Consider the following 56894-nt stretch of genomic DNA (forward strand, 5'->3'; position numbering starts at 1 on the left):
CCGTGCAGTTGTGGCACAGCGCGCGGATCTCGTCGAGCTTGTGGCTGATGTAGAGAATGCTGGTGCCTTCGCTGGCCAGCTTGCGCAGCGTGACGAAGAGCGTTTCGACCGCTTGCGGCGTGAGCACCGAAGTGGGCTCGTCGAGGATCAGGCACTTCGGGTTCGTCATCAGCGCGCGCACGATCTCGACCCGCTGGCGTTCGCCGACCGAGAGCGTGTGCACCGGCCGCAGCGGGTCGACTTCGAGCCCGTATTCCTTGGCGACCTTGGTGATGCGCTGCGTCACCTCGGCGAGCGTGAGCGTCTTGTCGAGACCGAGCCACACGTTCTCGGCCGCGGTGAGCGTGTCGAACAGGCTGAAGTGCTGGAACACCATGCTGATGCCCAGCGTGCGCGCCTCTTGCGGGTTGCGGATGTTCACCGCCTGGCCGTTCCAGCGGATCTCGCCTTCGTCGGGCCGCACCGCGCCGTAGATCATCTTCATCATGGTCGACTTGCCGGCGCCGTTCTCGCCGAGCACGGCGTGGATCTCGCCCGGCTCGACGCGCAGGTTCACCGAGTCGTTGGCCTTCACGGCCGGGTACTGCTTGCTGATGTTGACGAGTTCGAGGCGGAGCATGGTGGCTTGTCCTTCCAGTTCGATGACGTTCAGGCAGTTTGTGTTTTCGCGCCGCCACGCGTGAAGCGTGCGACGCCGGCGACGAGTGTCGCCACGAGGTTGCGGTCGTCGGCCATCGTCATCCAGGCGAAGGCCTTTTCATGCAGGCTGCGGGCCACGCTCAAACGACGCTCGGCCACCGGGCCGGCGGCCCAGTCCCAGATGCAGACGTCGGCCATGCGGCCGGCTTCGAGCGAACCGATTTCGTGGCCCAAGTGCAGCGCTTGCGCCGCGCCGAGCGTGGCGCCGTGCAGTGCCTGCCACGCCGTGAGGCGCTGGCCGGCCATCGCCTGCACCTTGTAGGCGTCGGCCAGGGTGCGCAGCATCGACAGGCTGGTGCCACCGCCCACGTCGCTCGCCAGGCTGACGGCGGCGCTGGCGTTCTGGGCGGCACGCCAGTCGAACAGGCCACTGCCGAGGAACAGGTTCGACGACGGGCTGTGGGCGATCTGCGCGCCGCTGCTTTTCAGCGCGGCCCGGTCGGCGTCGTCGAGCCAGATGCCGTGGGCCAGCACGCTGCGCGGGTGCAGCAGGCCGGCGCGGGCGTACACGTCGAGGTAACTGCGCGCTTCGGGGAACAGCTCGCGCGCCCACTGGACTTCGGCGCGGTTCTCGGCCACGTGGGTCTGCATGTAGAGGCTGGCGTCGGCGGCGCACAGCGCGCCGGCCATCGCAAGCTGTTCGGGCGTGCTGGTCGGTGCGAAACGCACGGTCACGGCATAGGCGAGCCGGTCGACGCCGTGCCAGCGTTCGATCAGCTCGATGCAGTCGCGCTCGGCCTGCGCCACGTCGTCGCGCAGGCCGTCGGGCGAGTGGCGGTCTTGCAGCACCTTGCCGGCAATCACGCGCATGCCACGTTGCTTCGCTTGGCCGAACAGCGCGTCGACCGACACCTTGTGCACCGTGGGGAACACCACCGCCGACGTGGTGCCGTTGGCGAGCAGCGCATCGGTGAACAGCGCCGCGCCAGCTTGCGAGTACGCCGGGTCGGCGAAGCGGGTCTCGGCCGGGAAGGTGTAGGTGTTGAGCCAGTCGAGCAGCTCGGTGCCGTAGCTCGCGATCACCTCGAGCTGCGGCATGTGCACGTGGGTGTCGATGAAGCCGGGCAGGATCAGTCGACCGCGGTGGTCTTGCCGCATCCAGCTGGCGTCAGGCTCGGTGACCTGTGCGCCGGTGATGCGGCCGTTCTCGATCAGCAGCCAGTGGTCGGGGCGGAAACGCACCGCCCGCGAATCGACCTCGCCCCAGGCCGGCGCGGCCGTGAAGTCGAGCAGGTCGCCCCGCAAGGCGACCCGTGCTGGCGTGGTGGACATGTTCATGCGTCGAGCGCTCCACCGGCCGGCGCGCTGCGCTGCAGCATGCCGTGCCCGGCGAGGTTGCGGGCGACGTCGCGCACCTGCTCGCGCAGCCAGCGGCCGGAAGCCGAGGCGTGGGTCAGGTCGTGCCAGAGCTGGTAGTAGGTCAAGGGCGGAAAGGGCACGGGGCAGCGCACGATGCGCACCGGCAGGCTGTCGGTGTAGCGCGAGCAGAACAGCCTGCCCGTCGTCAGCACCAGCAAGCTCTGCGCCACCATCAACGGGATCAGCCCGAAGTGGGCGCTGCGCACCATCACGTCGCGTGTCACGCCGAGCGAGGCGAGGTGCTCGTCGATCACGCCGGGCGCGTTGGCGTGCAGCGGGGTGGGCGCCACGTGCTCGCAGGCCAGGTACCGTTCGGGCGACCAGGCGCGCGTGGGCGCGGCGCGCACCACCGGGTGGTCTTCGGCGACGAGGCAGACGATCTCGTCGCTCATCAGCCGGCCCAGGTGCAGTTCTTCGGGCGGCTTGAGCCAGTTGCCGATCACCAGGTCGACCTCGCCGGCCGCCAGGCCACGCCGGTAGTCGAACTCGCCCGACAGCGGCATGAGGTCGAGCCGCACCTTCGGCGCCACGCGCTTGAGGTGCGCCACCAGCTCGGGCAGGAACAGCGGGTCGAGGTAGTCGCTGGCCGCGATGCGGAAAGTGCTGCTGCTTGCCAGCGGCTCGAAAGCACGCTGGTGGGCGTGCGGGCTGAACAGCCGGTCCGCATCTTGCAAGAGACGGGTGGCGGGCTCCAGAAGGCGCAGCGCTGTTTCGGTGGGCGCCATGTGGTTGCCCGAACGCACCAGCAACGGGTCGCCCGTGAGTGCCCGCAGCCTTTTCAGCTGGGCACTGACGGCGGGCTGCGAGGTGTGCAATCGCATGGCGGCCCGGGAGACACTGCGTTCTGTGATCAAGGTCTTCAGCACCCGAATGAGGTAGAGCTCAATCTTGTCGAAGTCCACACGCTGCGTCATATGAATTGCATGATAGGCAGTATGGATTTCGTTGTATACACCTGAGGCCGGATGCGCTTAAGTTTCGGCCATCACCGACTGACCCAGCGAAGCGAGTCCATGCCACACCGCCCGATCCGTTTCTTTCACCGTGGTGCCGTTGTCGAAGTGACCGACGCCACGCCCACCCGCACCGTGCTCGACTGGCTGCGCGAAGACGCCAGCTGCACCGGCACCAAGGAAGGCTGCAACGAAGGCGACTGCGGCGCCTGCACCGTGGTGATCGGCGAAACGGCGGCGCCGGGCGACCCGGCCGCCGTGCGCGGCCTGAGCCTGCGCACCGTGAACGCCTGCATCCAGTTCCTGCCCACGCTCGACGGCAAGGCGCTGTTCACGGTCGAAGACTTGAAGGCCCTCAACGCCGAGAAGCTGCACCCGGTGCAGCAAGCCATGGTCGAGTGCCACGGCTCGCAATGCGGCTTCTGCACACCGGGCTTCGTGATGTCGCTGTGGTCGGCCTACGAACACCACCAGGCCTGCCGCACTGACAACAGCAGCCAGCCGACGCGCCAGCAGCTCGCCGACGAGCTCTCGGGCAACCTGTGCCGCTGCACCGGCTACCGGCCGATCCTCGACGCCGGGCAGCGCATGTTCGACCTGCCCGCCGTGGCGCTCGACACCGCGCCGGTGCTGGCCGCGTTGAAGGGCATGGAGACTTCCGACAGCTTCAGCTACGCCGCGGGCGCGGGCACCGATCGTTTTTTCGCCCCCGCCACGCTGGCCGAACTCGCCACGCTGCGCGAAGCCCAACCGAAGGCGCAATTGCTCGCCGGCTCGACCGACGTGGGCCTGTGGGTCAACAAGCAGTTCCGCCCGCTCGGCGACATCCTCTACGTCGGCGAAGTCGAAGAGATGAAGCGTGTCGCCGAACAGAACGGCGAGCTCCACATCGGCGCCGGGGTGTCGCTCGAGGCGGCCTGGTCCGCGCTCGCGCAACGGTTCCCCACGCTCACCGACGTGTGGCTGCGCTTCGCCTCGCCACCGATCCGCAACGCCGGCACCATGGGCGGCAACGTGGCCAACGGCTCGCCGATCGGCGACTCGCCGCCAATCCTGATGGCGCTCGATGCGCAGATCGAGCTGCGCAAGGGCGAGCGGGTGCGCCGCATGCCGCTCGACAGCTTCTACATCGACTACATGAAGAACCACCTCGAACCCGGCGAGTTCGTGCAAGGCCTGGCGGTGCCGCTCGCCGTGGCCTCGCGACAGGTGCGCGGCTACAAGATCAGCAAACGTTTCGACTGCGACATCTCGGCGCTGTGCGCGGGCCTGTCGATCGAGCTCGACGCAGGCGTGGTGAAGACCGTGCGCCTCGCCTTCGGCGGCATGGCCGCCACGGTGAAGCGTGGCGCACTGGCCGAAGCCGCGCTCGTCGGCCAGCCGTGGGCGCAGGCGAGCGTGAACGCCGCGAAAGCCGCGCTGGCGCAAGACTTCAAGCCGTTGTCCGACATGCGTGCCAGCGCTGCCTACCGCCTGCAGGTCGCGCAGAACCTGCTGCAACGCTTCTGGCTCGAAACACGCGCCGAGAACCCGCTGCCGGCCTCGGCCACCAGCGTGTTCAGCGTGATGCCGCACCAGACTTCGGCCGCCACCGCCTGAGGAGGCTCGAATGAACAAGCCTGTCGACCCCATCCTGCTGCAACCCGGCGAAGCTTTCGCCGACTACCTGAAGAACGCCGCCGCCCGCATCGACGAAAGCGCCGAAGCGAAGGCCGTCAGCGCCGGCGCACGCGTCGGCATCAGCCGCCCGCACGAATCGGCGCACTTGCACGTGGCCGGCGAAGCGACCTACATCGACGACATCCCCGAGCTCGCCGGCACGCTGCACTGCGCACTCGGCCTGTCGCCGGTGGCGAACGGCCGCCTCACGGCGAGCGCGCTCGACAAGATCCGCGTGCTGCCCGGCGTGGTCGCCGTGCTCTCGGCCGCCGACATTCCCGGCCCGAACGACTGTGGTTCGATCATCCACGACGACCCGATCCTGTGCGACGGCGAGATCCGCTACCTCGGCCAGCCGGTGTTCGCAGTGATCGCCCAAACGCGCGACGCCGCACGGCGCGCTGCGGCCAAGGCGAAAGACGTGCTGACCATTGCCACCGAGCCGCCGGTGCTCACGCCGCAGCAGGCGCACGCCAAAGGCCAGTACGTGCTGCCGCCGATGCACCTCGTCCGCAGCACGAACGAAGGCGGCGCGAAAGCGGCGATCGCGAAAGCCCCGCACCGCCTGAAAGCGACGCTCGACGTCGGCGGACAGGAACAGTTCTACCTCGAAGGCCAGATCAGCTACGCGATCCCGAAGGAAAGCGGCGGCATGCATGTGCACTGCTCGACGCAGCACCCGAGCGAGATGCAGCACCTGGTGGCCCACGCTCTGAAGCTGCACGCGAACCAGGTGCAGGTCGAGTGCCGGCGCATGGGCGGCGGCTTCGGCGGCAAGGAATCGCAGTCGGCGATCTTCGCGTGCGTGGCCGCCATCGCTGCGGCGAAGCTCAAGCGCCCGGTCAAGCTGCGCCTCGACCGCGACGACGACTTCCTGATCACGGGTCGGCGCCACTGCTTCTGGTACGAGTACGAAGTTGGCTACGACGATGCGGGCAAGGTGCTCGGCGCCGAGATCACGATGGTGTCGCGCGCCGGCCACTCGGCCGACCTGTCGGGCCCGGTGATGACGCGCGCCCTGTGCCACTTCGACAACGCCTACTGGCTGCCCGACGTGGCGATGCACGGTTATTCGGGCAAGACCAACACGCAGAGCAACACCGCGTTCCGCGGCTTCGGCGGGCCGCAGGGCGCGATCGCGATCGAGAACATCCTCGACACCATCGCGCGCAAGCTGGGCCGCGACGCGATGGCGGTGCGGCGCGCCAACTTCTACGGCAAGGACACGAACAACGTCACGCCGTATGGCCAGGTGGTCACCGACAACATCGTGCACGAGCTGACGGCCGAGCTGGAGGCCAGCAGCGACTACGCTGCGCGGCGCTCTGCCATCGCGCAGTTCAACGCCACGAGCCCGGTGCTCAAGCGTGGCATTGCGCTCGCGCCGCTGAAGTTCGGCATCTCGTTCAACGTCAAGCACTTCAACCAGGCCGGCGCGCTGGTGCACGTGTACAGCGACGGCTCGATCCTCGTGAACCACGGCGGCACCGAGATGGGCCAGGGCCTGAACACCAAGGTGGCGCAGGTGGTGGCGCACGAACTGGGCGTGAGCTTCGAGAGCGTGGGTGTCACGGCGACCGACACGCAGAAGGTGGCCAACACCTCGGCCACCGCTGCGTCGACGGGCGCCGACCTGAACGGCAAGGCGGCGCAAGACGCGGCGCGGCAGATCCGCGAGCGCCTCGCCGCCTGCATGGCGAGTCACCACGGCGGAAAGGCGGAAGACGTGCGCTTCGCCAACGACAAGGTCGAAGTGAACGGCAAGACCCTGCCCTTCAGCGCCGTGGTCGCACAAGGCTACCTCGACCGCGTGCAGCTCTGGTCCGACGGCTTCTACGCCACGCCCGGCCTGAGCTGGGACAAGGAAAAGATGTTCGGCCGCCCGTTCTACTACTTCGCCTACGGCGCGGCGGTGAGCGAGGTGGTGGTGGACACGCTCACCGGCGAATGGAAGCTGCTGCGCGCCGACATCCTTCACGACGCCGGCAAGTCATTGAACCCTGCGGTCGACATCGGCCAGGTCGAAGGCGCGTTCATCCAGGGCATGGGCTGGCTGACGATGGAAGAGCTGGTGTGGCACCCGACCAGCGGCAAGCTCACCACACACGCGCCCAGCACCTACAAGATCCCGACCGCGAACGACTGCCCGCCGGTGTTCAACGTGAAGCTCTACGAAGGGCAGAACGTCGAAGACAGCATCCACCGCAGCAAGGCCGTGGGCGAGCCGCCGCTGCTGCTGCCGTTCTCGGTGTTCTTCGCGATCCGCGACGCGGTGTCGGCGGTGGGCGATCACAAGACCGACCCGCCACTCTCGGCCCCGGCCACGAGCGAAGCGATCCTGCGCGCGATCACCGCGGTGCAGGCGGGCTGACGCCCATGTCGACATGGCGGGCGCTCGCCGGCAGTTGGCTCGCCACGGGCCGGCGGGCCGTCGTCGTCGAGGTGCTGGACGCGCGCGGTTCGGTGCCGCGCGAATCGGGCACGCGCATGCTCGTGTCTTCGACCGAGACCGCCGGCACCATCGGTGGCGGCCACCTCGAACTGAAGGCGATCGCACTGGCCCGCGCGATGCTCGCGCAAGACGACGTGCACGCGCACACCGAGCACTACCCGCTCGGGCCGGCACTCGGCCAGTGCTGCGGCGGTGCGGTGACGCTCGCCTACGCGCCGCTCGACGCGGCAGCGCTCGCGCGCTGGCCGGTCGAGCCGCCGCGCTTTCACCTGCAGCTCTACGGCGCCGGCCACGTGGGCCGCGCGATCGTGCGTGCCCTGGCGCCGCTGAACGTGGTGGTCGACTGGATCGACGAGCGCGAAGAAGAATTCCCGGCGCAGTTTTATCCCCACGGCGGGCCGTGGCCGGAGCACATCCGCAAGGTCTGCGTCGATGCGGTCGAAGCCGAAGTGCGCGGCGCACCGGCGGGCGCGTTTTACCTCGTGCTCACGCACCAGCACGATCTCGACCTGCGCATCAGCGAAGCGATCCTGCAGCGTGGCGATTTCGCGTATTTCGGCCTGATCGGCTCGAAGACCAAACGCCAGCGTTTCATCCACCGCTTCGAGCAGCGCGGCGTCGAGGCCGAGGCCATCGAACGGATGACCTGCCCGATCGGCGTTCCCGGTATCGACGGCAAGGAACCCGAGGTGATCGCCGCCGCCGTGGTCGCTCAGTTGCTGCAGGTGCCGGTGGTCTCGTTCACGCCGCAAAGGGCCGCCGAGTTGCTGGCCAGGGGCGTGGCGTCGCCTAAGGGCGCCCTCTAAAAACCCATCGAAGCCAGAAGGTCGTCGACGTCGCCCTGCGCCATCGCGGCTTCGGGGATCTGCGGGCCTTGCAGGCCGGGTTCAGGCACTGCATCGGGCACCTCGGCATGGCCTTCGTCGATCAGCAGTTGCACCAGCTGGCTCTCGGTTCGGGTGATCATGTCGATCACCTTCTTGATGACCTGACCCGAGAGGTCCTGGAAGTCTTGAGTGAGCATGATGTCGCTCAGGACCTGCTTCTGTCGCGAGGCGAACTCCACGCTGTCGCGCGCGAATTCAGCGCAATGCAGCGCCACCGGCTCGACACCAACCTGCTCTGCCCCGGGGCTCGCCTGCGAGATCAAGTCGGCCAGCTTCCCGGCTCGCTCGCCGTGTGCCGTCAATGCGGGCATCGACGATTCCACCAGGCTCAGCACGCGGTGCGCTGCCTTCTCTGTCATCTCGCCCACATAGGAGAGCCGCGACCTGGAGTCCGGTATCTCGCGGATCACCCGCTGGAGTTCAGGCGTGGCACCGAGGGCGCGAAGCGCTTCGTGCAGTTCCCGGGTGATGGCACCGAGTCTTGCCTGAGTGGCTGGCTTTCCCGTGGCGAAGGCGGTGTCGCCGGGGGGCACGGTGGCCGTCAGCATGCCGCGTTCCTTCGGGGCACATCGATCGAAGCACCAGGCCGGTGCCCATGCCCCGACGCCGGCCTTGCAACTGCAGTGGTCTTCATTTCTGTCCTTCGAATGCCCTTCGCGCGGGCGGGCGCGCCGGCGTGGTGGCCGTCGCCGCTTTCTCGATGTCGGTCAGTCGATGACGCACTTGAGTGATTTGTGTGCCCGATCGCGAATTGGGGGCGATTCGACGTGCATTTCCGCACTTCCGGCCCGAGGGCAGCGTGCTGAAATCAGCCGATCCATAGACGACGAGTGCATGCCCATGCTTCCCAAGACCCTCGCGCTGATCGACGACGACCGCGAATACACGGAATACCTGGCGCAGTTCCTGCGCGAACTGAACGTGAGCGTCGACGTCTTCCCCGACAGCAACGAACTCCTGCTGCACGCGGACCCGTATCGATTCGACTTCTACGTGGTCGACCTGAGCCTGCCCGGTGTGGACGGGGTCAACCTGATCAAGGTGCTTCGCCTTCGCAGCGCCGCCGGCATCCTCGTCGTATCGGGGCAGCTCGGTGCCGAGATCTTCTCGTCGGTCATCGACGCTGGCGCCGACATGTACCTGGCCAAACCCGTGCAATTCGAGCAGGTGGCCATCGCGATCAAGGCGGTTCAGCGCAGGGCAGCCACGACCAGTGCGGGCAACCCGGCATGGCGGCTCGACCGCCGGGCTCAGCAGTTGCTCGCGCCCGACGGCGCGCGTGTCGACCTGAGCGAGATCGACATGGCGGTGGTGGAGTGCTTTGTCAGTGCCCACGGCGAGACCGTGTCGCGTGAATCGCTTCGCAACCACCTGGGCCAGGGCGATGGAACGGAGGTGGCCGACAGCCTGAACGCCACGATCTACCGCCTTCGCAGGCGCATCGAGAAGGCAACGCCCACGGCGGTCCCGCTGCAATCGAAGTCGCGCGTCGGGTACGTCTTCAAGGCCCAGCTGCAGGCCGTCTGATGGACCCGGCCGCCGAGATCGAAGGGCTCAGGTCAGCCCTTCGCGCCAGCGAGCTCAGTCTGGCCGCACTGTCCAACTCCTACCCCATCGGTGTCTACCGCTGCGACGAGCACGGCGCCCGCACCTACACGAACGAGCGCTGGCAACAGATATTCGGGCTTGCGCCGAGCGAGAGTCTCGGCCACGCCTGGCTCCACGCACTGCACCCGGACGACCGGATGCAGGTCACGACCGCATGGCTCGATGCTGTCGCCCTGGGAGCCGGCTTCGACATGGAGTTCCGGATCATCCGTCGTGACGGCACCGTGCGCCGCGTTCGATCTCGGGCCCGAGCCGTGGTCGCAGGCGCCCCGCAGTGCGGCTTCGTGGGCGCGCTCGAAGACATCACCGAGCTGCGCGAGACGCTCGAGCGCTTGCGTGCCAGCCAGGCGTTCCTCGATCGAACCGGTCGCCTTGCCGGTGTCGGTGGCTGGGAAGTCGACCTGGTCTCGGGCACGGTGACCTGGTCTGAAAAGACAAGGGAGATCCACGAGGTCGACGCCGACTATGAGCCCAGCCTCGACGCTGGCATCGCCTTCTACCGGCCCGACGTGCGAGACCGGGTGCGGAACGCGGTCCATGTCGCCATCACCACGGGCAAGCCGTGGGACCTGGAACTCCCGTTCGTCAGTGCCAAGGGCCGAGCACTGTGGATCCGGACCTTCGGCGAAGCCGAGTACCAGGGCGGACGTGCGGTCAGGCTGGTCGGCGCGTTCCAGGACGTCACCGAAGGCCGCGCCCGGCAAGCAGAGTTCGAGCAGGAGCAGGCACTGCGGCAGCAAAGCGAGCGCAACGCGCGAGAGCTCGACCGCCTTCTCACCGAGCGTGGCGAAATGCTCGACGTCATGGCGCACGAAGTTCGGCAACCGCTCAACAACGCCTCGGCTGCGCTGCAGGGCGCCGCGGCGGCCCTGCAGGACCCGGGTGAAAACTCCGCGTCGCAGCGGGTCACGCGGGCGCAGACCGTGCTCGCACAGGTCTTGTCCAGCATCGACAACACGCTGGCCGTCGCATCGCTTCTGGCCAGGCCCGACCCGATCGAACGCATCGACACCGACATCGACACGATGGTCGCGGTGGCGATCACCGACCTGCCTGCCGCCCTGCGCCCGCGCATCAGCGTGCAGCGTCTGACAGAGACGCGCACTGCGTCGATGGACATGAGCCTGATGCGCCTGGCCGTCAGAAACGTCCTGTCGAACGCGCTCAAGTACAGCCCCGCCGGATCGCCGGTGGTACTGCGCATCGCCGATTCCGACGAACCCCTGGCGCTGATCATCGACGTGGCCGATGCCGGCATGGCGATTCCGGGCGATGTTCTGCCCCGCCTGTTCAGCCGCGGCGCGCGTGGCAACCACCCGGGCGTGCCCGTGGGGCACGGGCTCGGGCTCTACATCGTGCGCCGGGTGCTCGAGCTCCACGGCGGAAGCGTCGAAGTGGTTCGCAACGAACCCGATGGCGTCACGTTCCGTCTGTCGGTGGGGCAGTCGGCGGAGTGACCTCGCCTTCGAGCGCCGAGGGGAGTTCGTCCAGCGGCTTCTCTGGCGCGGGCGTCTTCTGGCCTCCGCCGCGCGCGCGTTCGGGTGAAGCCAGCACCGCCGACTTGACCGCAGAACCTTCCACGGTCACCGACTCGTAGAGCCCGGTGGCGCGCAACTGCGTGGCGATCACGTTCACCCGGCCATGGTCAGGGTGAAGCGGCCCTTTGTCGACAACGCGACGCACCTGGTCCAGTGGGCTCGGGCCGATGCACACCACCCGCCACATCGCGTGCCCTGTTTTCCGCCCCGGTTCAGGCTGCCGCGACCGCTTCTTCGGCGAACGAACCGATCTTCATGCTGACGACCAGTGCGGCAATGTCAAGCAGGATCAGCATCCGTTCGGCGCCGTCGTGCTTCAGCGAGCCGATGCCGGTGATGAATTGCGACTCGCTGGAAGCGCTCATCTCCGGGAACGGCTTCACATCGTCCGCTTTCAGTTCGAGCACATCGGACACCGAATCGACGACGGTGCCGACGATCTGGCCACCCACGTTCAAGACAATCGTGACGGTGGCGCCGTCGTAGCGCATGTCACGCATGCCGAGCTTCATGCGCAGGTCAATGATCGGCACGATCACGCCACGCAGATCGACGACGCCCTTCAGGTAGTCGGGCATGTTGGCAATGCGGGTCGGCTTCTCGTAGGAGCGGATTTCCTGCACACGCAGGATGTCCATGCCGTATTCCTCGTCGCCGAGGCGGAAGGTGAGCCACTCCTGCGCGGTCATCGCTGCAGTGTTCGCCTGAGCGGAGTGCACGCCTTCGGCCACGCCGGTGGCCTCAAGTTTGATCGGGTGGTTCATGGTGATGCCTGGGGTTCTGCCGGTGCGTTGAAATGCGTCACGTTCATTCGAAAACGCCGACCGCGTCTGCGAGGTGCCGCATCTGCAGCTTCAGACTCTCCGAAGCCGCAGTGCTCTGCTCGACCAGGGCCGCGTTCTGCTGCGTCACCTGGTCGAGGTGGCCAATCGCTTCCGAGACCTGCGAGATGCCGTCGCTCTGCTCGCTCGTGGCGGTGGCGATCTCGGAAATGAGGCTGGACACGCGGTTGACCTGAGTGACGATATCGTCCATGGTCTTGCCCGCGTCGTCGACCATCCTGACACCCGACTCGACCTTCTCGACCGAGGTGTTGATGAGCTGCTTGATCTCCTTGGCCGCATCGGCGCTGCGGTGGGCGAGGCTGCGAACCTCGCTGGCCACCACGGCGAAGCCGCGGCCCTGCTCACCGGCGCGTGCCGCTTCGACCGCCGCGTTCAGCGCCAGGATGTTGGTCTGAAAGGCGATTGAATCGATCACGCCGATGATGTCGGCGATCTTCTTCGAGCTGTGGGTGATGTCGGTCATGGTCGACACGACGTTGGCCACGGCCTGGCCACCCTTCTCGGCCGCCGTGCTGGCACTGCCAGAGAGCTGCGTGGCCTGCTGGGCCGTGCTGGCGTTGTTCTTGACGGTGGCGGTCATCTGTTCCATCGACGAAGCCGTCTCCTCCACGCTCGCGGCGGCCTGCTCGGTGCGTGCGCTCAGGTCGGTGTTGCCCTGCGCGATCTCCGACGTGGCGACCTTCGCGTTGTTCACCTGGCCACTCACGTCGTCGATGATCCAGCGGAACATCAGGCCCAACTGGCCGATGGTGCGCATCGTCATGCCGATCTCGTCGGTGCGGTTCATGTGGAGCGACGAGGTCGAGTCGCCGGTGGCCACGCGCAGGGCCTGGTCCCGCATCTGCTCGAGCGGTGCCGACACCTGGGCCTGCAACCACCACGTGGCCAGCCCCAGGCAGGCCGCAGAGGCCGCACCGAATGCGGCGAGCGACGACCACGGCATGCCACCGAAGACGGCGGCGCTCACCACGACGGCGGGCCACGCCAGCAGCATGGCCGAGCGAATCCGCCAGCGAACCGGCATGGTCTGCATCACCGAGGACCAGGCCATCAGCCCGGTACGCTCGATCAGCCCCTTTCGGAAGCGCAAGCCGTTCGCGTTTCCGCTCCGAAAACCGGCATAGAGCGCTTCGGCTCCCTCGATCTCCGTTCGCGAGGGTTTGGTTCGCACCGACATGTAGCCGGTGATCCGGCCGTCGCGCATCACCGGCGTGGCGTTGGCGCGCACCCAATAGTGGTCGCCGTTCTTGCGCCGGTTCTTCACCAGCGCCGTCCACGGCTCGCCGCTTTTCAGCGTGGCCCACATGTCGGCGAAGGCCTCGGGCGGCATGTCGGGGTGCCGCACCATGTTGTGCGGGTTGCCCTCGATCTCTTCACGGCTGAAGCCGCTCACCGAGACGAACGCGTCGTTCGCATACGTGATGTGGCTTTGCGGATCGGTCGTCGACATCAGGGTCGCGTTGGCCGGAAAGTCGTACTCACGGTTGGTCACAGGCAGGTTTTGGCGCATCGAGGGCTCCTTGAGGGCTTTGTTGTCATTTGTTATTTCGGCCGGTGATCTGTGACCTTGAGCGGCAACTTGATGCCAACCGGTGATTTGCTGCGAATTCCTGAATACGTTCGTTGCCGACCGTGCGTTTGGCCACGATCGGGCGCGATCAACGCGCACAAATGACTCAACTTTTTCTTCCGCGCGACCGATACCAGGGGACCGGGTGTGTACCCATCACTTGCGGCAAGAACAATCCACATGAAGTTCGGCTCATTGCGCCCCTCGACGCACTTTTTCCTGGCCTTCGGTGTCGTCGTTTTGTTGTCGTTCCCCTCCAGTGGTCGTGGCCTCGGGAAGCTGGGCGTCGTCCACAGCGAGCTGACGCACGTGGTCAAGGACAACGACGTCCGGATCAATTTCAACCTGAAGCTGCCCGGCTCGGTCCACACGTCCGGTCTGGCGTCCGGCTTGGCCCGGAATAGCGGAGTGGTCGCGCAGATGGACCGGGTGACGCCGCTCAACTCGCCGCCAGTCGAAGAAATCACGGCTGCTGCGGACAGCCTGAATGTGCAGGCGCAAGTGGCCGCCTCTACCGGCACGAACGAATGGGAGCGCTGCTGATGGACCTGACCTCAACCGACATGTACGATCCCAAAGCGGCGCGCATTCTTCTGGTCGACGACGAGCCGGCCAACCTGAAACTCTTCAGCCTGATGCTGAAGTCGGACGGCTACCAGAGCGTGGTCTGCGTCCAGGACCCGCGCGAGGTGATCGACGCCTACCACCGCGTCAAGCCCGACGTGATCCTGCTCGACATCAACATGCCGCACCTCGACGGCTACCAGGTGATGGAGCAGCTCAAGGCGCTGAACGAGAGCCTGCTGCCGCCGATCGTGGTGCTGACGGCCCAGTCGGGCGAAGACTTCTTGCTGAAAGCGCTGAACGGCGGCGCCATCGACTTCCTGAGCAAACCGGTCAACAAGCGTGAACTGCTGGCACGCGTGAAGAACATTCTTCTGGCCCATCTGGCGCGGCGCTTCATGCATGGGCAGAACACGGTGCTGGAGGCCATCGTCGCGCAGCGGACGAAAGAACTCCGCGTTTCTCGGCTCGACATGGTGCGTCGCCTGGGGCGTGCATCGGAGTACCGCGACAACGAAACCGGCCAGCACATCCTGCGCATGAGCCATGCGTCGGTGCTGCTGGCGCGCCGCATCGGTTGGAGCCCGGAGGCCTGCGAACTGCTGCTCAATGCCGCCCCGCTGCACGATGTCGGAAAGATCGGCATTCCCGATGGCATCTTGCTGAAGCCCGGCCCGCTGGACAAGGACGAACGCGAGGTGATGAAGGAACACGCCCGGATCGGTGCCGACATCCTCAGCGGCGGAGCCGGCGACGAACTGATGACGATGGCGAGGGAGATCGCGCTCAACCACCACGAGAAGTGGGACGGCTCGGGCTACCCGAACGGGCTGTCGGGCTTCCAGATCCCGGAGGCGGCGCGCATCGTGGCGATCACCGACGTCTTCGATGCGCTCACGTCGACCCGACCCTACAAGAGCGCCTGGACAGCCGAACAGGCGCTCGCCCACATGAAGGGCGAGGCCGGCAAACACTTCGACCCCACGTTCCTCGCGGCGTTCGTCGCGATCGTCGACGACGTCATCGCCATTCGGGAGCGATTCGCCGAGCCGGCCCCGGCTGCGCAGGCCGATGCACCCGAACCGCAGGAAGCCTGACCCCCCGTTGGCGGCCCCGCTGGCCGCACGCTCATTGAGAAAGATCCCATGCGTCAACCTGCCCTCCTTTCGATCGCAGCCGCACTCGCGGCCTCGCTGGTTTCGACCTTGGCCACCGCCGGCGTCGTCGACGATCGCGTGAGTTCATCGCGGACCGTCAAGGTCTGCATCTGGCCCGACTACTACGGCGTCACTTTTCGCAACCCCCGAACGCAGCAGCTGGTGGGCATCGACATCGAGCTTTCATCGCAGCTCGCCAAGGACCTCGGTGCCACGGTTGCGCTGGTGGACTCGTCGTTCCCGAAGTTGATCGAGGACCTGACGACCGACCGGTGCGATGTCGCCATGTTCGCGATCGGCGTGCTCCCCGCAAGACAGGCGGCGCTGAGATTCACGCAGCCCTACATGCAGAGCGACATCTACGGCGTCACCACCCGGAGCAACCGTCAGATCAAGGCGTGGGCTGACATCGACAAGGCCGGTGTGCAGGTGGCCGTTCAGGCGGGCACGTTCATGGAGCCGGTCATGGCCGCGGCGCTCAAGCAGGCTCAGCTGGTCGTGATCAAGCCGCCGATGACGCGCGAAGCCGAGCTCGAAAGCGGTCGTGTCGATGTTTTCATGACCGACTACCCGTACAGCCGGCGCCTGCTCGACAACGCCGACTGGGCCCGGCTGGTTTCTCCCGAGACGCCCTTTCATGTGCTGCCCTACGCCTACGCGGTGAAGCCGGGCGACGACGCGTGGCTCAAGCGCGTCGACGAGTTCGTGGCCCGCATCAAGAAAGACGGTCGGCTGCAAGCCGCCGCCAAGCGCAACGGGCTGGCCGAAATCGTCCTGACCAAGTGAGGACCGGGCCGGGTTCAGCGCCGTGAAGCAGACCGAGGGCCTGTCGCCCCCTGCCTGGCTCAGAAGCAGTTGGGTGGCCTGGGCGGGTGCGCTGGTGGTGTGCATCGGCCTGGCACTGCCTGGCGGCTTTCTGCTCTACGAATCACAGGAACTGGACGCGGCCGAGCTGCAGCGCGCCGAGCTCTACGCGCGGGTTCTGCAAGACCACGCCGAACGCGCCTTCAACACCATCGACAGTGCGATGGACGCGCTGGCCGAGACACTGGCCGCGCCGCCGAGAACCGAGGAGACCGGGCGGCTCGACAACGATCTCGCCCATGCGCTGAATGGCCTGCCCTTCATCCGCAGCCTGTCGCTGCTGAATGCGCGCGGCCTGGTCGTGGCCAGCTCGGCGGCCGCGAATGTCGGCGTCGAGGTCGACCTGAAGAAGCTCAGGCTGCCATCTTCCACAGCGGCCGATTCGCTGGGCTCGTCCATCAGCGGGCGCGATCTGGCCGACATCCGCCAAGGCCACACAACCCGGCCTGGCGGCGCGCGGACCTTCGTGCCGCTGCTGCGCATGATGAACAGCCACTCCGGCGAGCCGCTCTTCATCGCCGCCATCCTGAACCCCGAATTCTTCGGCAACGAATACGAGCTGACCCTCGCCGACGAAACACGCGCCGCGGGCATCTTCTCGATCGACTCGGTCATGCTGGCCGGCACGGGCAACCTCGCGCTGGCGCCCGGCCAGAGTGTGCGGGAGCACCGCTTCTTCACGGCGTTCCTGCCCGCACGCGAGAGCGGGAGTTTCATCGGTGCGGGGATCGACGGAAAAAAGGTGGTCACGGCATTTCGCGTGCTGCGCAAGCGCCCGCTGGTCGTCATCGTCGAACGCGATTTCGCGCATGTGCAGGCGAGTTTCCGGCACACCATTTTCTGGACCGTCGGCATGGCCGGCGGCGCACTGCTGCTGCTCTGCGCGATGATGCTCATGGCCTGGCGCAGCATCAGGGCTCGGGAAGCGGCTCAGGCGGCACTGGAAGCCACGCGCTCCAGGATCGCGACCAGCGAGCGTGACCTTCGCAGCCTTGTCGAGAGCGTGCACGAGCTGATTTTCCGCGCCGATGAAACCGGCCGCATCGTGTTCGTGAACGGTCGCTGGACGGAACTGACCAAACGGCCAGCTTCCGACGCCATCGGCAAGCGCATCGCCGACCTGTGCCGCGAGGACGAACGGGCGGCCTGCCTGTCGCTCTTCTCGCGTCCCGAGACCAACGACGAGATGATCTTGCTGCATGTGCTCGACGCCTCCGGTGCGTCTCTCACGCTCGACCTCTCGGTGTCGCGGGTCCTGGGCAGTGAAGGCCAGGCCGGCGGTTTCGCCGGCTTCGCGGTGAACGTGACCGAGCGCGAAGCAGCGCAGCAGGCGCTGCAGTCGCAGCTCAAGTTCACGGCCCAGTTGCTCGAGGTCAGCCCGACGCCGATCTTCGTGAAGGACCAGAAAGGCCGGTTCGTTTCGGTGAACCGGGCCTGGCTCGACCTGATGAACCTGAGCCTGCCCGACGTTCTGGGCCGAACCTCCGACGACCTGTTCGGGCCCGAGGCTTCGAAACACAAAGACCAGGACGCGCGCTTGCTGGAATCGGAATTGCGCATCAGCTACGAGAACCGGCTGCTCGTCGAAGGGCGGAAGCCGCGCGACACGGTGGTAACGAAGGTTCGGTTCACACGGGCGGACGGCACGGCGGCGGGCATGGTGGGCAGCATCATCGACGTCACCGAGTTTCGTGAAGCCGAGAGAAACATTCGCCTGTCTCGCGACGCAGCAGAGCGGGCCAACAGCGCCAAATCGGATTTCATTGCCAACATCAGCCACGAACTGAGGACCCCGTTGCAGGGAATCATCGGGTTCTCGGAAATCGGCAGGGACATGGCTGCCGGGCACCCCGACTTTCTGGACATGTTCGCCGACATCCACGCCGGCGGCCAGCGCATGCTGATGCTGGTCAACGGCCTGCTCGATGTGTCGCAGATGGACAGCGCCGTCGGCTCCATGCCGCTGCAGACGGCCGACGTCGCACAACTCGTTCGAGAGGTGGTGTCGCAGTTCAAGCCGAAGGCCGTGGTGCGCGACTTGCAGATCAACGTGACGGGTTTGTCGGACACGGTGACTTGCCAGGTCGACCCGGCCCGCTATCAACAGGCGCTGCACAACGTGCTGGCGAACGCCGTTCGCTATTCACCGGTCGGCGGGGTCATCGAGATCGAGCTGAAAGACCGGGGGGCCGCCGGTAGCGAACTCTCCGTCCGCGACCACGGGCCCGGCGTACCCGAGCAGGAACTCGAACTCATCTTCGAGGCCTTCGTGCAGTCGAGCCGAACGCGCGATGGCTCCGGTGGCACCGGCCTGGGTCTGACGATCAGCCGCAAGATCATGCGCGCGCACGGCGGCGCCATCTCTGCCGCCAACGCGCCCGGTGGTGGTGCGGTCTTCAAACTGTCGTTGCCGGCCGTGGGCCGACCCGCCGAGCTGGCGGCGGAACAACCCTGGCGAGGCGGCGAGGCCACGTTCTGCGAACCCGGTACGAAACCATGACGTCGACGTCGAAGGCATTGGTGGGCGAGGCCGGCGAACTGGTGGCGTTGCTCGAAAGACGCCTGAATGCGGAAAGGGCCGAACGCCGCCGCCTGCAGAAGCAGCTTGCCGAGATGGACATGCTGGCGATCGAAGGAAGCGTCGACTCCAAGGCGCTGACCGAACGCCTGGAACGGCTCATCGAGCAGCGCACCAAGGCGATGAGCGATGCGCGCGACGAGGCCGTGGCGGCGAGCCACTCGAAGAGCAGTTTCCTTGCCAACATGAGCCACGAGATCCGGACGCCGCTGACGTCGATCATCGGCTTTGCCGAACTGCTGCAGGATCCGAAAGTGGCGAGCGCCGAAAAGGTGGATGCGGCCAAGACCATCGTGCGCAACGGGCGTCACCTGCTCGAAGTGATCAACGACATTCTCGACATGTCGAAGATCGAGTCGAACCAGCTCACGCTCGAGTCGATCGACGTGGGTCTGCCGAAGCTTCTGAGCGACATCGAGGCGCTGGCGTCGAGCCGGGCGCAGGCGAAGGGGCTGCTCTTCACCATCGAGCACCATCTTCCCCTGCCGCCGGTGCTGCGCACGGACCCGGTGCGCCTGAAGCAGATCCTCCTGAATTTCTGCAGCAATGCCATCAAGTTCAGCAACGAAGGCGAGGTGCGGCTCGACGTGCACTTCGACCCCCACCAGAAGACACTGAAGTTCGCGGTCACCGACACCGGCATCGGCATGGGCGAGCGGGAGATCGCACGCCTGTTCAAACCCTTCGTGCAGGCCGACGTGTCGACCACCCGCAAGTTCGGCGGCACGGGGCTGGGCCTGTACATCTCCAGGCAGTTGGCCGACATGCTCGGGGGCGCGATCCGCGTGGCCAGCGAACCCGGCCAGGGAAGCTGCTTTTCGTTGACGTTGCCGGTAGGCGTCGAAGCCAAACCGCTGGAGATGCTGGGCAACGCTGCCGACTTCGACGACTTCCAGCGGCCCTCGTTCCAGATCACTGCGATCGAAATACCGAACCTGAGCGGCCGTGTTCTGTTGGCTGAAGACGGCCTGGACAACCAGCGCCTGCTGGGCAGCTTTCTGCGCCAGGCGGGCGTCGAGTTCGACGTGGTCGGCAACGGCAAGCTCGCTGTCGAACGGGCCCTGGCCCACGAATATGCCCTCGTGCTCATGGACATCCAGATGCCGGTGATGGACGGTGTCGCGGCCACCACGCTGTTGCGCAACTCGAACTACCGTGGGCCGATCGTCGCGCTCACGGCCAACGTGATGCAGCACGACGTGGTGCTCTACCGCCAGTGCGGTTGCACCGACGTGCTCGGCAAGCCGATCGACCGCAAGCGCTTCTACGAAGTGCTGCAGGAGTATGTCGGCCCCGCCATCGCGCTCGCCGACAGCCTCGAAAAGATCAAGTTGGACAGCTATGAGAGCGAGCTGGCGGAGATCACGGACGAGTTCAGGCGCGGCCTGCCCGCCACGTTTCAAAGCATCGAGCAGGCGGCGCTTGCAGCCGACTGGAAAGGCTTGAAGTTCCTGCTGCACACGCTCAAGGGCACGGCCGGTTCCTATGGCTTCATCGAGCTGGCCGAGTTGGCCAGCCAGGCCGAGGCCGGGGTCGGGCACATGGCGAAGGAAGAAATCGTCGGCCTGTGTCAGCGCATTCCGGCCGCGCTGGGCAGCGGCACCCCTCTGCGTGAACAAAGTGCGCTGAATCAGTGATTGATGATCACCGGCAGGAAGAACTGACACACATTGTGTTACACTGGTAACGTGTTGTGAGCAGTGCATACCGCACTGACGACACTGAGGGCAAACCTGCTTAAAAGCAGGGACGCAAAGCCTCCGGCCTACAGCGATCAAATCGCCACGGTAGCGGGGTTGCCAACGACCGGGCCAGACCACCACTGGCCACCTCTGCGAGCGTTTGCGCACGTCGAGCACAGTCGCTGTCCGCGTGGCCCTCGCCAACCCAGAAATGGACGAGGTCATGCAGAAAACGAATCAACCGCGAGCCTTGTTCAGGTTCGCCCTCTCGGCCGGCGCAGCGCTGGTGCTTTCCGCCTGTGGCGGCGGGGGTGGCAGCGGCGCCGAGCTGGCGCCCGCACCACAGGGCGGCCTGACGACTTCCCTCTCGGTCGAGGCAGCAGCGATGCCAAGCGAGGCCGCCTCGCAGCAGGCACAGCCGACCTTCCACGTCGCACCCGTGGTGCTCGACGAACCGGGTGATACCGACGCGCTGGACAACACTTCCTCCGCGCAGGCCGCGCCGCACACCCAGCACATCCCTTCCGCAGCCGCGGCCCTGGATACCCGCGGCCTCACGCTCCAGGCCATGCAATCGGCGCGCGCCAGTGCGCTCGCTGTTCCCCGCCTGCTCGCCGACGGAACGGCAGCGCCGCTCGCATCGACGGGCGTGGTCACCACCTACACGCCGGCGCAAATCCGCGCCGCCTACGGCATGCCGGCACTTCAGAGCGCCAGCCTCGCGCCCAGCGCAACCCAGGCCGCCCAGCAAGGCGCCGGGCAGACGATCTACATCGTCGATGCGATGCACAACCCGAATGCCGCCGCGGAACTGGCCGCGTTCAACGCAAAATTCGGTCTGCCGGTGTGCACCACCAAACCGATCGCAGCGTCCGCGGCCCTGCCGCTGGCCGCGCCCTCGCTCACGGAAGGGTGCAGTCTGTCCGTCGTCTACAGCACACCGGCGGGTGGCATGACCACCGCAGCGCCGGCCTATGACGCGGGCTGGGCGACGGAAATCGCGCTCGACGTGCAGTGGGCACACGCCACCGCACCGCGCGCCCGGATCGTGCTCATCGAGGCCGCCGACGCGTCCTTGAACGCACTGCTCGGTGCCGTGAAGCTGGCCAATGCCATGGGTGCCGGGGCAGTCTCGATGAGCTTCGGCGCGACCGAGGGCACCTGGACGTCCCAGGTGGATCCGGCTTTCACGGCCGACGGCATGACCTACCTGGCGGCCACCGGCGACTCGGGCTCGGCGGTCTCGTGGCCTTCGGTCTCGCCGAACGTGCTGGCGGTGGGCGGCACCTCCCTCAACTACAGCGGAACGGGCAGCCGCGCCGAAGTCACCTGGTCCCGGACCGGTGGCGCCATCAGCGCCTACACCGCCACGCCGGCCTACCAGTCTGCCAAGGTTCCCGGCATGGGCACGATGCCACGCCGTGCCGTCGCCGACGTCTCCTTCAACGCGGATCCTTCGACGGGCCAGTTCGTGGCGGTGATGACTCCGGGCAGCACGGCGGTGAACTGGATCAGCGCGGGCGGCACCAGCCTTTCGACACCCCAGTGGGCCGGGTTGGTGGCGGTGGCGAATGCACTGCGCCTGCAGGCGGGCAAGCCGCGGCTGGGGGCCACACACCCGATGCTGTATTCGCAGATCGCCAGCGTGCCGGGCACCTATGCAGCCAGCTTTGCCGACGTTGCGTCAGGTGCGAACGGCACGTGTTCGACGTGCGCTGCGAAGACGGGTTACGACATCCCGACCGGGCTCGGCACGCCGAACGTCTCGGGCTTCCTCTCTTCGACGCTCGGGCTGGCACCGCCGCCCGCGGCGCCAAACGTGCAGAGCCTGGCCATCGCCGGCAAGGCGGGCGTGGCGCTGTCGTTCCAGGTGTCCTCCTCGATCGTCGACGGGGTGGCCTACAGCCTCGCCAACGCACCTTCGGGCATGGCGGTCTCGACCACCGGGCAAGTCACCTGGGCAAAGCCCCTGGCCGGCAGCTATGCCGTGAGCGCGTCGGTGAAGGACGCCAAGACCGGGCTCGTCGGTACCGGCCTGTACTCGGTGAAGATCGACGCCGCACCGGTCTCACCAGTCGTCGCCGCGGTCACGGTCAACGGCAAGGCCGGCGTGGCTCTGAGCCACACAGTGCAAGTGTCGTCAGCCACGGCCAACAGCTTCACGGTGAGCGGTGTCCCGGGCATGACGATCAGCGCTTCGGGCGTGATCAGCTGGCCCAACCCGGCGGCGGGAACCTGGGCGGCCACGGTGACGGCGCTCAACACGAGCACCGGCCTGAGCGGCAAAGCGGTTCTGACCTTCTTGATCGCCAAGGCCGCGCCTCCGGTCATCACGGCCGCGGCCCTGACAGGCGTGGCCGGCAAGGCACTTTCGGGCTCGATCATCGTGGCGTCGCCGTCGGGCAGCGCAATGCAGGTGATGATCTCCGGTGTGCCGGCCGGCGTCTCGTTCGCGGTGAGCGGCCAGACGCTGTCGTTGTACTGGGCCAGGCCGGTCACGGGCAACTATTCGCTCGGCATCGTGGCCACGGACGCCGCGGGCCTCAAGTCCAGCGCGGTCATGCCGATCACGATCAACGCCAAGTAGGCCCTGCCATGCGGTGAAGCCGTCAGGCCCCATGGCGAGGGCGCCCGGCAGCACAAGCGGACTCGCGAAGGTGGGGCGAGTCGCTTCAGCCCACCTTGAACGGCAAGGCCCGCAGCGGCTTGCCGGTCAGGCTCGCCACCGCGTTCGCGAACGCCGGTGCGAGCGGCGGCAGGCCCGGCTCGCCCATGCCGGTGGGCGCGTCGGCGCTGGGCACGGTGTGCACCGCGATCTGCGGCATGTCGGTGATGCGCGGCACCGAGTAGTCGCCGAAGTTGGTCTGCTCGACCACGCCGTCCTTCAGCGTGATCGCCGCGCCCGGCAGGCACATCGACAAGCCCATCAGCGCGCCGCCTTGCACCTGGGCCTCCAGGCTCTTCGGGTTGACGACGAGGTTGCAGTGCACGCCGGCGGTCACGTTGTGCAACACGGGTGTGCCGTCTTTCACCGAGGCTTCGACGACGTAGGCCACGACCGAGTTGAACGACTCGTGCACCGCCACGCCCCAGGCCCGGCCGGCGGCGAGCGTCTTCTTGCCGTAGCCCGACTTGTCGACCGCGAGCTGCAATGCCGCCTTGTGGCGTGAATGTTTGTCACCCATCAGCTTCATGCGGTAGGCGACCGGGTCTTGCTTGGTGGTGCGCGCGATCTCGTCGACCAGCGTTTCCATCACGAACGCGGTGTGGGTCGAGCCCACACTGCGCCACCACAGCACCGGCACGTTGACCTTCGGGTGGTGCACCGTGAGGCGCATCGGCAGCTCGTAGGGCTCCTTCATGCCTTCGGTGGCGGTGCCGTCGACACCGTCTTTCACCATCATCGGCTCGAACGCGGTGCCGGCCATGATCGACTGGCCCACGATCACGTGGTCCCACGCGGTCACCGTGCCCTGCGCGTCGAAACCGATCTTCGCGGTGTGCAGGTGCATCGGCCGGTAGTAGCCGCCCTTGATGTCGTCTTCACGGCTCCAGAGCGTGCGCACCGGCGCGTTCACGCCTGCCGCCTGCGCCGCCTTGGCGACGGTGCAGGCCTCGACCACGTAGTCGCTGCTCATGATCGCGCGGCGCCCGAAACCGCCGCCGGCCATCTGCACGTTGACCTTCACGTTCTGCGGCGGCACGCCGAGGGTCTTCGAGGCGGCGAAAGCGTCGAGCCCCGGCATCTGCGAACCCATCCACAGCTCGGCCCTGTCGCCGGTGAGCGCCACGGTGCAGTTCAGCGGCTCCATCGGCGCATGCGCGAGGTAGGGAAACACGAACTCGGCGTCGATGCTGTGCGCCGTGCCGGCGAGCTTCGACACGTCGGCTTCGTACTTGCGCGGGCCAGGTTTGGCGGCGAGCTCGCGGTACTGCACCAGTTGCTTCGCGCTGTCGACCTTCTCGACGGCGCTGCTGTCCCACACCAGCTTGAGCGCGTCGCGCCCCTGCTTGGCGGCCCAGTAGCCGTCGGCGATGACGGCCACGCCTTCGCCGCCCCGGTCGACCGGAATGCGCAGCACGGCCTTCACGCCCTTGACGGCCTTGGCAGCACTGTCGTCGACCGACGTCAGCTTCGCGGCGAACACCGGCGGCTTCGCGATCACGGCGGTCAGCATGCCGGGCAGGCGCACGTCGATGCCGTAGCCCTGCCGGCCGCTGGCCTTGGCCTTCGCGTCGAGCCGGCCGGTGGCCTTGCCGATGAAGCGGAAGTCTTTCGGGTTCTTCAGCGTGACGGTCTCGGGCACCGGCAACTTCATCGCCGCTTCGGCGAGCGCGCCGTAGGAGAGCTGCTGGCCCCCCGGCCCGATGACCACGCCGTTGCGTGTGCGGAGCAGGGCCGGGTCGACCTTCCACTGCGCTGCGGCGGCGCTGACGAGCATGGCGCGGGTGCGCGCACCGAGCTCGCGGTATTGCGTGTAGGAGTGCGCGATCGAGCCCGAGCCGCCGGTGATGTGCATGCCGAACACCGGGTCGATGTAGGCCGGGTTGCTGTCGCCGTGCACGCTCTTCACCTTGGCCCAGTCGGCGTCGAGCTCGTCGGCGAGGATCATCGGCAGCGAGGTCTGCACGCCCTGGCCGAAGTCGAGCCGGTTGATCGTGATCGTGGTCGTGCCGTCTGGCGCGATGTGCACGAAGGCCGAAGGTTGCTGGATCGGCTTCAGGCCGGCCGGCTTGGCGGCGTCTTGCGCCAGCGTGGCCAGCGGAAAGGCGCCGAGCGCGAAGCCGCTCACGGCACCCAGCTTCAGGAAGCTGCGCCGCGGCAGGCCCTCGGGGGCGGCGCCGGGGTTGTCACGGGCCAGCATGGCTTGCAGATGCCGGGGCAGCTCGAAGGTGGTCGGGTCGAAATGCATGGTGGTCTCCTTCAGGCCAGGGCCTTGGCGGCATCGGTGATCGCGGCACGGATGCGCGCGTAGGTGCCACAGCGGCAGATGTTGCCCGCCATGGCCGAATCGATCTCTGCTGCGCTGGGCTGCTTGCCGCGCGGCACGCTCTTCAGAAAGGCGGTGGCCGACATGATCTGCCCGCTCTGGCAGTAGCCGCACTGCGCCACGTCGTGTTTGACCCAGGCTTCGTGCACCGCCTTGCCGACCCGGTCGGTGCCGCCGGTCACCGCTTCGATCGTGGTGATCTTCTGGCCCGCTGCCGCCGAGATCGGCGTCACGCAGGAACGGATCGCCTGGCCGTTCAGGTGCACGGTGCAGGCCCCGCACAAGGCCGCACCGCAACCGAACTTGGTGCCGGTCATGCCCAGCGTGTCGCGCAAGGCCCAGAGGATCGGGGTAGAAGGGTCGGCGTCGACGGCCACGTCGCGGCCGTTGATGTGAAGCGTGCTCATCGCGAGGACTCCTGCAGATGCAAAGTGAACAATTATTCGGTTAAACGATAAACGAACGCGCCAGCGCGGTCAAGCGGCTCAGGCCTTGATGCCGTCCCAGCAGAGCCCGAAGGCCATCGCGAGATGGGCTTTCGTGCGCGTGAGGCCGCCCGACTGCAGCAGGTTCGCGGTCTCGCGCACCGAGCCGCCGAAGGCGTTGATGAGCAGCACCGTCGGCACGTCTTTCACGATCTGCTGCGCCTTGGCCTGCTCGATCAGGTCGACCCAGCCCTTGATGAGCCGTGCCGACACTTCGCGGCTCGCGTCGCTGAACCACGGCGAGTTGTAGTACTGCTCGATGAACACCATCTCTGCCGAGTGGTCGAGGCGGTGGTCGAGCCAGTTGGTCCACATGCGCTGAAAGCGGCTGCGAAACGGCGCCGAAGGGTCGTCGCCCTGCATCAGGCGGCTCGTGCCGGCCGTCTTGGCACGCTCGTAGAGGGCCGTCAGCAACTCGTCTTTGGACTTGAAGTAGACGTACAGCGTGCCCGTGGCCACACCGGCACGCGCAGCGATCGCGGGCATCGTCAGGCCGCTCAGGCCGGTCTCTTCCACCAGCGCGAAGGTGGCCTCGGCGATGGCTTCGAGCTTCTTGTCGTCCTTGGGTCTCACGGGCCGATTGTAATTGAACGAATATTCGCTAAACGCCAACGACCAGCGCCACGGCCCTGCCTACAACTGTTCGATCGGCACGAACGGCGTCAGCAGCCACGACTTGAGGCGCAGCCACAGCGTGGAGTCGGGTTCTTCGGTGAGGATCATCTCCTGGTCGCCGTCCGTGCTGAGCCATTCGAGCCCGGCGCCGTTGGCGCGCAGGCGCACGCGGTAGGCGCTCTGCAGGCGGTCGATGTCGATGATGCGCAGCAGCTCGCGCGCGAGCTGCGGGCTGTCGATCATCGCGCCGAGTTCGGTGTTGATGGTGGCCGAGCGCGGGTCGAGGTTCATCGAGCCGATGAACAGGCGCTTCTTGTCGATCACCACCAGCTTGGCGTGCAGCCGGCCAAGCGACTTGCCGAACAGGAACGGGCGCTTGTTGTCCTTCAGCCTTGAGGAGCTCAGCTCGTACAGGTCGATGCCCATGTGAAGCATCTCTTCGCGGTGCGCCGCGTAGCCGATGTGCACGATCGGCTCGTCGGTGGAAGCGAGCGAATTGGTCATGACCGTGACCTTCACGCCCTTGGCGCGCAGCTCGCTCAGCATCTCCAGGCTCACCGGCCCGGGAACGAAATACGGCGACGAGGCCACCACCTCTTCTTTCGCGCCACGGATCGCCTCGAACACGTTGTAGGTGACGCTGGTCTCGAGCAGCTCGCCGCCGGCCTCGCCGTCGAAGGGCTTGTCGGGGTGGTCTGCGAACACGAAAGCTTCGCCCCAGATCAGGCCCAGGCGCCCCACGTCGAGGTCGTCGGCGATCGGGCCGTAGCCGAGCACGTCGTTGGGCGGCAGCTCTTTCGGCGGCGGTGTCTTCTCGGGGCCGGTCCAGTCTTCGAACAAGGCGCGCAGCTGCGGCTTGGTGAGCTCGCTCTTCGTGACCGCCTCGAGCGGGTACACCGGGTCGCTGTTCCAGTAGCGGTCGAACAGGTACTGCAGCGGCGGCACGATCCAGCCGGCGGTGAAAGCATCGACGTCGATGAAGTTCTCGCTCATGCTGCGCAGGTAGTACTCGTTGGCCACGTTGCGCCCGCCGATCACGGCCATCGCACCGTCGGCGATCAGCAGCTTGTTGTGCATGCGGTGGTTGACGCGCCCCCATTCGTCGAGCGAAGCGAGAAAACGACCGCCCTGGCCGCGGTCGCGCGCCCGCGCGAACGGGTTGAACAAGCGCACCTCGACGTTCGGGTGGGCCGCGAACGCGAGCCAGAGCGGGTCTTTGCCGCCGGTGTACAGGTCGTCGATGAGCAAACGCACACGCACGCCGCGCACGGCCGCGTCGCGCAGCGCACGCAGCAGCCAGCGGCCGGTCTCGTCGTCTTCGAAGTGGTAGTACTGAACGTCGAGCGAGACTTCGGCACGCCGTGCCAGCTGCACGCGCGTGTCGAGCGAGAACAGGCCGAGCGGCATCAGCCTGAAGCCCGAGAGTTCGGGCGCCGGCTGCGAGGTCTTGGCGATGCGGCCGAGCGTGGTGCTGGTGTTGAGCGGAATCGCTTCGCTCGTGATCGCCGCGCGGTCGATGGCCGGCAGCGTGGTGCAGGCACCCAGGCCCAGCACCACCACGAGCAGCAGGCCCGTTCGGGCGAGCCTGCGCCACAGGGTCGCGGTCAAACGCACTTGCGGCTCGTCGTGGCTCATCGCATCAATCCGGCTTGACCTTGGCGCGCACGATCACCGGCTTCCAGCGCTGCTGCTCGACGGCGATGAACTTCGCGAAGTCGGCGGCCGTGCCACCGACCGGGATCGCCGCGTCGGCGCTCAGCCGCTCAAGTGCCGTCGGCTCGTGCATCGCCTTGGCCGCGGCGGCCGAGAGCTTGTCGGCCGCGGGCTGCGACAGATTCGCCGGCGCCAGCAGGCCGTACCACTGCGTCATCTCGAAGCCGGGGTAGCCCTGCTCGGCGACCGTGGGCACGTCGGGCAACTGTGGGATGCGCTGCGGCGTGCCGGTGGCAATGCATCGCAGCTTGCCGGTCTTGATGAACTGCAGGATCGCCGGCGCGCCGACCGAGGCGGCCTGCAGGCGCCCGGCCAACAAGTCGGTCAGCTGCGGGCCGGTGCCGCGGTAGGGCACATGCAGGATGAAGATGTTGGTCGCCATCTTCAGGTATTCCATCGCCAGGTGGCCGGCGCTGCCGTTGCCGGCCGAGCCGTAGTTCAGCTGGCCCGGCTTGGCCTTGCACAGGGCCACGAACTCCTTCAGGTTCTTGGCCGGCACATCGGGGTGCACCACGTACAGGCTGGGCACCTTGGCGAGCAGCGAGATCGGCTTGAAGTCCTTGTTCGGGTCGTAGGGCAGCTTGTCGAAGATGTAGGGGTTCACCGCCAGCGTGCCGATGTGGCCGAGGATCAGCGTGTGCTGGTCATCAGCACGCGCCACTTCGCCCATCGCCACGTTGCCGGCACCGCCGGGTTTGTTGTCGACGTACACGCTCTGGCCGAGCGACTTGCTGAGCTCGGCCGCCGCGGCGCGGGCCACGATCTCGGAGCTGCCACCGGGCGCGAACGGCACGACGAAGCGGATCGTCTTGCTCGGCCACACCTGGGCGCGGGCGATCATCGGGAAGGCGCTCGCGGCGCAAAGCGCAGCGCCGGTGCGCAGCGTGCTGCGGCGGGTTGAGTCGGGCAAGTCGTTCATGGCGGGTTCCTCGCGTACCGGGCTGGCGCGCACGCCAATTTTGCATGAGCGAGCGCTCTGCCTAGACTCGCAGCCATGAACCATGACGAAGCCCGCCAGCACAGCCCCGCCGCCGAGCGCAACCGCGGCCCGATCCTCACCGAGTTGCAGCGCGTGCTGCCGGCACGCGGCGTGGCGCTCGAGATCGCCAGCGGCACCGGCCAACACGCGGCGTTTTTCAGCGCCGGCCTGCCGCACTGGGCCTGGCACCCCAGCGACCCCGAACCGCGCGCGCTGGCCTCCATCGCGGCCTGGTGCGCGGGCAGCGCCAACGTGCGGCCACCGATCGCCCTCGACGTGATGAGCGCCGATTGGCCCGGTGCGCCGCAGCCCGCCGACGCGATCTTCTGCGCCAACATGCTGCACATCTCGCCGTGGCCGACCTGCGCGGCGCTGATGCAGGGCGCGGCACGCCACCTGTCGGCGCAGGGCCTGCTGCTGCTCTACGGCCCCTACCTCGTCGACGGCGAGCCGGTAGCGCCGGGCAACAGCGCCTTCGACACCGACCTGCGCGCCCGCAACCCGGCCTGGGGCCTGCGCCGGCTCGCCGACGTGCTGGCACAGGCCTCGGTGGCGGGTCTGCAGTTGCGCGAAAGGGTTTCGATGCCCGCGAACAACCTGCTGCTGGTGCTGGGGCGTTGCCCGTGACCCCGGGTCCGACAGTCCGTTCGGTCAGAGGCGCGCCAGCAGCAGCTGCGACGCCTGGGCCGGGTCGTCGGCATCGGTGACCAGGCACAGGCTCATCCCCTGGTCGTCGACCTGCACCGCGACGCCTTCCACCTTGAGCGGCGCCTCGAGGCGCCAGGTCTTCACGACCGCGCCTCGAGAGTCGACCAGGCCCACGACGGAACCAACGCAGCGGCCGTCGGCATAACTGTCGTCGGTGTCTTCGGCAACGGCGGTGAAAACCCATCGGCCGTCGGGCAGGGGGGCGGCATCGGTGAACCCGAGTGGCACGCCATCCAACCGGCCCAGCGAGAACCGGCGGATCGCGGCCGGCGCCAGCGGGGGCGCCTTGCCTTCGATCGTGTCATTCAGCACCCGCAGCGGCAAGTGCGCAGCCGCGTTGTCGGATCGGCCCGCCACGCCGCGGTTCAACAGCACGAGTTCGTCGCCGAGCAGCATCGCCCCTTCGATATTGATCTCGCCCAGCGCCTGGCGCAGCAGCGTGTAGAGGGGCTGCATGCCGAAAAGACGGGGCGAGCCCCCAGGTGCGCCTTTCGCATCGAGCGGTACCAGCACTCCGGCACTTCGGTGTGGCCGTGAACCCGAGCCGAACGCGACGAGCGCGCTGCGTTCTGGCCACCAACACAGCGTTTCCAGGTCGGGCTTGAGCCTCTTGCGCGCCTTCTTGCCGGCAGGCAGGTCGCCGTTGAACAAGCGCTGCAACTCGCCCGGGCCCGTGACGTCGCTGAAGACGCCCAAGTGATGCTCGTCATCGGCGATGACATGCACGCGCCCCCGCGCGCAGACCAGGCCGCTCGCCGAACTGAGATGCGGCTGCCCGCGCGGGTGCTGACGGGGGTCGATCGTGAGCTTTCGCAGCAGTCGGGTCTTGAGCATGGCCGCATGATGCCTCGCCGATGCTCGCGGGCTCAGGGAATGTCCGCGCTTCGCGGATGCGTACACCACCGTTCGCACGACCGGCCGTGACCCAGAATGGCGCCTCGTTTCAACGCCGGACGAGAGTTCGATCGATGGCCCCTCCTTACCCTGACTTCAGCGCAGCGCGCACCGTGCTGCAACGCCACGTCGATGGCCAGCTTCTGGCAGGCGCTTCCGCGGCCGTGCTGCTGCACGGCGAGCCGGCCGAGAGCTTCTGCACCGGCCTGGCCCACATCAAGCGTGGCGAGCCTTTGCGCCCCGACCACCTCCACCGCGCGTTCTCGAACACCAAGCTGATGACCTCGGTGCTGGTGCTGATGCTGGCCGACGAAGGCCGCTTCGGCCTCGACGATCCGGTGAAGAACTGGCTGCCCGCACTGGGCTCAGTGCGTGTGCTGCGCGCGGGGGCGAGCTCGATCGACGACACCGAGCCGCTGCAGCGAGACATCAGCATCCGCCACCTGCTCAGCCACACCGCCGGCTTCAGCCACGGTGTGTTCGACCCCGGCACCCTGCTCTTCGATGCCTACAAGGCGGCGGCCGTGCGCGGCCGCGACCACACGCTGGAAGTGCTGGTCGAGCGGCTGGCCACGCTGCCGCTGAACCGGCAGCCGGGCAGCGGCTGGGAATACTCGCTCGCCACCGACGTGCTGGCGCGCCTGGTCGAGGTGGTCACGGGCCAGCGTTTCGGCGACGCCTTGCAGGCGCGCTTGTGGGGCCCCGTGGGCATGGTCGACACCGGCTTCGTGCTGCGCGCCGAACAACTGCCACGCTTCACCAGCCTCTACGCGGGTGACCTCGCGGACCCGCACAAGCCCGGCCTGAGGCCGATCGAGAACACGCCCTGGCCCGACGCCTACGTGCAGCCCGCGGCCATGCAGTCGGGTGCCGGCGGCAGCTTCACCACGCAGGCCGACATGCTGGCGCTGCTGCGCGGGCTGTTGCGCGGGCGTGCCGGCCTGTTGAAACCCGCCACGCTGGCCGAGATGATGCGCGACCAGTTGCCGGGCAACCAGTGCGTGCGCTTCGCCCACACCGGCCCGATCGACAGCCTAGGCTTCGGCCTGTGCGGTGCGATCACCCGGGGCCCGTCGGCGTTGCAACCGAACACGCCCGTGGGCGAGCTGCAATGGGGCGGCCTGGCCGGCACGCATTGGTGGATCTCACCCGCCACCGGCGTGGCCGGCGTGCAGATGGCGCAGCGCCATTTCGGTTTCTGGCACCCCTATTGGTTCGAGTACAAACAGGCGGTTTACGCCGCACTCGCCTGAGGCGCTTTCAGCCGCGCTGGCGCAGGGGCCATCAGAAGCCGTAGAGCGCCGCCGGGTTGTCGACGAGGATGCGCCGGCAGGTGGCTTCGCTGCCGAAGCAGCGCAACGCCCAGTCGAGCAGCGCCCAGTTGTCGGGCGCCGGCCGGACGTTCGGGTGCGGCCAGTTGCTGGCCCACAGGCCCCGCTCGGCAAAGCGCTCGGCCAGCATGCGCACCAGCGGCGCCACGTCGTCGTAAGCCGGCGGGCCGCTGCGCGAGCTTTCGTAAGGCGCAGAGAGCTTGATCCAGCAGCGCCCCCCATCGAGCAGGCGGCACAAGGCATGGACGGCATCACCGTCGAGTTCGACGGGGCCGAGAAACTTGCCGATGTGGTCGATCACGAGCCTGCAAGGCAAGCGGCTCAGCATGGCTTCGTGCAAGGGCAGCTCGCGCCCGTCGAGTTGCAGGTTGATGTTCCAGCCGAGTGGCGCGACGCGCGCGGCCAGGGTTTCGAGGCTGCTCCACGGCAACACGCCACCCGACAGCATCATGAAGCGCACGCCGCGCACGCCGGCGGCATGCAGGCTTTCGAGTTCGGCGTCGGCAACATCCGGCGGCACGACCGCGACGCCGCGTGCGCCCTCACCGAGTTGTTGCATCGCGGTCAGCGTGCAGCGGTTGTCGAAGCCGTAGCCGGTCGGTTGCACGACGATCGCCCGCCCGACGCCGAGCGCACGCTGCACCTCGCTGCGGTAGGCCGAAGCCGGCGCGTGCGGCGGTTGGTAGGTGGCACTCGCCACCAGCGGCCAGCGGTCTTCGAAGACGTGGACGTGGCAGTCGCAGGCCTCTGCGAGCACCGCGGTCTCGTTCGGCGTCACGGGTGGCCCCAGCGCCGCAGCCGCGTGGCCTGCGCCGGGTTCACGGCACCGACCGGCATCTCGCCGCGCAGCAGGCACGCGAGTTGCGCCACGGTCTCGAGCGCCTGGTGTTCGACCGCCTGCCGCGTGAGCCCGCCGATGTGCGGCGCGGCGAGCACACGCGGGTGGCGCGCGAGCACCGGGCTGGGCATCTGGTCGGGCGCGCGCCCGACGTCGAGTGCACAGCCCGCGAGCCGGCCCGAGTCGAGCGCCTGCAACAGCGCCGCTTCATCGACCAGCTCGCCGCGCGCCGCATTGACGAAAAACGCGCCGGGCTTCATGGCCGCGAACGCGCTCGCATCGAACATGTTCTCGGTGTCGGCGTTCGCCGGCGCGAGGCAGACCACGAAGTCCGACTCGGCGAGCAAGGCCTCTTGCGAGACCTGTTCCACGCCGTGGCGCGGCTCGAACGGCCGCGGCGTCGTGGCCAGCACGCGCATGCCGAAAGCCAGCGCCAGATCGGCCAGGTATTGCCCGATGTGGCCCAGGCCGACCACGCCGAGCGTCGAGCCACGCAATTGGCGCCCCATGAACGGAGCGACCGACTGACCGCGGTGGCTGGCCTCGGCATAGAGGCTGATGCCGCGGCCCATGTCGATCATCACGGCGACGATCCACTCGGCCACTGCCGGCACGTAGCCGGGGCTCGCCTGCGTGACCAGCACGCCGTATTCGCTGGCGGCCTCGACGTCGACAGTGCGGATGTCGACCGCACAGCGGATGAACGCATTGAGTTCGGGCAACGCGCGGAACAGCGCTTTCGGGCCAGGCGTCTGCCGGTAGGCGATCAGCGCATCGCAGCCCTGCGCGGCCTCGATCAGCTCGGGCGTCGACAGGTCGCGCGCCTCGGGGTTGAAACGCACCTCGGCGATCGCCTGCAGCGCGCGCGTGGCGTTCGGGCCGAAGTACTGGTCGAGCTTGTCGGTCGGGTGGCTGACGAAGACCGTCGTCATGGCGCGACCTTCTCGGAGCCGACTTTTGCGATGCGCGATTTCGCGGCGCCCGGCGGTGCCGCCACCGACTCGCGCTCGACCAGCTGCGTCGGTGCGAACACGCCGCCGCTGTCGGCATCGGCCTGCGGGTGCATCACGCGCTCGACCATCGCACGCGCCATCTCGGGCACCGGCAGTTGCACCGTCGTGAGCCCGGGGTTCGACAAACCCGCGAGAAAGTGGCCGTCCACGCCGACGATCGACACGTCGCGCGGCACCAGCAGGCCCGATTCGCGCAACCCCGCCATCAGGCCGAGCGCCATCAGGTCGTTGAGCGCAACGATGCCGGTGGGCCGGCGTGCGGCCCGTGCGATCTGCCAGGCCATCGCGCGGCCCACCTCGGCGATCACCGAATCGCCGTATTCGTTGAGCGGCCCGCCGTCGATCAGCTTCGCGTGGGCGCGCAGGCCGGCGGCTTCGGCGGCGGCGTGAAAGCCGTCGATCTTCGCGCTGCGGCTCATCGTCATGCCAGCCACCGTGGCGAAGGCCAGCCGGCGGTGGCCCTTGTCGATCAGGTGCTGCGTGGCCAGACGCGCCGCCTCGAAGTTGTCGGGCATCACGTGGGCGACCCGCGACGGCCGGCCCGGCGTGGCACCGCGGTCGTAGCTCACGACCAGCATGCCACGCTCGACGGCCGACTCGAAGTGGCGCTCGTCGGCCAGCGAAGAGATCACGATCACGCGGCGCACACCCTGCGAGAGCAGGTCTTCGAAGAAGGCACTTTCTTTCTGCGGGTCGCGGTAGGTGCTGCCGATCAGCAAACGGTAGCCGAAGCGCTCCTGCGCCACGGTTTCGATCTCGCGCGCGATGTAGCCGTACATCGGGTTCGTCATCGACGGCACGAGCAGCCCGATCAGCGGTGTCTGCCCGGTCTTGAGCTGCTGCGCGAGCTTGCTGGGGCGGAACTGCAGCGCCTCGATGGCGGCTTCGACGCGCGCCAGCGTTTCGGCACGCATGCGGTCGGCGCGGCCGTTGATCACGTTCGACACCGTGCTCACCGACACGGCAGCGTGTTTCGCAACGTCCTGGATCGTGGGCATGAACAATTCCTGGGAGAAACCTGGCGCAACCTGCTGAAACCTGCCGCTAGAGCCCGAGCCGGTTCGGCAACCACATCGAGAACGACGGCACCAGCACCAGCACGATCAGGGTCACGAGCAGCACGGCCAGGTATTTCATCATGGGCCGGGCCACGTCTTTCACCTGCGTGCCGGTGATCGCGCAGGTGGCGAACAGGCCCAGGCCGATCGGCGGCGCGAACAGGCCCAGCCCCATCGCGATGACCATCACGGTGCCGAAGTGCAGCGGGTTCACGCCGAGCTGCTGCGCGATCGGCGTGAGCAGCGGGCCGAAGATGATGAGCGCCGGCGCGCCCTCGAGCACCGCTCCGAACACGATCATCAGCAGCACCGAGAGCAGGATGAACATCGTGCTGCCGTACTGGTGCGCGAAGTTGATCATGGTGCTCGACACGAGCTGCGGAATCTGCTCGATCGTCAGCGCGAACGACAGGCTCGATGCCGCGGCCACGATGAAGAGGATGCTGCCCGCCATCGACGCCGAGCGCACGAAGAGGCGCCCGAGATCGGCCACGCTCAGCTCTCGGAACGCCAGGCTGCCGGCGACGAGCGCGTAGATCACCGCGAAGGCCGACACCTCGGTCGAGGTGGCGACACCCGAGGTCACGCCCTTGCCGATCATCGCGACCATGATGATCGCGACCAGCGCGCCGCCGAGCAGCTTGAGTATCGGCGTGCGGTGTTCGAAAGCCTCGTCGGGGTTGATCTTCTTGCCGACGATCACGGCCAGCGCGGCGAGCGCCAGCGCCATCACCGCCGCCGGCACGAGGCCGGCCATGAACAGGCCGGCGATCGAGATGTTGGCGACGAAGCCCATGATGATCATGTTGATGCACGGCGGAATGGTCTCGGCCATCACCGCGGTGCAGGCCAGCAGGCCGGCGGCTTCGTTCGGGTCTTGCCGGGTGCGGCGCACGGCCGGCATCACGATGCCGCCGACCGCGGCGATGTCGGCGAGCTTGGAGCCCGACACACCCGAGAAGAACGCCGTGGCGGTGATCGTGATGAGCCCGAGCCCGCCGCGCACGCGGCCGAAGATGCGCAGCAGCAGCTCGATCAGGCGCGACGACATGCCGTTCGATTCCATCAACAGGCCGGCGAGCACGAAGAACGGGATCGCGAGCAGCACGAAGTGGTCGCTGCCGGCCATCACCTGCTGCGAGTAGATCAGCAGCGGCAGCGAAGGGTCGGCCAGAAAATACAACAACGCGGCGAACGCGAGCACGAAGCCGATCGGCACACCGAGCAGCAGGGAGCCGACGAAGCCACCCGCCAGCAGCAGGCCGCGCGGCACGGCGTGGCCGGGCATCAGCGCGTTCCAGCCGTACACGGCCGCCAGCACGATCACCGCACCGACGAGCGTGGCGACGACGATGCGCGCCGGCGCATTGAGCGCGTTCGCCACGCCGAACAGCGCCATGAAGGCGCTGCCGATCACGACCGGGAACACATACAGCCATTGCGGCAGGCCGAGCGGCGTGGTCTGGCTCCAGGTGTCGACGAGCAGCAGCAGCGACGACAGGCACAGGCTCGCCGCCACCCCGGCGATCACCCAATGCCCGAGCTGCATCAGCGCCGGCTGCCAGGGCGCGGGCAACAACTGGCGGAACAGGTCGACGCCGACGTGCTGGCTGCGCGCGAGCACCGTGGCGGCACCGAAGAACACCAGCATCAGCATCAGTGCACGCGCAACCTCTTCAGCCCAGTCGACCGGGTCGTGCAAGGCGTAGCGGAAGATCACCGAAGCGAACACCACCAGCACGTCGACCGCCAGCACCACGCCCGAGAGCACTTCGATCGTGCGCGTCAGCTTCGCCAGCCACCGGCCGGGCTCGGTGTCGGCGCGAAAGCCCCAGGCGGGCAAGGTGGCGGCGTTCGACACGGCGGGTCAGGCGCGTGCGCTGCTGATGGCGGCGAACAGCGGCCCGGTCACCGGGTACTGCTTCGCGAAGTCGGCCCAGAGCTTGGCTTCCATTTCCTTGCGCACCGCGGCACGGTCGGCGGCCGCCATCGGGAAGAAGCTCATGCCCTTGCGCTTGAGTTCCTCGATCGCGCCGGCGCCCTTTTCGCCGGCCAGGGCACGCTGCTGCGTGGTGCTGTCGGCCACGGCCTTGTTGAAGGCCGGGCGCAGATCGGCCGGGATGCGGTCGAGGCTGCGCTTGCCGATCACCACGACCATCGGGCTGAACAGGTGCTCGGTGAGCCAGCACGACTTCGTCACCTCGTTGAGTTTGCTCGCCAGCACGGTGGCGGCGTCGTGTTCGAAACCGTCGACCACGCCGGTCTGCGCCGCCATGTAGAGCTCGCCGAACGGGATGGGCGTGGGGATCGCGCCCATGATCTTGAAGGTCTCGATGAAGGCCGGCGTGGGCAGCACGCGCAGCTTCACGCCCTTGATGTCGGCCAGCGACTTGATCTGCGTCTTGGTGTAGACGCTGCGCGGGCCGAAGTGCGAAGTCCAGGTCAACACGCTGCAGCCCGTGCGCTGCTGCAGCAGGTCGTTCAGCTGCTTGCCGGCCGCGCCGTCCATCGCCTTGGCCACGTGCGCGTAGCTGTCGAACACATAGCCGAGGTCGAGCATGCCGAGTTCGGGCAACACGGTGGCCCAGATCGACGAGCCCGTCACCATCATGTCGATCGAGCCGACCTTGACCTGCTGCACCACGTCGCTTTCCTTGCCGAGCTGGTTGTTCGGGAAGTAGTCGATCTTGATGCGGTCGCCGACCGCTGCTTTCAGGTTGGCTTCGAGCCGCTGGTACCAGACGTAGTGGGCCGCGTTGTCGTCGGCCGTCATCGACGACGAGAAGCGCAGCGCCACGTTCGCCTGCGAGCGCACGACGGCAGGAAAGCCGGCCAGCGCCAGCAACGAAGCGGCCGACCCGGCCTGCACGAATCGACGACGGGTGCTTGCAACCATGGGGTGTCTCCGGTGTGTTGAGTGGGCGAATCGCCACTTTGGTGTACCGGTTTACTGTATCGGTTTACAACCGGCCGTCTTTCGGGGATTTCCCTGTTTCACCGATTCATGCGAGAGCGCTACGGCCGCACGGGCCGCGCGCCGATTCAGCCGCGCGTGAGGCGCAGCCCGGCGTCGAGCAACAACACTTCGCCGGTCGTCTTGGCGGCGCCGGCGCCGAGCCACCAGGCGGCTTCGGCCACGTCGTCGGGCGTCATCACCGCGTCGAGCGCGGCGCGGGCCTTGTAGCCCTGCTTCGCCTGCTCGTAACGCTCGGCACCCAGGCCGGCTTTCAGCCAGGGCGTCTCGACAAAACCCGGCGCGACCGCGTTGACGCGGATCTCGGGCCCGAGCGCGCGGGCGAGGCCGAGCGTCATGGCGTTCAGTGCGCCCTTGCTCGCCATGTAGGCGATCGACGAACCGATGCCCATCATCGAGGCGATCGACGACACGTTGACGATGCCCGCACCTGGGTGGCGCTTGAGCAGCGGAACCAGGGCGCGGCTCATCTGGTACGCGCCGATCACGTTGACAGCGTAGATCTTGTGAAAGTCTTCGGCCTCGAGCCCGTCGAGGTCCTTCAGACCGACGAACTTCGTCGTGCCGGCGTTGTTGACGAGCACGTCGGCACGGCCGAAACGCGCATCGACCTCATCGGCCAGGCGCCTGCAGTCGGCGTCGGAAGCCACGTCGGCCTTCACGCACAGCGCCTCGGCGCCGAGCGCGCGGCACTCGGCGGCCACCGCTTCGGCGGGCACCGGGTCACGCGAGAAGTTGATGACCACGTTCCAGCCGTGGCGGGCGTAAAGGCGAACGGCCGCGGCACCGATGCCCGACGACGAACCGGTCACCACACAGACACGTCGCTCGGCCATCGTGAACCTCCGTACTCAGACGATCAACACCGCCCGAAAGTCGTTCACGTTCGTGAAGGTCGGCCCCGGCACCACCAGGTCGCCGATCGGCTTGAAGAAATTGTAGGCGTCGTTGCGGTCGAGAAAGTCCTGCGCTTTCAGACCTTTTGCCAACGCGCGAGACAGCGTGTCGGGCGTGACGATCGCGCCGGCGTTGTCTTCCACACCGTCGATGCCGTCGGTGTCGGCGGCGAGCACGTGCACGCCGGGCTCGCCCTGCAACGCGATCGCGCAGCCGAGCAGGAATTCGGTGGCGCGGCCGCCGCGGCCGCCCTTGCTCTTGACGGTCACGGTGGTTTCGCCCCCCGACAGGATCACGCACGGTTTGGCGAATGGCGCGCCATGGCGGGCCACGTGGCGCGCGAGCGCGGCCTGCACCTTGCCCACTTCGCGCGATTCGCCTTCCATCTCGTCGCTGAGCACGTGCACGGCGATGCCGGCTTCGCGCGCGACCTGCGCCGCCGCTTCGAGCGACTGCAGCGGCGTGGCGATCATGTGGACCTGGTGGCCTTTGAAGCGCGCGTCGCCGGGCTTCGGTGTTTCGAGCGCGCCGCTCTCGAGCCCGGCGCGCGCCGCGGCAGGAATGTCGATGCCGTAGCGCGTGAGGATCGCCAGCGCGTCGGCGCAGGTCGTGCTGTCGGGCACGGTCGGGCCGCTGCCGATCACCTCGGGCGCGTCGCCGGGCACGTCGCTGATGAGCAGCGTGACCACCTGCGCTGGTGCGCACATGGCCGCGAGCCGCCCGCCCTTGATGGCCGAGAGGTGCTTGCGCACGCAATTCATCTCGCCGATGGCCGCGCCGCTCTTCAGCAGCGCCTTGTTGATGGCCTGTTTTTCTTCGAGCGACACACCTTCGGCCGGCATCGCGAGCAAGGACGACGCGCCGCCCGACATCAGGCACAGCACGAGGTCGTCTTTCGTGAGGCCCTGCACCAATTCGGCGATGCGCCTGGCCGCGCGGCGGCCGGCTTCGTCGGGCACCGGGTGAGCGGCTTCGACCACTTCGATGCGGCCGGGATTCTTCTTGTAGGCCGGTGGCACGTAGTCGTAGCGTGCGACCACCAGACCCGACATCGGCGCATCTTTCGGCCACAGCGCATCGACCGCTTCGGCCATCGAGCCGCCTGCCTTGCCGGCGCCGATGACGATCGTGCGGCCCTTCGGTGGCGCCGGCAGAAACGCCGCCGTCTTGCGGCCCGGCAGCGCTTCGTCGACGGCGGCGCCGTACAGTGCGTTCAGGAAACCACGCGGGTCGGTGTGGGGGGAAGGGATCGTGCTCATGGCGCGATTATCCAGACCCGGTGAGCGGCCCTCACGCGTCGGGCATGACCTGGTGATCGGCCATCAATTCCAGCGCCTTCACGAGCGCCGAATGGTCGAGGTTCTGCATGCCGTTGGCCGCGCACACCTGCATCAGCTGGGCGGCGCCTGCGGTTTGCGGCAGCGCCACGCCGAGCGCGCGCGCGCCGCTGAGGGCGAGGTTCAAATCCTTCTGATGGAGGCCGATGCGAAAGCCCGGCGCAAAAGTGCGCTTGACCATGCGTTCGCCGTGCACTTCGAGAATGCGCGAAGCCGCGAACCCGCCCATCAGCGCCGTGCGCACCCGGGCCGGGTCGGCCCCGGCTTTCGACGCGAAGAGCAACGCTTCACCCACGGCCGCGATGTTCAGTGCCACGATGATCTGGTTCGCGACCTTGCAGGTCTGGCCGTCGCCGTTCCCACCGACCAGCGTGATGTTCTTGCCCATCAGTTCGAACAGCGGCTTGACGCGCCCGAACGCCGCTTCGGACCCGCCGACCATGATGGTCAGCGATGCGGCCTTGGCGCCCACTTCGCCGCCCGAGACCGGCGCGTCGAGGTAGTCGCAACCCAGGGCATTGATCTTCTTCGCGAACTCCTTGGTCTCGATCGGCGAGATGGAGCTCATGTCGACGACGGTCTTGCCTTTGGACAAACCCGCCGCGACACCCCCTTCGCTGAACAGCACCGCCGCCACGTCGGGCGTGTCGGGCACCATGATGATGACGATGTCGGCCTGCTGCGCCACTTCCGTCGCGCTGGCGCAGACCTTGGCGTTCGTCGCCGCGATCTCGGGGCTGAGCTTGCCGTGCGTGAACACGAACAGCTGGTGGCCGGCCTTGATGAGGTGGCCCGCCATCGGCGCGCCCATGATGCCCAGGCCGATGAAGCCGAGCTTGAGGGAAGTGGTCATGTCGTCGTTCTCTGTATTCGATGTGTGAAGAAGCTCAGCCCTTGCGCGCCTGCGCCAGCCAGCCCAGGCCGGCCTCGGTGTTGCCGGCCGGTTTGTATTCGCAGCCGATCGCACCGGTGTAGCCGATGCGGTCGAGGTGGGCGAACAGATAGGCGTAGTTGATCTCGCCCGTGCCCGGTTCGTTGCGGCCGGGGTTGTCGGCGAGCTGGATGTGGGCGATGCGCGCGAGGTTCTTGCCGATCGTCGCCGCCAGTTCGCCTTCCATGCGCTGCATGTGATAGATGTCGTATTGCAGGTAGAGGTTGTCGGCCCCGACGTCGTCGATGATCGCCAGCGCCTGCGCCGAACGGTTGATGAAGTAGCCCGGAATGTCGTAGTGGTTGATCGGCTCGATCAGCAGCTTGAGCCCGGCTTTCTTCGCTTCACCGGCGGCGTAGCGCAGGTTGGCGACGAAGGTTTCGCGCAGCAGCGCCTCGGGCACGCCAGCCGGCGCCTTGCCCGCCATGCAATGCAGGTTGGGCGAGCCCAGACCGCTGGCGTACGAGACCCCGAGCGCCACGCCGTCGCGGAACTCGGCCACACGTTGCGGGTTGCAGGCCATGCCGCGGTCGCCGGCGTCCCAGTCGCCGGCGGGCATGTTGTGCAGCACGACCTTCAGCTTGTTGGCTGCGAGCACGGCCTTCAGCTCCGCGATGGGGTGCGCGTACGGAAAGAGGAATTCGACCTCAGTGAAACCGGCGCGGGCTGCGCGCTCGAAGCGGTCGATGAAAGGCACTTCGGTGAAGAGCATCGAGAGGTTGGCGGCAAAACGCGGCATGGCAGGCTCCGTGGGTTCAGGCGATGGGTCGGTCAGTCGAGCATACCCACAGCGGTGGGCGCGTCGGCCAGGCTGGTCGCCAGTTCCTCGAACTCGTTGATCGCGTCGATCTCGGTGCCCATCGAGATGTTGGTCACACGCTCGAGCATCACCTCGATCACGACCGGCACCTTGAACTCGGCCATCCAGGCTTCGGCCTGCTTGATCGCAGGCGCGATCTCCTGCTGCTTGTGCACTCGCACGAACTTGCAGCCCAGGCCGGTGACCACCGCTTCGTGGTCGACACCGTAGCCGTTCATCTGCGGCGCGTTGATGTTGTCGAAGCCGAGCTGCACGCAGTAGTCCATGCTGAAGCCGCGCTGCGCCTGGCGGATCAGGCCGAGGTAGCTGTTGTTCACCACCATGTGCACGTAGGGCAGCTTGAACTGCGCGCCCACGGCCAGCTCTTCGATCATGAACTGGAAGTCGTAGTCGCCCGAGAGCGCCACGATCTTGCGCGTGGGGTCGGCCACACGCACGCCCAAAGCAGCGGGGATGGTCCAACCCAGCGGGCCGGCCTGGCCGCAGTTGATCCACTGGCGCGGGCCGAACACGTGCAGGAACTGCGCGCCGGCGATCTGGCTCAGGCCGATCGTCGACACGTAGGTCGTGCCCCGGTCGAAGTTGTTGTTCATGCACTGGTAGACACGCTGCGGCTTCATCGGCACGGTGTCGATGTTGGTCTTGCGCAGCATCGTGCGCTTGCGCTCGCGGCATTCGCCGACCCAGGCGCTGCGGTCTTTCAGCTTGCCAGCGGCCTTCATTTCGCGCGCCACTTCCACGAACAACTGCAGCGCGGCCTTGGCGTCGGAGACGATGCCCAGTTCGGGGTTGAACACCCGCCCGATCTGTGTCGGCTCGATGTCGACGTGCACGAAGGTGCGGCCCTTGCAATACACCTCGGGCGAGCCGGTGTGGCGATTCGCCCAGCGGTTGCCGATGCCGATCACGAAGTCCGACGCAAGCATCGTCGCGTTGCCGTAGCGGTGGCTCGTCTGCAGGCCGCACATGCCTGCCATCAAGGGGTGGTCATCGGGGATCGAGCCCCAGCCCATCAGCGTGGGGATCACAGGCGTGTTGGTGAGTTCGGCGAACTCCTGCAGCAGGTCGCTCGCGTCGGCGTTGATCACGCCTCCGCCCGAGACGATCAGCGGCCGCTCGGCCGCCTGCAGCATCGCGATGGCCTTCTCGATCTGCTTGCGCGTCGCTTTCGGCTTGTAGACCGGCAGCGGCTCGTAGCTGTCGATGTCGAACTCGATCTCGGCCATCTGCACGTCGAAGGGCAGGTCGATCAAGACCGGGCCGGGCCGGCCCGAGCGCATCAGGTGAAAAGCTTGCTGGAACGCGCGCGGCACCTGGGCCGGCTCGCGCACGGTGGTGCTCCACTTCGTCACCGGCTTGCTGATCGACTCGATGTCGACAGCCTGAAAGTCTTCCTTGTACAGCCGCGCACGCGGCGCCTGGCCGGTGATGCACAGGATCGGGATGCTGTCGGCGATGGCCGAGTACAGCCCGGTGATCATGTCGGTGCCGGCCGGGCCCGAGGTGCCGATGCACACGCCGATGTTGCCGGCCTTGGCCCGCGTGTAACCCTCGGCCATGTGCGAAGCGCCTTCCACATGGCGCGCCAGCACGTGGGCGATGGTGCCGCGCTCGCGCATCACTGAATAGAGCGGGTTGATGGCCGCGCCGGGCACACCGAAGGCCTGCGTGACGCCTTCTTTTTCCATGACCAGGTGGGCGGCCATGATCGCTTTCATCTTTGCCATGCGAGTCTCCGGGAGTTGAATTGCTCTTGCACCGGATGATCGGCAGTTGGCCCCGCCGCGGCAACGCAAGCTGCCGATAAGTGCTATTCCGGGGCGGAATGCCCGGCGGCCAAGGCATCATCGGGAAAAGGAATCACAACGCCCATGGACCGCATCACCGGCATCCAGCTCTTCGTGCGCATCGTCGAGACCGGCAGCTTCTCGAAAGCTTCGGCCGACCTGGGCGTGACGCAGCCGACCGCCACCAAACACGTCGCCGCCGTCGAGGCCCGGCTCGGCGCGCGCCTGCTCAACCGCAACACGCGCGGCGTGAGCGCGACCGAGATCGGTGCGCTCTACTACGAGAAATGCAAGGCGATCCAGCACCAGCTCGAAGAGGCCGACAACCTGGCTTCGCTGCTGCAGTCGCAGGTGAGCGGCCAGCTGCGCGTGAGCACCTCGGTCGCGTTCGGCAGGCGTGTGCTCACGCCGCTGGTGCTCGCTTTCATGCGCGAGCACCCCGAGATCACGGTCGACCTGAGCTTCGACGATCGTTACGTGAACCTCGTGGAGCAAGGTGTGGACGTGGCGATCCGCATGGGCCAGCTCGCCGATTCATCGCTCGGCGCGCGCTACCTCGGCCTGAACCCGTGGGTGCTGGTGGGCTCGCCCGGCTACCTGAAGGCGCACGGCAAGCCGCGGTCGCCGGCCGAGGTGGCGCAGCACGCCTGCCTCGTCTACAGCAGTGTGCAGGGCGACGAGCGCTGGCACTTCAGCGCGCCCGCCGGCGCGGCCGAGCCGGTGCCGGTGCCGGTGCGCGGGCCGCTGCGCTCGAACAACCTCTCGGTGGTGCTCGAGGCCGCGCGCGCCGGCATGGGGCTGGCGATCCTGCCCTGGTACGTGGCGTACCACTCGGTCGAACAGGGCGCGGTGCAAGCGCTGCTGACCGACTTCGCGCTGCCGGTTCAAGAGATCCACGCGGTGTTCCCGTCGCCGAAACTGGTGCCTTCGAAAGTGAGCAGCTTCATCGCGCACCTGCAGCAGGCGCTGGCCGACGAGTGGTGGAAGCGCGCCGGCTGACCCACCGCCCCGCCGACACACCCGACGAGGTCAGCCGCGCCGCGCTGCCTCGATCTTCGCGATGTCGATCTTGCGCATCGTCATCATCGCTTCGAATGCACGCTTGGAAGCGACCCGGTCGGGGTCGGTGAACGCCGCGGTGAGTGCGCGCGGCGTGATCTGCCACGACAGGCCCCAGCGGTCCTTGCACCAGCCGCATTGGCTTTCCTGCCCGCCGTTGCCGACGATCGCGTCCCAGAGGCGGTCGGTTTCGGCCTGGTCGTCGGTGGCGATCTGAAACGAAAAGGCTTCGCTGTGCTTGAAGTGCGGTCCGCCGTTCAGGCCGATGCAGGGGATGCCGGCCACGGTGAATTCGACGGTGAGCACGGCCCCTTGTTTGCCGTCGGGGTAGTCGCCCGGCGCATGGTGGACGGCGGTCACCGCGCTGTCGGGGAAGGTCTTCGCATAAAAATTCGCGGCGTCGAGCGCGTCGCCGTCGTACCAGAGGCACAGGGTGTTCTTGGGGACCATTCGTCGCTCCTGAGGTTGTGAGGGTCGCTACAGCTTCATGGCCGCACCTCGGGGTCAGGCGGCGGCCCGCGGCGTTTCGGTATGAATCGCACAGCGCCAGCCGCCTTCCGTCTTGACCCAGGTCGAGGTGTCGTTCATGTGCTGCTCGGTCGTGGCGCCCTTGCCGCGCGGCGCCATGCCCTGCCGCACATGGTACGAAAGAATCGCCGTCGAGTCGTTCGGGAACACGACCTCGATGTCGGTGAGGTCGAAAGAGTTGACCACCATCGTGCCCTGCTCCGCCATCCGGCGGTAACCCGAATGGTCGAATTTCATGGCGCCGTGCGCGCTGACCATGAGGGCCGGTTCGCAGAGCAGCTTCAGGGCCGTGTCGGTGTCCTGGTCGACCATCGATTGCCAGAACTGGTTTTCGAGGGCGACGAGGGTGGCGCTCGCGTTGGGCATCTTGCTCTCCATCGATTGACGAGGAGTCATCCTGACCACCGACGGGGCGCCGGTCTGTCGGACAGGCCGGATGCCGGCGTAGGGATCGGCTGACAAGCGCCCGCCCCGCAGCGGCGGCAGGCCACCGCGAGCCCGGGCCATCACTGCCCGATGGCGCGCCCCCCGCGCGCCAGCGGCGCCAGCGACGCGCGCAGGCGCTCGCGCGGGTCGACCGCCGCGGCCGATTTGCCGAGCGCGCTCTCCACGTCGCCGATGTGCACCAGCATCTGCTGTGCCGCGCCTTCCACGTCTTGCTCGGCCAGCGCGTTGACGATGCGCGCGTGGTCGGCGCACGAGGCGCGCGCGTCGTGGGTCGACTGGTAGAGCGAGGCCACCAGCGTGGTGCGCGCCGTGAGGTCGCGCAGCAGGCCGCTCAGCAGGTTGTGGCCCAGGCACTCGGCCAGGCAGACGTGAAAGTCGGCGAGCAGGAAGGTACGGGTCGCGATGTCGGTGCCGGCGATCGCCGCCTGCTCGTCTTTCACGTGCTGGCGCAGGCGCTTGATCACGGTCTGCAAGGGCTTGCCGGCCTCGCGCAAAAGTTGCGATTCACGCAGCATGCCGGCCTCGACCGCCCGCCGCGCCGCGAAGGCATCACGCGCTTCGTCGATCGACGGCTCCACCACGTACCAGCCCTTGCGTGTGCGCACCTCGACGAAGCCCCGCGCCTGCAGTTGCATCAGCGCCTCGCGCACCAGCGTGCGGCTCACGCCGAACATGTCGGCCAGTTCCTGCTCGCCGAGCCGTTCGCCCGGCTTTAGCTTCTGCGCGAGGATGGACTCGACGACTTGTTGTGCGATCTCGATCTGGCTGGCCATGGTGGCGAGAATACCTGCGTGTCAGGCGCGGGCCGGCAGCGCGACCGCTTCGACATCGGCGTCGTCTTCGGTCGGGGGCACCGGGCGGCCGTCGAGCACCGCATGCGCGCGCTCGCGGTCGATGTCACCTTCCCAGGCAGCGATGGCCACGGTGGCGACACAGTTGCCGATCAGGTTGCCGAGCGCGCGGGCGATGCCCATGAACCAGTCGACCGAGAGCACCAGCACCAGGCCGACGGCCGGGATCGCCGGAATGGCCTGCAGCGTGGCCGCGAGCACCACGATCGCCGAGCCCGGCACGCCGTGCGCACCCTTCGAGGTGACGAGCGCGATCGCAAGGATCGTCAGCAGGTCGGTCATCGTGACCGGCGTGTTGGTGGCCTGCGCGATGAACACCGCGGCGAGCGTGATGTAGATCGAGAACGCGTCGAGGTTGAACGAATACCCGGTGGGGATGACCAGGCCGACGGTCGAGTCGCGGATGCCCATGCGCTTCAGCTTGCTCATGATCTGCGGCAGCACGCTGTCGGACGAGGTGGTCGCGAACACCACCGCGAGTTCTTCGCGCAGGTACTTCAGCAGCTTGATGAGCGAGAAGCCGCTGAACCGCATGATCGCGCCGAGCACCACGAACACGAAGATCAGCACCGCCGCGTAGAACAGCACGACCAGCATGCCCAGCTGTTTGAGCGAACCCACGCCGTACTTGCCGACCGTGAACGCGATGGCCCCCAGCACACCCAGCGGCGCGAGCTTGATGATGATGCCCATGATCTTGAACAGCACGTGCGACAGGTCGTCGACGAAGCCGGCCACCGCCTTGCCGCGCGCGCCGATCAGCGCCAGCGCCGAGCCGAACAGGATCGCGAACAGCAGCACCTGCAGCACGTCGCCCTTGGCGAAGGCGTCGACCACGGTGGTCGGGATCAGCTTCATCAGGAACTCGACCGTGCCGCCGCCGGTGAGCTTGCTGGCGTTTTCGGCGTAGGCGCTCATCGCCTTGGCGTCGAGCGCCTTCGGGTCGACGTTCATGCCCACGCCGGGCTGGAACCAGAAGGCCAGCAGCAGGCCCAGGCCGAGCGCGATGGTCGTGACCACCTCGAAGTAGATCAACGCCTTCACGCCCACGCGCCCTACCCTTTTCAGGTCACCGGCGCCTGCGATGCCATGCACCACGACGCAGAACACCAGCACCGGGATGATCATCTTGATCAGCTTGATGAAGGAGTCGCCGAGCGGCTTGAGCTTGATCGCGAATTCGGGCACGGCGAGCCCGAGCACGACGCCGAGCACGAGGGCCAGGACGACCTGGCCGAACAGGGAACGAAGGAATCGGGGCATGGGATGTTCTCCATCGGGTGGAGCAAGCCGTCCACTTGGGCACAAACTTGCATACAAGCAATGTAGTCAAAATGACCGGCTTGGTGATCCGGGCTTTCCCTTGGTCGGCGAGCGCTGCCCGGCACACCCCACGTTCGGCGCCGCGAAGCCGGGTTCAAAGCACCGCATACTGCAAGACTCGCCACCGCGAGCCCCCTCCAACGAGCCTCGAGCCCCGCCCATGAGCACAGCCGCCTACCTGCGTTTCCCCACCCTCCAGGGCGACAACGTCGCCTTCGTCTGCGACGACGATCTCTGGCACGTGAACGCCGCCGGCGGCGTGGCCCGGCGCCTCACGGCCGGCTTGTCGGAGCCGACCACCCCGAGCCTGTCGCCCGACGGCCAGTGGCTCGCTTTCATCGGCCGCGACGAGCAGCACCCCGAGGTCTACGTGATGCCGGCCGCCGGCGGCGCCGCGAAGCGACTCACCTGGCTCGGCCCCGACACCGCGGTGCGCGGCTGGACGCCGCAAGGGCAGATCTTGTTCGTCAGCACGCACGGCCAGCCGTTCTTTCGCAACATGCGCGCCTACACGATCGCCCCCGAAGGTGGCACGCCGCAGATGCTGCCGCTCGGCCAGGTGAACCACCTGGCGTTCGGGCCTGCCAACCAACGCGTCATCGGCCGCAACACCGCCGACCCGGCGCGCTGGAAGCGCTACCGCGGCGGCACCGCCGGTTACCTGTGGGTCGACGCGGTCGGCGACGGCCAGTTCCGGCGCATGAAAGAGCTGGCCGGCAACATCACGAGCCCGATGTGGCTCGGCGAGCGCATCTATTTCCTGTCGGACGGCGAAGGCGTGGGCAACCTCTATTCCTGCCTGCCCGACAGCAGCGACCTGCAGCGCCACACCGAGCACCAAGACTTCTACGCACGCCACGCGCAGAGCGACGGCCAGCGCATCGTCTACCAGTGCGGCGCCGAGCTGTGGATCTTCGACCCGGCGGCCAACGCCACACGCCGGATCGAGATCGACACACCCGCCCACCGCACCCAGGCCGCGCGCAAGTTCGTGCCGGCCGCCGACCACCTGGGCGCCGTGCGCGTGCACCCGGCCGGCCACAGCGTGGCGCTCGACGCACGCGGCCAGCTGTTCACGATGGCGTTGTGGGAAGGCGCGGTGCGCCAGCACACTGCCGACGCGGGCGCGGCAGGCGACCCGGCCGCGCGGCTGCGGCATGGCCAGTGGCTGGCCGACGGCGAAACGCTGGTGGCGGTGAGCGACGCCTCGGGCGAAGAGCAGGTCACGGTGTTCGAGGGTGGCGTGGCCCGTGCGCTGCCGTGGGACGTGGGCCACGTCAGCAGCCTGCTGGCGGCGCCCAAGGGCACGCTCGTCGCCATGGCCAACCACCGCAACGAAGTGTGGGTCGGCGACGTGGCGAGCGGCGTGCTCACCGAAGTCGACCGCAGCCCCAACGGCCGCAGCGACGACCTGGCCTGGTCGCCCGACGCCGCCTGGCTCGCCTACAGCTACCAGACCAGCATGCGCCACACGGCGATCAAGCTCTTCGACGTGGCGGCGCGCAGCAGCACGCTCGTCACCCAGCCCGAGTTCCGCGACTACAGCCCGGCTTTCGACCCGGCCGGCAAGTACCTGTACTTCCTGTCGCTGCGCACCTTCGACCCGGTGTACGACAGCGTGCAGTTCGAGCTGAGCTTCCCGCGCGCTGCGCGGCCCTACCTGATCGCGCTGCAGGCCGGTGGCAGCCCGCCGTTCGAGCCGGTGCCCAAGGGGCTGGCCGCAGAGAAGCCGGGCGCGGACGCAGCGAAGAAAGAAGCCGACGCGGCAGCACCGATGCGCGTCGACCTGGCCGGCATCGCGCGGCGCGTGGCGCCCTTCCCGGTCAATGAAGACCGCTTCGGCAAGCTCGTCGGTGCGGCCGGCGGCAAGGTGGTGTGGAGCGTGCTCGGCATCGTCGGCGCGCACGGCCGTGGCGGCCACAAAGACACTTCGGCGCGGCTCGAAGTCTTCGACTTCGCCACGCTGCGTGCCGAGCCGCTGGCAGCGAAGGCCGATGCTTTCGAGCTGGCCGCCGACCACGGCACGCTGGTGCTGCGCGAAGGCAAGCGCCTGCGGGCGATCAGCGTCAACCGCAAGCCCGAGGCCGACAAGGAGCCGGGCCAAGGCGGGCCCTCGCGCAAGAGCGGCTGGCTCGACCTCGACCGCATCCGTCTGTCGGTCGAGCCGCGGCGCGAATGGCGCCAGATGCTGCGCGAGGTCTGGCGCCTGCAACGCCACCAGTTCTGGGCCGCGAACATGTCGGGCATCGACTGGGCCGGTGTGTACACCCGCTACGCGCCGCTGATCGAACGGGCTGCCACGCGGGCCGATGTGTCCGACGTGGTCTGGGAGATGCAGGGCGAACTCGGCACCTCGCATGCCTACGAAGTGGGCGGCGACCACCGTCGCCCGCCGCAGGTGGCACTCGGCGGGCTGGCGGCCGAGACCCGCCTGGTCGAAGCCGACGGCAGCTACGAGCTCACCCGCATCGTCGGCGGTGACGCCTGGGACAGCGGCGCCGATTCGCCGCTCAACGCGGTCGGTGTCGAGGCGAAGGTTGGCGAGCGCATCGTGGCCGTCAACGGCCAGCGGGTCTCGCGCGAGCGGCCGCCGCAATCTCTGCTGGTGCACCAGGCCGGCACCAAGGTCGAGCTCACGCTGGCCTCGGGCAACGGCGAGTCGGCCAGCACGCGCAACGTGCTCGTGACCACGCTCGCCGACGAAGTGCCGGCGCGCTACCGCGAATGGGTCGAGCACAACCGCGCCTGGGTGCACGAGCGCTCGAACGGGCGCGTCGGCTACTTCCACCTGCCCGACATGGTGGCCGCCGGTTTCGCCGAGTTCCACCGCTACTTCGCGACCGAGTGCGACCGCGACGCGCTGATCGTCGACGTGCGCTACAACCGTGGCGGCCACGTCTCGCAGTTGCTGCTCGAGAAGGTGGCGCGCAAGCGCATCGCGTATGCCACGCAGCGCTGGGGCCAGCCCACGCCCTACCCCGACGAAGCCGCGGCCGGGCCGGTGGTGGCGCTCACCAACGAACACGCCGGTTCCGACGGCGACATCTTCTCGCACAACTTCAAGCTCATGGGCATCGGCCCGCTCGTGGGCATGCGCACCTGGGGCGGCGTGGTCGGCATCTGGCCGCGCCACAAGCTGATCGACGGCACCGAGACCACGCAACCGGAGTTCGCCTTCTGCTTCAGCGACGTGGGCTGGGGTGTCGAGAACTACGGCACCGACCCGACGATCGAAGTCGACAATGCGCCGCAAGACGCGGCGACCGGCAGCGACCGGCAGCTCGAGATGGCAGTGGCCACGGCGCTGGCTCAGATCGAACGGCACGGCGTGAAGGCACCGCAGTTCCCGCCCGTGCCCGACCGCTCGCGGCCGGCCTGGCCGGCGAAGGGTGGGCGATGAAGCGACGCGTCTTGTGGTCGAGCGTCGTGCTGCTGGCGTGCTGCGCACAAGCTGCGCTCGCCGCGCAAGTCACCGTGTTGAGCGCCGGCGCCATCGAACCGGGCATCCGCCCGGCGCTGGCCGCGTTCGAGAAGGCGAGCGGCCACAGGGTCGTGCTGACGTTCGCGACCGCCCCGCAGATCCGCCAGCGCATCGGCGCGGGTGAGAGCTTCGACCTGGTGATCGCCCCGCCAGCCGTGCTCGACGAGCTGGAAAAAGCAGCGAAGCTCGGCACCGAGCGTGCGGCCATCGGCCGTGTCGGCATCGGCGTGGCGGTGCGTCCGGGTGTAGCGCCGCCCGACATCTCGAACGCCGACGCCGTGAAACGCGCTGTGCTCGACGCCGACTCGCTGGTCTTCAACCGCGCCTCGACCGGCCTGTACTTCGAAGGCCTGCTGAAGAAGATGGGGCTTGAAGCGCAGGCCTTGCCCAAGAGCACACGCTACGCCGACGGCGCTTCGGTGATGGAGCACGTGCTGCACGGCAAGGGCCGTGAGATCGGCTTCGGTGCGATCACCGAGATCGTGCTGCTGCAAGGCAAGGGCCTGCAACTCGTCGGCCCGTTGCCGCAAGAGCTGCAGAACCTGACGGCGTATGCCGCCACGCCGACGAGGGCACGGCCGGGTGCCGGCGTGCAGGCGCTGATGCGGCACCTTGCCAGTGCCGAGACCCGGGCCGGCTTCGCAGCGGCAGGCATCGACCAGGGCCCCTGAAAGCCCCGCAGCAGCGCCCTGGCGCGGCGCTGCCCCTACACTCCGCGCGGTTCAAATCATTGGCCCGCACGATGCCTTCTCCCGTTGTTGTCCAGCCCCACGCCATTGCAGCCGGGCTGCTTGTATGGGGTCTCTCGACCGCCACCGTCGCGCAGACCACCGACTCACCGACGCTCGAGAGTTGCGCCGCGATCGGCGCACCGTCCGACCGCCTCGCCTGTTACGACAAGCTCGCCGGCCGCGCTGCCGCACCCACCGTGCCGCCGGCGCAGGAAACCCTGCCGGCCGCCGCCACGCCGGCGCCCACCTCGCTGCTCGCGCCCACGGGTGCAAAGCTGCCCGAGACAGCCGAGCCGCAAGCGCAGACGACGCTGATGTCGAAGTACTGGGAGCTGGAGCCGGCCGACAAGCGCGGCATCTTCAACTTCGTCGGCTTTCGCCCGAACTACGTGCTGCCGATCCACGTCACCAGCCGCATCAACCGGGCGGCACAGTCGCCGACCCAGGCCACCGTGATGCAGCCCGACTACCGGCGCGAAGAAGCGAAGTTCCAGCTCTCGCTGCGCACCAAGCTCGCGCAGGACGTGCTGCTGCCCGAGGCCGACCTGTGGGTCGCGTTTTCGCAGCAGGTGATGTGGCAGGTGTGGAACGGCAAGGACTCGAAACCGTTTCGCAACACCGACTTCGAGCCCGAGGCGATCTACGTCGTGCCCACGCCGAAGAGCTGGCGCGAGCTGCCGCTGGGCTGGCAGTGGCGCTACACGCAGTTCGGGCTGGCGCACCAGTCGAACGGCCAGTCCGACCCGCTCTCGCGCAGCTGGAACCGCGTGTATGTTGGCGCCGGCTTCGAGCGTGGCGACTGGTCGCTCACGGCGCGCCTGACGCAGCGCCTGAACGAACCGCTCGCCACCGACAACAACCCCGACCTCGTGACCTACCGCGGCCGTGGCGAAGCGCAGCTGAACTGGAACCACGGCCTGCAGACCGCCTCGCTGCTGTACCGCAGCACACTCAAGGGTTTGAAGTACGGCGCTTTGCAGTTCGAGTGGACGTACCCGATCTACCGCGACCAGCCGAACGGCCTGCGCTGGTTCGTGCAGGCCTTCCGCGGTTACGGCGAAACGCTCACCGACTACAACTTCCGCCAGACCAGCTTCGGGGCCGGGGTGACCTTCCTGCAGTTCTGATCAGGATCAGGGCCGGTCTCAGCCGGCCGGCTTGGGCGGCGCGCCTTTGTCGCTCCACAGCGTGCCGGCGGTGGCCCAGTTCTGTTTGGCGATGTCGAACAGCAGGATGTCGACACTCTCTGGCGACGCACCGATGGTGCGCACGCAGGCGTCGGTGATGGCGGCGACGAGCGCACGTTTTTGTTCCGGCGTGCGGCCTTCGAACATCTCGACTCGGATCGTGGGCATGGTCTGGTCTCTTTCTGCGTTGGGGTTGTTTCAGTCGCGGTAGCTCGGGTCGGCCGCGTCCAGGCCGCGCAGCAGCGCCGGCCATTCGATGTCGCCATCTCGCTCCGAGCCGTCGCCGACCCATTGGCGATAAGTGAGCGCGGCCAGTTCTTCGGCCACGGCCTGCACGCGCCCCCCGCTCGCCGCCATGGCGCTCAGCTGCGCTTGCGCGGCGCGGTCGAGCAGGTACATCAGCATCCAGGCTTCGGCGACGCTGCGGCCGACCATCAGCGGGCCGTGGTTTTCGAGGATCACGCCGTCGAGCTGGCCGAGGTTGGCGGCCAGCCGCGCCTGCTCGTCGGCACCGAAAGCGAGCCCTTCGTAGGCGTGGCGGCCGAGCCGGCCGTGCAGGCGCATGGCCCACTGCGAGGTCGGCTGCAGGCCGCCGGGCAACATCGACAGCGCCACGCCGGCAGCGGTGTGCAGGTGCATCACGCACTCGGCGTCGGGCCGCGCCGCGTGCACTGCGCCGTGGATCGCGAAGCCGCTCGGGTTGACGCGGGTCGCCGAGCCGTCGACCACCTCGCCGCGCGTGTTCACCTTGACCAGCGCCGACGCGGTGATCTCGTCGAAGCGCGCACCGAACGGGTTGATCAGGTACACACCCGCCTCGCCCGGCACCGACGCCGAGATGTGGGTGTAGACGGTGTCGTCCCAGCCGCGCTGAGCCGCCAGCCGGTAGGCGGCGGCGAGGTCGATGCGGACATGCGCTTCGGTGCGTTCGGGGCGTGGCGTGGGCATGCTGTGGCCGGCTCTTCGAGAGCGTCGATTGTGCCGCGCGATTTGGGAGGGCAACCTAATGCGACCCCCCAGAACCTCATCGCAACGTCCCCATTCGGGGCGATTTTCCGTATGCCGGGTGAGACCTAATCTTCTTGCACGCCGGCCCACCCGGCGAGGAGCCGCCACCATGATCCGACCCGCCCTGTACGCCGCGCTGCTGACCGCGCTCACCATGCTGCCCGTGCATGCCGCCGAGCCCACGCTCGGTGTACTCACCATCAAGGAAGGCGACCTGGTGGTGCTGCGCGAGACCCGCGAGTTCGCCGCGACCGAAGGCCTGCGCCTGCGCGCCGACGACATCGTGCGCAGCCGCGCCGACACCCGTCTCGCACGCATCGAGCTCGACGACGGCAGCGTGATCGACCTCGGCCCCGCCACCGAGTTGCTGCTGCAGCCGCGTGCTCTCGCCGCTGCTTCGGAGCGGGTCAGCTCGCTCTACCTGCTGCAGGGCTGGCTCAAGGTCGGCACCGGCTCGGGCAAAGCCGCGTCGAACGTGGTGCTCGCGATGCCGCAACTCGGCGTGGCCCGGCTCGCCGGCAGCGTGGTCGTGCGGGCCACACCGCAGGCCTCGCTGGTGTTCGTGGAAAGCGGCCGCGCCGACGTGTTCGAGCGCGCCGAGGGCCGGCCCGCCGACCCGAACAGCCTGAAAGACGGCGACGCTTTCGCGGCCCGCGCCGCCCAGCCCGGTGCGCGGCTGCGGCGCCCGCCGGCCGACCTGATCGACGGCCTGCCACGCGCGTTTGCCGACTCGCTGCCGCGCCGCGCCGCGCTGTGGCAAGGCCGTGCCGTGGAAGCGGGCGCCGGCGCCGAGCCAGCTTATGCGAGCGTGGCACCGTGGATCAATGCCGAAGCGCTGCTGCGGCCTTCGTTCGTGCAGCGCTTCGGCCCGCTGGCCCGCGACAAGGCCTTTCGGGTCGGGCTGGTGGCCGAGTTGCGCACGCACCCTGAATGGACCCGCGTGCTCTTCCCCGAAAAACCCAAAGCCAAGCCGGTGCTGCTGGCCGCCGCCAAGCGCAGCCCGGCCGCGCCGGTGGCAGCGGCGCCCGCACCGGCCGCCGCACCCGCACCAGCCGCCGAACCTGCGCTGGCACAAGCACACGCATCCCTGACGGAGACCCCATGAAGCTCTTGTTCAAGTTCAACCTCGTGTTCCTGGTCGTGTTCCTGATCGGCCTGGCGGCCACCGGCGTGCTCACGCGCAAGCTGCTCGAACGAAACGCGCAAGACGAAGTGCTGCAACAGGCGCGTTTCCTGTTCGACAAGGCGCTCGCGGTGCGCGCCTACACCTCGAAGCAGGTGGCACCGCTGCTCGAGACGCAGATGAAGTACGCGTTCCTGCCGCAGTCGGTGCCGGCGTTTTCGGCCACCGAGGTGATGGCCGCGCTGCAGAAGAACCACGCCGACTACAGCTACAAGGAAGCCACCATCAACCCCACCAACCCGCGCGACCGCGCAATCGAATGGGAAGCCGACGTGATCGGTGAATTCCGCAAATCGCCCGAGGCGAAGGAGTTCATCGGCCAGCGCGACACACCGGCCGGCCGCGCGCTCTACATCGCGCGCCCGATCAAGATCACCGACGGCGCCTGCCTGCGCTGCCACAGCACCGTCGACGCCGCGCCGCGCACCCTGGTCGACAAGTACGGCCCGGCCAACGGCTTCGGTTGGCAGCTCAACGAAACGGTCGGCGCACAACTCGTCTCGGTGCCGATGGCCGTGCCGCTGGCACGCGCCCACGACGCCTGGGTGCTGTTCATGGGCATGCTCACAGCCGTGTTCGCCACGATCGCGGTGGTGCTCAACCTGATGCTGTGGTGGCTGGTGATCCGCCCGGTGATGCAGCTCTCGGGCATCGCCGACCGCGTGAGCCTGGGTGAGCTCGGTGCGCCCGCCTTCGACGCCACGGCACGCGACGAGATCGGCCGGCTGGCCGTGTCGTTCAGCCGCATGCGCAAGAGCCTGGTGCAGGCCTTGCGGTTGCTCGAGGCCGCACCAGCATGAGCGCCCGCCCCATGCTCGGCGACCCGGCGCAGCCGCTGTTGCAGCGCCTGGGCAAGTACGAGATCGTCGGCGTGCTCGGCCAGGGCGCGATGGGCATCGTCTACAACGCGATCGACCCGCACATCCATCGCCGGGTGGCCGTGAAGGCGGTGCGCGCGCCGCTGCTCGGGCCGGCCGCGCAAGACCTGATGGCGGCGCAGCGCTTCAAGACCGAAGCCCAGGCCGCAGGCCGCCTGTGCCACCCGAACATCGTCTCGGTCTTCGAGTACGGCGAGTCGGGCGAAGACCGGTTCATCGCGATGGAATACGTGCACGGCGTGTCGCTGCTCGAACTCACGGCGCAGGGCCGGCGCCTGCCGCTCGACGACGTGAACAGCCTGATGATGCAGTTGCTCGACGCGCTCGAGTGCGCCCACGAACAAGGTGTGTGGCACCGCGACATCAAGCCCGCAAACCTGCTCGTCACGCCCGACGGGCGCCTGAAGGTCACCGACTTCGGCATCGCGCGCA

The 56894-nt window shown here is 67.8% G+C and carries 48 protein-coding genes, 1 pseudogene and 1 riboswitch (1 of these 50 running past the window's edge); of the genes and pseudogenes, 20 read left to right on the forward strand and 29 right to left on the reverse strand.

Annotated features, from left to right (window positions below; all coding sequences use genetic code 11):
* The 3 genes from AC30PD_RS03120 to AC30PD_RS03130 all read right to left on the reverse strand — a co-directional run.
* Window positions 1–619, reverse strand: a 619-nt coding sequence (locus AC30PD_RS03120; RefSeq protein ID WP_489534180.1) for an ATP-binding cassette domain-containing protein, incomplete at its 3' end; no start/stop codon positions are given.
* Window positions 620–648: 29 nt separating this feature from the next.
* A complete protein-coding gene (gene guaD, locus AC30PD_RS03125) occupies window positions 649–1977 on the reverse strand; it encodes a guanine deaminase (RefSeq protein WP_489534181.1) in 1329 nt (442 codons plus the stop codon).
* Window positions 1974–2972 carry a LysR family transcriptional regulator gene (locus AC30PD_RS03130; protein ID WP_489534182.1) on the reverse strand — a complete coding sequence of 333 codons (999 nt, stop codon included), beginning with the start codon at window positions 2970–2972 and terminating at the stop codon, window positions 1974–1976. Before AC30PD_RS03130 ends, guaD begins: the two co-directional genes overlap by 4 nt.
* 99 nt (window positions 2973–3071) lie before the next feature.
* Between AC30PD_RS03130 and xdhA the strand changes: the two genes are divergently transcribed.
* Genes xdhA through xdhC form a run of 3 tightly spaced genes read left to right on the forward strand, consistent with a single transcriptional unit; the run spans window position 3072 to window position 7928 of the window.
* On the forward strand, window positions 3072–4610 hold the full coding sequence (gene xdhA / locus AC30PD_RS03135) for a xanthine dehydrogenase small subunit (protein WP_489534183.1): 1539 nt from the start codon (window positions 3072–3074) through the stop codon (window positions 4608–4610).
* 10 nt (window positions 4611–4620) lie between these two features.
* Entirely contained in the window at window positions 4621–7041 is a 2421-nt protein-coding gene (xdhB, locus tag AC30PD_RS03140) for a xanthine dehydrogenase molybdopterin binding subunit (RefSeq protein WP_489534184.1), read from the forward strand.
* Between the two features lie 5 nt (window positions 7042–7046).
* On the forward strand, window positions 7047–7928 hold the full coding sequence (gene xdhC / locus AC30PD_RS03145) for a xanthine dehydrogenase accessory protein XdhC (protein ID WP_489534185.1): 882 nt from the start codon (window positions 7047–7049) through the stop codon (window positions 7926–7928).
* Here the strand turns inward: xdhC and AC30PD_RS03150 are convergent.
* Complete coding sequence (locus AC30PD_RS03150) at window positions 7925–8557, reverse strand: protein phosphatase CheZ (RefSeq protein ID WP_489534186.1); 633 nt, start codon at window positions 8555–8557, stop codon at window positions 7925–7927. The two genes, xdhC and AC30PD_RS03150, sit on opposite strands and share 4 nt — an antisense overlap.
* Before the next feature lie 286 nt (window positions 8558–8843).
* On the opposite strand from AC30PD_RS03150, the gene AC30PD_RS03155 reads away from it, so the two are divergent.
* Together AC30PD_RS03155 and AC30PD_RS03160 are read left to right on the forward strand one after the other, a co-directional pair.
* Window positions 8844–9536, forward strand: coding sequence for a response regulator transcription factor (locus AC30PD_RS03155; RefSeq protein ID WP_489534187.1), 693 nt, complete (start codon window positions 8844–8846; stop codon window positions 9534–9536).
* A complete protein-coding gene (locus tag AC30PD_RS03160) occupies window positions 9536–11074 on the forward strand; it encodes a PAS domain-containing sensor histidine kinase (protein ID WP_489534188.1) in 1539 nt (512 codons plus the stop codon). The genes AC30PD_RS03155 and AC30PD_RS03160 overlap by 1 nt, the downstream gene beginning before the upstream one ends.
* Here the strand turns inward: AC30PD_RS03160 and AC30PD_RS03165 are convergent.
* From AC30PD_RS03165 to AC30PD_RS03175, 3 genes are all read right to left on the reverse strand, one after another.
* Window positions 11037–11252: a hypothetical protein gene (locus tag AC30PD_RS03165; protein ID WP_489534189.1), complete on the reverse strand. Its 216-nt coding sequence runs from the start codon at window positions 11250–11252 to the stop codon at window positions 11037–11039. The genes AC30PD_RS03160 and AC30PD_RS03165 overlap by 38 nt on opposite strands.
* Window positions 11253–11367: 115 nt before the next feature.
* Entirely contained in the window at window positions 11368–11919 is a 552-nt protein-coding gene (locus tag AC30PD_RS03170) for a chemotaxis protein CheW (RefSeq protein WP_489534190.1), read from the reverse strand.
* 43 nt (window positions 11920–11962) lie between these two features.
* Complete coding sequence (locus tag AC30PD_RS03175; protein ID WP_489534191.1) at window positions 11963–13510, reverse strand: methyl-accepting chemotaxis protein; 1548 nt, start codon at window positions 13508–13510, stop codon at window positions 11963–11965.
* Between the two features lie 240 nt (window positions 13511–13750).
* Here AC30PD_RS03175 and AC30PD_RS03180 point away from each other — a divergent pair, with 240 nt between their 5' ends.
* From AC30PD_RS03180 to AC30PD_RS03205, 6 genes are all read left to right on the forward strand, one after another.
* Window positions 13751–14113 carry a PDZ domain-containing protein gene (locus AC30PD_RS03180; protein ID WP_489534192.1) on the forward strand — a complete coding sequence of 121 codons (363 nt, stop codon included), beginning with the start codon at window positions 13751–13753 and terminating at the stop codon, window positions 14111–14113.
* Window positions 14113–15231: an HD domain-containing phosphohydrolase gene (locus AC30PD_RS03185; protein ID WP_489534193.1), complete on the forward strand. Its 1119-nt coding sequence runs from the start codon at window positions 14113–14115 to the stop codon at window positions 15229–15231. Before AC30PD_RS03180 ends, AC30PD_RS03185 begins: the two co-directional genes overlap by 1 nt.
* A 48-nt stretch (window positions 15232–15279) precedes the next feature.
* Window positions 15280–16077 (forward strand): ABC transporter substrate-binding protein, encoded by a 798-nt coding sequence (locus AC30PD_RS03190; protein ID WP_489534194.1) that lies wholly within the window; start codon window positions 15280–15282, stop codon window positions 16075–16077.
* A gap of 22 nt (window positions 16078–16099) precedes the next feature.
* A complete protein-coding gene (locus AC30PD_RS03195; protein ID WP_489534195.1) occupies window positions 16100–18655 on the forward strand; it encodes an ATP-binding protein in 2556 nt (851 codons plus the stop codon).
* Entirely contained in the window at window positions 18652–20370 is a 1719-nt protein-coding gene (locus AC30PD_RS03200) for an ATP-binding protein (RefSeq protein WP_489534196.1), read from the forward strand. The genes AC30PD_RS03195 and AC30PD_RS03200 overlap by 4 nt, the downstream gene beginning before the upstream one ends.
* Window positions 20371–20449: 79 nt before the next feature.
* Window positions 20450–20537, forward strand: a riboswitch (cyclic di-GMP riboswitch).
* 320 nt (window positions 20538–20857) lie between these two features.
* Window positions 20858–23002 carry a S53 family peptidase gene (locus tag AC30PD_RS03205; RefSeq protein WP_489534197.1) on the forward strand — a complete coding sequence of 715 codons (2145 nt, stop codon included), beginning with the start codon at window positions 20858–20860 and terminating at the stop codon, window positions 23000–23002.
* Between the two features lie 85 nt (window positions 23003–23087).
* Here AC30PD_RS03205 and AC30PD_RS03210 read toward each other — a convergent pair whose 3' ends face one another.
* The 5 genes from AC30PD_RS03210 to AC30PD_RS03230 all read right to left on the reverse strand — a co-directional run bounded on the left by AC30PD_RS03210 (window position 23088) and on the right by AC30PD_RS03230 (window position 29138).
* Window positions 23088–25328, reverse strand: a complete 2241-nt coding sequence (locus AC30PD_RS03210; protein WP_489534198.1) for a xanthine dehydrogenase family protein molybdopterin-binding subunit — start codon at window positions 25326–25328, stop codon at window positions 23088–23090.
* Window positions 25329–25339: 11 nt separating this feature from the next.
* Complete coding sequence (locus tag AC30PD_RS03215) at window positions 25340–25813, reverse strand: (2Fe-2S)-binding protein (RefSeq protein ID WP_489534199.1); 474 nt, start codon at window positions 25811–25813, stop codon at window positions 25340–25342.
* A 78-nt stretch (window positions 25814–25891) separates the two neighbouring features.
* A complete protein-coding gene (locus tag AC30PD_RS03220; protein ID WP_489534200.1) occupies window positions 25892–26464 on the reverse strand; it encodes a TetR/AcrR family transcriptional regulator in 573 nt (190 codons plus the stop codon).
* A 60-nt stretch (window positions 26465–26524) separates the two neighbouring features.
* On the reverse strand, window positions 26525–28141 hold the full coding sequence (locus AC30PD_RS03225; protein WP_489534201.1) for a phospholipase D family protein: 1617 nt from the start codon (window positions 28139–28141) through the stop codon (window positions 26525–26527).
* A gap of 4 nt (window positions 28142–28145) precedes the next feature.
* Window positions 28146–29138 (reverse strand): Bug family tripartite tricarboxylate transporter substrate binding protein, encoded by a 993-nt coding sequence (locus tag AC30PD_RS03230; protein ID WP_489534202.1) that lies wholly within the window; start codon window positions 29136–29138, stop codon window positions 28146–28148.
* Between the two features lie 75 nt (window positions 29139–29213).
* Here AC30PD_RS03230 and AC30PD_RS03235 point away from each other — a divergent pair, with 75 nt between their 5' ends.
* Window positions 29214–29825 carry a DUF938 domain-containing protein gene (locus AC30PD_RS03235; RefSeq protein WP_489534203.1) on the forward strand — a complete coding sequence of 204 codons (612 nt, stop codon included), beginning with the start codon at window positions 29214–29216 and terminating at the stop codon, window positions 29823–29825.
* 24 nt (window positions 29826–29849) lie between these two features.
* Here AC30PD_RS03235 and AC30PD_RS03240 read toward each other — a convergent pair whose 3' ends face one another.
* Window positions 29850–30806 carry a DUF6929 family protein gene (locus AC30PD_RS03240; protein WP_489534204.1) on the reverse strand — a complete coding sequence of 319 codons (957 nt, stop codon included), beginning with the start codon at window positions 30804–30806 and terminating at the stop codon, window positions 29850–29852.
* Between the two features lie 68 nt (window positions 30807–30874).
* On the opposite strand from AC30PD_RS03240, the gene AC30PD_RS03245 reads away from it, so the two are divergent.
* The gene (locus tag AC30PD_RS03245; RefSeq protein WP_489534205.1) at window positions 30875–32053 is read left to right on the forward strand and encodes a serine hydrolase domain-containing protein; all 1179 of its coding nucleotides are present in this window, start codon (window positions 30875–30877) and stop codon (window positions 32051–32053) included.
* A gap of 31 nt (window positions 32054–32084) precedes the next feature.
* Here the strand turns inward: AC30PD_RS03245 and AC30PD_RS03250 are convergent, their stop codons facing one another.
* The 10 genes from AC30PD_RS03250 to gcl all read right to left on the reverse strand — a co-directional run bounded on the left by AC30PD_RS03250 (window position 32085) and on the right by gcl (window position 43726).
* Window positions 32085–32909, reverse strand: a complete 825-nt coding sequence (locus AC30PD_RS03250) for an amidohydrolase family protein (protein ID WP_489534206.1) — start codon at window positions 32907–32909, stop codon at window positions 32085–32087.
* The gene (locus AC30PD_RS03255) at window positions 32906–33901 is read right to left on the reverse strand and encodes an NAD(P)-dependent oxidoreductase (protein ID WP_489534207.1); all 996 of its coding nucleotides are present in this window, start codon (window positions 33899–33901) and stop codon (window positions 32906–32908) included. Before AC30PD_RS03255 ends, AC30PD_RS03250 begins: the two co-directional genes overlap by 4 nt.
* Window positions 33898–34980 (reverse strand): LacI family DNA-binding transcriptional regulator, encoded by a 1083-nt coding sequence (locus AC30PD_RS03260; protein WP_489534208.1) that lies wholly within the window; start codon window positions 34978–34980, stop codon window positions 33898–33900. Before AC30PD_RS03260 ends, AC30PD_RS03255 begins: the two co-directional genes overlap by 4 nt.
* A gap of 46 nt (window positions 34981–35026) precedes the next feature.
* The gene (locus AC30PD_RS03265) at window positions 35027–36901 is read right to left on the reverse strand and encodes a TRAP transporter large permease (protein ID WP_489534209.1); all 1875 of its coding nucleotides are present in this window, start codon (window positions 36899–36901) and stop codon (window positions 35027–35029) included.
* Window positions 36902–36907: 6 nt separating this feature from the next.
* Window positions 36908–37936, reverse strand: coding sequence for a TRAP transporter substrate-binding protein (locus tag AC30PD_RS03270; RefSeq protein ID WP_489534210.1), 1029 nt, complete (start codon window positions 37934–37936; stop codon window positions 36908–36910).
* A 146-nt stretch (window positions 37937–38082) separates the two neighbouring features.
* Entirely contained in the window at window positions 38083–38850 is a 768-nt protein-coding gene (locus AC30PD_RS03275) for an SDR family NAD(P)-dependent oxidoreductase (protein ID WP_489534211.1), read from the reverse strand.
* A 15-nt stretch (window positions 38851–38865) separates the two neighbouring features.
* On the reverse strand, window positions 38866–40170 hold the full coding sequence (locus AC30PD_RS03280; RefSeq protein WP_489534212.1) for a glycerate kinase type-2 family protein: 1305 nt from the start codon (window positions 40168–40170) through the stop codon (window positions 38866–38868).
* A 31-nt stretch (window positions 40171–40201) separates the two neighbouring features.
* The gene (glxR, locus tag AC30PD_RS03285) at window positions 40202–41101 is read right to left on the reverse strand and encodes a 2-hydroxy-3-oxopropionate reductase (RefSeq protein WP_489534213.1); all 900 of its coding nucleotides are present in this window, start codon (window positions 41099–41101) and stop codon (window positions 40202–40204) included.
* Window positions 41102–41135: 34 nt separating this feature from the next.
* The gene (gene hyi / locus AC30PD_RS03290; protein ID WP_489534214.1) at window positions 41136–41918 is read right to left on the reverse strand and encodes a hydroxypyruvate isomerase; all 783 of its coding nucleotides are present in this window, start codon (window positions 41916–41918) and stop codon (window positions 41136–41138) included.
* Between the two features lie 32 nt (window positions 41919–41950).
* Entirely contained in the window at window positions 41951–43726 is a 1776-nt protein-coding gene (gene gcl, locus AC30PD_RS03295) for a glyoxylate carboligase (protein WP_489534215.1), read from the reverse strand.
* Between the two features lie 144 nt (window positions 43727–43870).
* Between gcl and AC30PD_RS03300 the strand changes: the two genes are divergently transcribed.
* Complete coding sequence (locus tag AC30PD_RS03300; RefSeq protein ID WP_489534216.1) at window positions 43871–44785, forward strand: LysR family transcriptional regulator; 915 nt, start codon at window positions 43871–43873, stop codon at window positions 44783–44785.
* A gap of 30 nt (window positions 44786–44815) precedes the next feature.
* On the opposite strand, the gene AC30PD_RS03305 is transcribed toward AC30PD_RS03300, so the two are convergent.
* The 4 genes from AC30PD_RS03305 to AC30PD_RS03320 all read right to left on the reverse strand — a co-directional run bounded on the left by AC30PD_RS03305 (window position 44816) and on the right by AC30PD_RS03320 (window position 47934).
* Window positions 44816–45295 carry a VOC family protein gene (locus tag AC30PD_RS03305; RefSeq protein WP_489534217.1) on the reverse strand — a complete coding sequence of 160 codons (480 nt, stop codon included), beginning with the start codon at window positions 45293–45295 and terminating at the stop codon, window positions 44816–44818.
* Between the two features lie 54 nt (window positions 45296–45349).
* A complete protein-coding gene (locus AC30PD_RS03310; RefSeq protein WP_489534218.1) occupies window positions 45350–45739 on the reverse strand; it encodes a nuclear transport factor 2 family protein in 390 nt (129 codons plus the stop codon).
* Window positions 45740–45879: 140 nt separating this feature from the next.
* Window positions 45880–46593 (reverse strand): GntR family transcriptional regulator, encoded by a 714-nt coding sequence (locus AC30PD_RS03315; protein WP_489534219.1) that lies wholly within the window; start codon window positions 46591–46593, stop codon window positions 45880–45882.
* A 21-nt stretch (window positions 46594–46614) separates the two neighbouring features.
* Window positions 46615–47934, reverse strand: coding sequence for a C4-dicarboxylate transporter DctA (locus AC30PD_RS03320; protein ID WP_489534220.1), 1320 nt, complete (start codon window positions 47932–47934; stop codon window positions 46615–46617).
* A 220-nt stretch (window positions 47935–48154) separates the two neighbouring features.
* Between AC30PD_RS03320 and AC30PD_RS03325 the strand changes: the two genes are divergently transcribed.
* The 3 genes from AC30PD_RS03325 to AC30PD_RS03335 all read left to right on the forward strand — a co-directional run bounded on the left by AC30PD_RS03325 (window position 48155) and on the right by AC30PD_RS03335 (window position 53333).
* Window positions 48155–51394 carry a S41 family peptidase gene (locus tag AC30PD_RS03325; protein ID WP_489534221.1) on the forward strand — a complete coding sequence of 1080 codons (3240 nt, stop codon included), beginning with the start codon at window positions 48155–48157 and terminating at the stop codon, window positions 51392–51394.
* Complete coding sequence (locus tag AC30PD_RS03330; protein ID WP_489534222.1) at window positions 51391–52146, forward strand: substrate-binding domain-containing protein; 756 nt, start codon at window positions 51391–51393, stop codon at window positions 52144–52146. The genes AC30PD_RS03325 and AC30PD_RS03330 overlap by 4 nt, the downstream gene beginning before the upstream one ends.
* A 71-nt stretch (window positions 52147–52217) precedes the next feature.
* A complete protein-coding gene (locus tag AC30PD_RS03335) occupies window positions 52218–53333 on the forward strand; it encodes a phospholipase A (protein WP_489534223.1) in 1116 nt (371 codons plus the stop codon).
* An 18-nt stretch (window positions 53334–53351) separates the two neighbouring features.
* Here the strand turns inward: AC30PD_RS03335 and AC30PD_RS03340 are convergent.
* Window positions 53352–53567: pseudogene (locus tag AC30PD_RS03340) on the reverse strand (4-oxalocrotonate tautomerase); the annotation flags it as partial.
* Between the two features lie 24 nt (window positions 53568–53591).
* Window positions 53592–54341, reverse strand: coding sequence for a class II aldolase/adducin family protein (locus AC30PD_RS03345; protein ID WP_489534224.1), 750 nt, complete (start codon window positions 54339–54341; stop codon window positions 53592–53594).
* 169 nt (window positions 54342–54510) lie between these two features.
* Between AC30PD_RS03345 and AC30PD_RS03350 the strand changes: the two genes are divergently transcribed.
* The 3 genes in view from AC30PD_RS03350 to AC30PD_RS03360 are tightly spaced (each overlapping or abutting the next) and all read left to right on the forward strand, a layout consistent with a single transcriptional unit that may run on beyond the window.
* Window positions 54511–55506 carry a FecR domain-containing protein gene (locus AC30PD_RS03350; protein WP_489534225.1) on the forward strand — a complete coding sequence of 332 codons (996 nt, stop codon included), beginning with the start codon at window positions 54511–54513 and terminating at the stop codon, window positions 55504–55506.
* Window positions 55503–56384 (forward strand): c-type heme family protein, encoded by an 882-nt coding sequence (locus AC30PD_RS03355; protein WP_489534226.1) that lies wholly within the window; start codon window positions 55503–55505, stop codon window positions 56382–56384. The genes AC30PD_RS03350 and AC30PD_RS03355 overlap by 4 nt, the downstream gene beginning before the upstream one ends.
* Window positions 56381–56894: the 5' portion of a serine/threonine-protein kinase gene (locus AC30PD_RS03360; protein ID WP_489534227.1), read on the forward strand. Its footprint extends 968 nt past the window's final position; the window shows 514 of its 1482 coding nt (coding positions 1–514); it begins with the start codon at window positions 56381–56383; its stop codon lies off the right edge, out of view. Before AC30PD_RS03355 ends, AC30PD_RS03360 begins: the two co-directional genes overlap by 4 nt.

It is taken from the genome of Rhizobacter sp., from assembly GCF_032229685.1.
Lineage (GTDB): Bacteria > Pseudomonadota > Gammaproteobacteria > Burkholderiales > Burkholderiaceae_C > LMDS01.

What these genes read in the sequence shown, in the direction of transcription:
- glxR (WP_489534213.1), bottom strand. Translation starts at nt 41,101, where the DNA reads ATGACCACTTCCCTCAAGCTCGGCTTCATCGGCCTGGGCATCATGGGC.
- AC30PD_RS03180 (WP_489534192.1), top strand. Translation starts at nt 13,751, where the DNA reads ATGAAGTTCGGCTCATTGCGCCCCTCGACGCACTTTTTCCTGGCCTTC.
- AC30PD_RS03280 (WP_489534212.1), bottom strand. Translation starts at nt 40,170, where the DNA reads ATGAGCACGATCCCTTCCCCCCACACCGACCCGCGTGGTTTCCTGAAC.
- AC30PD_RS03150 (WP_489534186.1), bottom strand. Translation starts at nt 8,557, where the DNA reads ATGCTGACGGCCACCGTGCCCCCCGGCGACACCGCCTTCGCCACGGGA.
- AC30PD_RS03355 (WP_489534226.1), top strand. Translation starts at nt 55,503, where the DNA reads ATGAAGCTCTTGTTCAAGTTCAACCTCGTGTTCCTGGTCGTGTTCCTG.
- AC30PD_RS03215 (WP_489534199.1), bottom strand. Translation starts at nt 25,813, where the DNA reads ATGAGCACGCTTCACATCAACGGCCGCGACGTGGCCGTCGACGCCGAC.
- AC30PD_RS03185 (WP_489534193.1), top strand. Translation starts at nt 14,113, where the DNA reads ATGGACCTGACCTCAACCGACATGTACGATCCCAAAGCGGCGCGCATT.
- AC30PD_RS03175 (WP_489534191.1), bottom strand. Translation starts at nt 13,510, where the DNA reads ATGCGCCAAAACCTGCCTGTGACCAACCGTGAGTACGACTTTCCGGCC.
- AC30PD_RS03310 (WP_489534218.1), bottom strand. Translation starts at nt 45,739, where the DNA reads ATGCCCAACGCGAGCGCCACCCTCGTCGCCCTCGAAAACCAGTTCTGG.
- AC30PD_RS03225 (WP_489534201.1), bottom strand. Translation starts at nt 28,141, where the DNA reads ATGAGCCACGACGAGCCGCAAGTGCGTTTGACCGCGACCCTGTGGCGC.
- AC30PD_RS03270 (WP_489534210.1), bottom strand. Translation starts at nt 37,936, where the DNA reads ATGGTTGCAAGCACCCGTCGTCGATTCGTGCAGGCCGGGTCGGCCGCT.
- AC30PD_RS03170 (WP_489534190.1), bottom strand. Translation starts at nt 11,919, where the DNA reads ATGAACCACCCGATCAAACTTGAGGCCACCGGCGTGGCCGAAGGCGTG.
- AC30PD_RS03300 (WP_489534216.1), top strand. Translation starts at nt 43,871, where the DNA reads ATGGACCGCATCACCGGCATCCAGCTCTTCGTGCGCATCGTCGAGACC.
- AC30PD_RS03350 (WP_489534225.1), top strand. Translation starts at nt 54,511, where the DNA reads ATGATCCGACCCGCCCTGTACGCCGCGCTGCTGACCGCGCTCACCATG.
- xdhB (WP_489534184.1), top strand. Translation starts at nt 4,621, where the DNA reads ATGAACAAGCCTGTCGACCCCATCCTGCTGCAACCCGGCGAAGCTTTC.
- AC30PD_RS03160 (WP_489534188.1), top strand. Translation starts at nt 9,536, where the DNA reads ATGGACCCGGCCGCCGAGATCGAAGGGCTCAGGTCAGCCCTTCGCGCC.
- guaD (WP_489534181.1), bottom strand. Translation starts at nt 1,977, where the DNA reads ATGAACATGTCCACCACGCCAGCACGGGTCGCCTTGCGGGGCGACCTG.
- AC30PD_RS03320 (WP_489534220.1), bottom strand. Translation starts at nt 47,934, where the DNA reads ATGCCCCGATTCCTTCGTTCCCTGTTCGGCCAGGTCGTCCTGGCCCTC.
- xdhC (WP_489534185.1), top strand. Translation starts at nt 7,047, where the DNA reads ATGTCGACATGGCGGGCGCTCGCCGGCAGTTGGCTCGCCACGGGCCGG.
- AC30PD_RS03190 (WP_489534194.1), top strand. Translation starts at nt 15,280, where the DNA reads ATGCGTCAACCTGCCCTCCTTTCGATCGCAGCCGCACTCGCGGCCTCG.
- AC30PD_RS03335 (WP_489534223.1), top strand. Translation starts at nt 52,218, where the DNA reads ATGCCTTCTCCCGTTGTTGTCCAGCCCCACGCCATTGCAGCCGGGCTG.
- AC30PD_RS03345 (WP_489534224.1), bottom strand. Translation starts at nt 54,341, where the DNA reads ATGCCCACGCCACGCCCCGAACGCACCGAAGCGCATGTCCGCATCGAC.
- AC30PD_RS03245 (WP_489534205.1), top strand. Translation starts at nt 30,875, where the DNA reads ATGGCCCCTCCTTACCCTGACTTCAGCGCAGCGCGCACCGTGCTGCAA.
- xdhA (WP_489534183.1), top strand. Translation starts at nt 3,072, where the DNA reads ATGCCACACCGCCCGATCCGTTTCTTTCACCGTGGTGCCGTTGTCGAA.
- AC30PD_RS03315 (WP_489534219.1), bottom strand. Translation starts at nt 46,593, where the DNA reads ATGGCCAGCCAGATCGAGATCGCACAACAAGTCGTCGAGTCCATCCTC.
- AC30PD_RS03255 (WP_489534207.1), bottom strand. Translation starts at nt 33,901, where the DNA reads ATGACGACGGTCTTCGTCAGCCACCCGACCGACAAGCTCGACCAGTAC.
- gcl (WP_489534215.1), bottom strand. Translation starts at nt 43,726, where the DNA reads ATGGCAAAGATGAAAGCGATCATGGCCGCCCACCTGGTCATGGAAAAA.
- hyi (WP_489534214.1), bottom strand. Translation starts at nt 41,918, where the DNA reads ATGCCGCGTTTTGCCGCCAACCTCTCGATGCTCTTCACCGAAGTGCCT.
- AC30PD_RS03260 (WP_489534208.1), bottom strand. Translation starts at nt 34,980, where the DNA reads ATGCCCACGATCCAGGACGTTGCGAAACACGCTGCCGTGTCGGTGAGC.
- AC30PD_RS03275 (WP_489534211.1), bottom strand. Translation starts at nt 38,850, where the DNA reads ATGGCCGAGCGACGTGTCTGTGTGGTGACCGGTTCGTCGTCGGGCATC.
- AC30PD_RS03200 (WP_489534196.1), top strand. Translation starts at nt 18,652, where the DNA reads ATGACGTCGACGTCGAAGGCATTGGTGGGCGAGGCCGGCGAACTGGTG.
- AC30PD_RS03210 (WP_489534198.1), bottom strand. Translation starts at nt 25,328, where the DNA reads ATGCATTTCGACCCGACCACCTTCGAGCTGCCCCGGCATCTGCAAGCC.
- AC30PD_RS03325 (WP_489534221.1), top strand. Translation starts at nt 48,155, where the DNA reads ATGAGCACAGCCGCCTACCTGCGTTTCCCCACCCTCCAGGGCGACAAC.
- AC30PD_RS03330 (WP_489534222.1), top strand. Translation starts at nt 51,391, where the DNA reads ATGAAGCGACGCGTCTTGTGGTCGAGCGTCGTGCTGCTGGCGTGCTGC.
- AC30PD_RS03155 (WP_489534187.1), top strand. Translation starts at nt 8,844, where the DNA reads ATGCCCATGCTTCCCAAGACCCTCGCGCTGATCGACGACGACCGCGAA.
- AC30PD_RS03305 (WP_489534217.1), bottom strand. Translation starts at nt 45,295, where the DNA reads ATGGTCCCCAAGAACACCCTGTGCCTCTGGTACGACGGCGACGCGCTC.
- AC30PD_RS03130 (WP_489534182.1), bottom strand. Translation starts at nt 2,972, where the DNA reads ATGACGCAGCGTGTGGACTTCGACAAGATTGAGCTCTACCTCATTCGG.
- AC30PD_RS03230 (WP_489534202.1), bottom strand. Translation starts at nt 29,138, where the DNA reads ATGAACGACTTGCCCGACTCAACCCGCCGCAGCACGCTGCGCACCGGC.
- AC30PD_RS03235 (WP_489534203.1), top strand. Translation starts at nt 29,214, where the DNA reads ATGAACCATGACGAAGCCCGCCAGCACAGCCCCGCCGCCGAGCGCAAC.